The following is a 57,671-nucleotide window of genomic DNA, read 5'->3' as shown; positions in this document are numbered from 1 at the left end:
GTAATTTTTGGAAACAATGAAGTTCTAGCAATTTGCGTTTCTTTTGCTGCAACATCTATTTGCAATTCAGCATGCTTTACAACAGGTTGAGTGTTATAAGCTGTTTCTACAACATCTTCTAAATTATATAATTGAGACGTTACATTATCTGGAATTTTTACATTCGTTACTTCAAAATTTCGGTAATCGTTCAATTGTAGTAACATTGCTAAATTGAACAAAGCTCGTTCTATTTCTATTTGAGCATTTACCACTTCACGTGTATTTGTAGCAACTTCAGATTCTGATTGTGCAACAATGGATTGAGCAACAGATCCTGCTTTGAATTTCTTTTGATTTTGATCCAATAATTGTTTCGAGATATTCAAATTACCAACCGCAACTCGTTTCAATTCTTTGTTCAATAAAATCGCTAAATAATAATTTGTAATCTGCAACGAAATATCATTTATTGTCATTGCTGTTTGCACTTTAGAAGCTTCTAATTCTAGTGCAGCTTTATCTTTATTCAGCTGAACAATTCCTCCGTTATAAATATTAATGTTGGATTGTACGCCGAAAGAATTTGAAAACTGATAATATCCTTTTTCTATTATTGGATTATAGCTTCCTATTGTAAAATTATTGTCTACATAACCCGAAACTACAGGCAACCAAGCGTTATAAGTTTGTTCTAGATTTTTATTAAAAATCTCTTGATTGATTGTATTTTGCTGAACAGTCAAATTATTTTTAGAAGCAAACTCAATACATTTCTCAATTGTCCATTCTTCTTGTGCAAATGAATAAATTGAGACTAAAAATGTTAAGGCAAAAAATAATTGTTTCATAAACTATTGTCAGAAAATTAAAGATATAAAATAAGTCGAATTTCAAACCAAAATGTTACGAAATTCGACTTAAAGTTTTATTGGGCCAGAAAATTAACCTTTAATTTGTGAAGCAATTGCGAATTCTTCTGCAAATGCAGCGATTCTTTGCGCTACTTCTTTTTCTTCTGTTGCTCTTTCATAAGAACTAGACATCGAAATTAAAATTTGATGAAAGAAACGTTTCATATCATCTTGTGTCATTTCTTTTGTCCATAAATCAATACGCAAAGCTTCTTTTGCTTTATCATCCCAAACAGAAAGTAACATTGCTTTTGTTTCTTCGTGACTGATTCCTCCATCTGGAGCATTCCAAGTCATTTTTTCTGGTACGTGATTTTCGTCCAATTCAATCTCTACAGAAATATTTGTTGTTCTCATAACTTCTAATTATTAGTTTATTTCACAAAATGGTAAATTTTACCATCAATTGTTTTTGTTGTATAATTTGCTGAATTATTACTTTCTAAAGCTGGTTTATATTTCGAATCTTTAAAGATTTTTTGACCATCCATATCATCTAATAAAGCTTTCAATTCGACTTTCGGATTCTCTTTTAGATATTGACGAATAATTTGTAAACCTATCCAAGCTGCAATTCTTCCTGGAGAATCTTGCTCTATTTCATTATTAAATTTTGAGAAAGGACTCGTTGCTAAAAAGCGTTTGTCTAAAGAAGGATCTGAACTAAACACATAGTTTTGTTCAACGAAAAAGTTCCAAATTTGTCCTTCATTCTCTATGCACCACTGAATTTGTTCTGGCGTATATCCAACTTTATATTCATCTGGTGTATCTGTTAACAAAGCATCTTGCAAAATTAGTTTCTTTCCTTCATAAACCATTTTATCAATAAATAATTGATGTCTTGGACTAAATGTAACAATATCATTTGCAATCGCATCAACTGCTTGAGAAGGCAAACGATAAAGATCTAAATTTGTTCGTAGATAGCGTTCTACACCAATACTATCGTATAATTTATTCTTTGGTCCTAAATAAGCATCCATCGCGATAAACATTAAGCCAGATTGTTGACTAAACATCACAGGAAAATCGATATTTTGCAAACCTGATGAATAAGTATAAATTGTTGGAATTTTATATTCTGGAAAATAAAATTGATAACGTTGAAACATTGGTGTCAACGTTTGATTTAAGTTTTTAAAATCTCCAAAAACGTTTCGAGATTGTGCATAAATACTCAATTCTTCTTCATTACGACGTTGTTTTTCCCAAATATCATCAGCTGTTTTGGCATCAAAAAAGAATGGATATTCTTTTCTTAATGTTGCTAAAGGAATCGAATCGTTAAAAAAATCTTGGCTGATATCATGAATATTCAACTGAACATTTTGTTCTTTGACATCCACTTCCCACGATTTTTCTTTTTTACAAGCAGTAAATAAAATTAAACTCGCAAAAGCTAAGCTATATACAAATTTCATTGTTTAGTTATTTAGCTAACAAAAATAGTAAAATAATCTGTAGATTTTTAAACCTTAATTTTTTTCATAATGCTATATTTGAAATAAATTAAAAAACTATGCAAACTGAAAAAGTTGTAAAATATATTGTTTCTTGGTTAAAAGATTATTTAGAAACAGCTCATCAAAAAGGATTTGTGATTGGAATTTCGGGAGGAATAGATTCTGCTGTAACTTCTACTCTTTGTGCAATGACAGGTTATCCATTGCTTAATTTGGAAATGCCAATTCATCAAGAAAAAAATCAAGCAGATCGAGCAAAACGTCATATCGAATGGTTAAAAAATAATTTTTCTTCGCCAATAGATTCGATAGAAATTGATTTAACCTCAACTTTTGATGCTATGATTTCGGCCTTACCAGAAACAGAAACAACAGATAAAGTTAATTTAGCTTTGGCGAATACTCGTTCGCGTTTGCGAATGACAACGTTGTATTATTTTGCTGGTTTGCACAATTATTTGGTTGCAGGAACAGGAAATAAAGTGGAAGATTTTGGTGTTGGTTTTTATACAAAATATGGAGATGGCGGAGTAGATCTTAGTCCAATTGCTGATTTGATGAAATCGGAAGTATATAAAATTGCCGAATTTTTAGGCATTAATACCGATATTCAAAAAGCAAAACCAACTGATGGTTTATTTGGTGATGATCGTTCGGATGAAGATCAATTAGGCGCTAATTACGATGAATTGGAATGGGCTATGAAAGCGAAAGAAGCTGGACATACTTCGGATGAATTTGAAGGAAGAGAAAAAGAGGTTTTCGAAATTTATGCAAGATTGAATCGTATTAATCAACATAAAATGGTCCCGATTCCGGTTTGTGAAATCCCAAAAGAATTTATGAAATAAAACAAAAAACTCAGTAGTACTACTGAGTTTTTTTATGTTGTGAATAATAGATTATTGCAATATATGCAAGGGCGATTCCTGATAAATTTGCCATTAAATCGACAAAATCAAAACTACGATGAAGTGATGTTAAAACGCCTTGTAAAATTTCGATGAGGAAACTTATCAGAAACGGAATAATCATCAAACGTAGATTTGTTATTTTGTACGTGATAAATAACAAAATTGTCATCATCCCAAACATTCCACAATGTACAATTTTATCTAAATTATCTATCTTCAAAAAGATTTCTAATTCTTTGATTGTACTTAATTTCGAAAAATTCTCTTGTGGAAGCAGTGTCAGATAAAACACAAATGCTACATATGCAAAGAATATTATTTTTTTTGTCTTATGCACCGATCAATTCTGCGTAAGCTGCTGCATCTAATAAAGAATCTAATTGAGATGCATCTTCTACTTTAATTTTAATAATCCATCCTTTTCCATAAGGATCTGTATTGATTAATTCTGGTTCACCTTCTAATTCAGTATTAAATTCTGTTACTTCACCACTGATTGGCATAAATAAATCAGAAACTGTTTTTACTGCTTCAACTGTTCCAAATACTTCTTCTTGACCTAATGATTCTCCTTCAGTTTCAACATCAACATAAACGATATCTCCTAACTCTCCTTGTGCGAAAGCTGTAATACCAATTGTTGCTACGTCTCCTTCTACAGAGATCCATTCGTGATCTTTACTGTACTTTAAATTGTTTGGAATGCTCATAATGTTTGTTTTTAATGTTTATTAATTTCCGAATGTAAAGGTAGCACTAAATCCGGCACGAATTTGAGAAATTGGAAAAGCTGTTGAAATTTTATATTTACTCATCATCTGATCCCAATAAAATCTCAAGTTTAGATTCTTACTTACGTTATAATCTGCCGTCAACTTAAATGTCATAATTCGCTGTCCACCTGTTATTTGTGAATCTCCTTTAATACCTGTTAATTTAGGATCAGATTCTGGATTATTTGAATCTCTTGGCTCATATTCATAAATAACTTTTCGAATTGTTGTTTGATTATCTCTTAAAGAGAAATCTCCACGGATATTCAAATCTCCTTTTACGGTTTTCTGATTTCCTTGGTAACGAATTTTCATTTTAAAGTCTTTGAAAATATATCCAAATCCTAAAATATATTCAGTTCCATAATCTTCTGTATACGTGTAATTTGTTGTGCTTAATGACAATAAACGATCTCTATTATATTGAGCACGAAACTGCATACTATTACGGAATGTTAAATCTATTCCTAATAATGGTGAAAAAGATTCTATCATCGTCACAGCTCCATATAAATTCTGAGTATAAAAGTTGCCATTTTCGTCTTTCCCTGTTACCTGTCCGCCAGCCAAAATCCCTGAATCTAGCATAAAATTCGGATTAGACTGAACTCCTGTCGTGGTGTACGTAGAATTATAAGCACTTGAAACTTCTACATTATCAAAATATTTGTTGATAATTGGAATCGATTTCAAGCCTGTGTATGTAACGCGCCAATTCGGAACAGGAATCGAACGGTTGTATCCTAATTTAGATGAACCTGCATCTTTTCCTTGTACTGCAGATAAAAATGCTGGTAAAAGCACATCTGAACTTCTTGCATTAAAACCTTTATAATAATCTAAATTATCTTTTTCTCCAACTCCTCTTTTCTGTGCTAAACGACCAGAAATTGTTTTCGTATTAGCTAAGAATTGATCAAAAATTGCATCTCCATTTTTGAAAGCTGTTTTAATATTAACTGTGGAAATATTAAGATTTGTTAATTCATCTATGTATGGATTTTCGACTGCTAAATTGAATCCTGAATGATAAATACGACGATCTTTCATACGTTTCGCATTCAAGTCAATTCGTAAATCTGGAATCGGCTCTATTAAAGCAGTTGCATTGAAATCACTTCCTTTCGTAATTTGATAAGCATCTGTCATCAATTCATCAGAAACAATTAATCCTCTTTCAACTAACTGTCGTTTAATATCGAATTGTGTTCCGTAAATAAATCCTAAACTTGGTCCATTTTTACCATCAACACCAAAGAAACCTGGCTCGTATAATAATCCTGGAATTACAGCTCCATTTCGCTGATTATAAGTAAAATTTGCTCGTTTTAAAGATGATAAAACCATCCATCCATAATCTTTCGCTGTAAATTTATGTTTGAATTTATACGCAGATTTTTTATTTGTACGACGCTTTTTAGCAAATAAATTGGTGTAAGCAGTATTCAATGAATCGATTTCTGCACGACGACCTTTTAGGATAGAATCGAAACGTTTATATCCTTTAAATTCTGGATAGAATCTCGTAAAATCTAAGTCTCCCATCAAGTTGATCGAATTCGAATTTTGAGCTGTACCATTTCCTAAATTAACAGGTCTTCCATCTACCTCAAAATTTCTGTAAGCTGTAGAAGTCGCAACCCAATTATAGTTTGCTGTGTAACCAACCTCAACATTCATCCAATTTAGATAAGGGAAGAATTTTAAAGGTAATTTATAATTTACCTGAAACTGCTGATCGTACTGAACTGGACGTCCAATTGTAAACATATTTTGCCAAATCATATCTTGATCTGCTCGCTGGAAATTGGTTCCATCATTCAATGTCATTGTTGAAGATGTTAAATCTAAGCGCAACGATTTTGTCAAATCAAAACCTAAATTATATTGCCAATTGAACAAGAAATTGTTACTATAAGTTGGGCGTATAAAACTCGAAGAACTTCCTCCACCTAAATATTGGCTAATGTCACGATATTGTCTTTCGCTATATGTACGCGCAATTTCTGTACGGAAAGAGAAACGAGTTGGCAAAGGATTAATATTAAATTCACGAATAAATTGTAAATATTTCCCTGATTCTTCTTTTGGTTGAACTGTTCGCCAATTTTTGAATGGCTCGTACGATTTCCCTCTAAAACCATAATTATAATTAATCGATGCTCTTAACTGCTGATTAATATTATATTGTGTGTAAATATCGCGGTAATAATTGTCCGAATACATCATCGATACCGAGAAGTTAGACGGATCATAGAATCGAGCAGGTTTATTATTCTTTGTTGATCTAACTTTTCTAATATTATTAAAAGCAAAACTTTTAAATTGTGTATATGTACGAACAACTTTTTCTAATTCTGCTTTATTAGGAGCTTCATCAAAAATAATATCGTTGTCTAATGGATTATATTTCGGATCGACAAAACTTTCTTGAATTGTAAAATCGAACGGAATTTCCATTCCCCATTTTTCTGGTAAAAATTTGTCTAATTTCAATTGAACATTCAATGCATATTGGAATGATTCGTCTTGATTACGACTCGCTGGTCCTTGATCTATCGCTCCGAAACCAACAGAACTTTTACTTCCCGAAAGTTGAACGTTTGCAAAATCTCCTAAATTGAACTGTAAATTAGCGGAAGCTGCATATCCTCCTTTGTTATCAACTTCACTTAAACGAAGTTCATTCACCCAAAGTAAAACCTCTTTATTAGATGGTCCTGAAGTGTTACGAACTCCAATCATAATCGAAGATACATTACCTAATGTAGGACGACCTTTTACATAAACCGTTTTATTTGGATTCTCCTGATCGAATGCATAATTGAAACGTTGTAATGTACTAAAACCATCAGAATCCCTTTGTTTTTTTGCATCTGTAAATAAATCTGTACTCAGATCAATAAAGTTTTCATCTGGCCAAACTGTACTTTCTGTTGCAGAACTTTCTGGTGTATATTTCAATGGCATCTCGTATTCATAGTAATTATCTGTATAATCACTACCTACACGTATAAATAATTTTGTTCCATCATCAACGGCATTTGAGGCTCTATCTAATAAGTTTTGAGCAGATACAAACATTTGTAATTTTTTGTATCGACGCAAATCTAAATTTGTATTCTTGAAAATAGCTTTTGACGTACTTCCTGGTTTAAACTTTGCCTTCAAAGTCATCGAAGCTTCGTTTTGAGATTGATATCCTGTTGTTCCTTGTGTTTGTTCTCGATAAACCCCAGGAGGAATCATATAGCGAGGACGGTCAGTACCATTTCGCTCAATACTTACCTCACCTATTTCTAAATCGTCAATGTTTTTATCTACATTTACTCCTTCTTGTTCATTTCCACCCATTGTAGGGTAGATATTTTTAGTATAACGACGCCATTCTGAACGAACCAAATCAAATGTTCCGAAACGAATAGTTGTTTCTTCTTCAAAACCGCGCATCACCATACGCATAAAACGAGCAGAAGTTAATACACTCTCCGCTTGCGCAATGGAAACATCATTATTTAGCTCCTCTATTCCATCTCCATCAAGGTCTAAATCGAAGTTATCAACAGGAATACGAACTTGATACCACTTTACATCATGTTTGGTTTTATCAGGAAATTCGCCTTGAACTGTTTTTCTTGCGACAATAAATTTATTGTTAGGATCTTCTAGAGTTTGACGATTAATCTTTAATGTATATTGATTGTAATTCTCTGTCTGATCTAAATTGAAATCACCATTAATATCTTCCGTATCTGGTGTTAAAGATGCTGCATGTAACGGATTGTCAGTTGAATTGTTTCCTTGCGTATTTCTAAAATAACGGTAACGATCTTGCACTGTATTTCCGATTGAAGCTCCTCTAAAACGATCATCTAAAAAGAATAAATAGTTATCGTTAGCTGGATCCAGTTCTCCTGTTACCAAATTATTACTTGTAATCCCATAAAGTTGAGCCTCTTCAGCATCCGTCAATCCATTATATCCTAAATCTTGTTGTTTTCGGGCTGCTCCATCTGTATCAAAAGCATACAAAATTGGATTTAGTTGTGGCGTTTTACCCCATTTTGATTCAACGACTTGAATTCCATTATTAGAATGTGGCAATCCATTTTCGTACATCATTTCACCATCTTTCAAAACGTCTTCCGAAACATTTCCTAAATGTACCAACAATTCACCTTCACCTCCTTTTCCATCTGCATAAGGATCCATCATCCAAAATTCGATGTATTCAACATTAGAATCTTTGAAATTTGAAACAGAAATTGGGCGCATCATTGCTCCCCAATTCTTCGTATCGGTTGCATTTGGATTAACATTATAAGGACCTCTTTCTTGTGGATAGAACGTCATATCTAATGTACTGATATACGAATTGGTTCCTGCCATCACATCACGTTGATCAAAAAGTTCTTTCAACTTAATACGACGTGCCATATGCGTTGACATTTGTTGATCTGTCAAAGGTGAACTTCCTCCAAGCCCATAGAAACGTGGGTCTATCGAATACCACGATAACATACGACGTCCATTATTGAATGATAAATCGTTATTTTTCATTCCATTAGGAAAAAACGGGTGATATGCAGATGCTGAATATCCAGCTGGTTTCCCTGGTGTTGAACCAAATTTCCAAGAACCAGCGTCTAATAAACTGATACGAGATTGAGCATCTTCAAAATCGTCTATATAAGAATAACCACCTGTAACTTTGTTCATTCCTGGCATCAAATAAGCAGCTTCTGCCTGAACACTAATGTTCGACATTTGGTCTGTTTTGATTCCTGGAATTTTATTTGTTAAACGAGTTAACCATTCAGCTTCTGAATTATATTGTGTATTAAGTCCAAAAATTGTGTTGTTCACAGGTTCTGAGCCATATTGTGTTTTTTGTGTAACTGGGCGTTCTTGGTAATTAATTAATGTACCACCTAACATAAATTTATCATTAAACTTATGTTCAACATTAATTCCCATGAAACGTTTTTTCTGTAAATTAAAAGTTGATTGATTTTCTAATGAAACATTAATTGGTGCTCCAGAATTTTTCAATTGTTCATTGATAATTTTTACACGACCCAACTGATAATCTACTGTATAATCTATCCCTTCTGTCAAGGTTGCTCCACCAGAAGTTACTTTAACAGAACCTTGTGGCACATTGAAAGCTCCTAACGGAATACCATCTGTAACAGTTCCTTTGTAACGACCTTCTAATGTATAACGATTGGCTAATTTTTCACCAGGAAGAGTGTTTGGTAATTGACGATAAATTTGATTAAAAACATATTCTTCGTTTTGCCCTTTTAATTTATCACTCAAATATTTACCAAATGGTTCAACAGATGTAAAAATAATATTTCCTCTTTCTGTATCTATTGTTAATCCTGGTTCAAAATCGAATAAACCATCTCCTTTACTTCCATCTGGATTTTGTTGCAATTGTCCATTCGAGTTTAATCTATCCATGTTCAGAACTTGAATTAATGATTGTTCTGAAACAGCTGAATTTGGTAGATAATTTAATTTACCTGAAGATTGTTCTCCATTATCCTTAAAATTAATATTCATTAAGAAATCTTCACTCGAAACACCATAAGCATTTAACGAGTAAATATTTTTCATCATCAAATCCCACATTGGCGAAGCCACATTTACAGCAGAATTTGGTTTAATTAATTTTGCAATAATTGGCTTATCTGTCTCATTTGACATCTGTCCCACTTTGTACAATTTTGTAGGATCAGAGCTTAATGAATATTGGAACGATACTGCTAATAAATCTTCACCATCAACCAAAGGAGTATTCAAGGAAATATACCCTAAGTTTGGATAAAAAGTAAACTCAGAAGCATCTAGTTTTCTAACATTTTCGTTCACGATAAAGTTTTCTCCATCCTGAAATTGTTCTCCATTAAAAGAATGTCCAGTCAAATAACTTCTAGCATCACTAATCTTCTCGAATTTTTTATCAAGAATATTATCAAACAACGGATTGCTACTATTTTGCGGTTCTGTGCCACCTTCTGCAATATCTCGTAAAGCAATAATAGCACGGCGGTTTTGTTGATTACCTCCCGATTTATCTATTTTCCAAACTTCAATATTACTGATTTTAATCTTGCTATTGATTGCAGGATAGTTTGCTAATGCTTTATCGTAATTGTTTCTAAAAAATTGACCTAAGAAAAAGTGTCTGTTGTATTCATATTTTTCGGCAGCAACTTTAAAATCAGTCATCACACCACCACCTTGCACGACAATGTTTTTTGATTCTGAACGTTGTTCTGAAAAGACAGCCGATACATTTGTACGACCAAATTTAAGATCAGTACGAACTCCAAAAAGAGATTGTGCTCCGGTAATTAATGAAGTACTTAATGGCATGGAAATATTACCAACTTCGACATTTTGTAGGATATCATCTTCTCCTCCAAATGGATCAAGTTTAGTTCCTAATGCTTTTCTCCATTGAAGTTTCATTTGATTTTCGAAACCGAAACCAGCTTGCGTATCGTAGTTTACCTTCATTTGAAGATTTTCTCCCACTTTCCCCAGAATACTCAATTGCATACGTTGGTTAATATCCATTGTAAGCGTTTGACGGTTCTGAGGCAACAACATTGGGTTATCTATCTTTTGCAAGAAAACACCTAAGTCTAAATTTGCATAACCTTGCGGAATTAATGAGATTTCTGAACCTCCAAATATCGATTCGAAAGCTTTAGACTTTATCTTAAAACTAGGTAAAATATTTCCTTCTTTCTTGCCTTCTTTATCTCCAAAACGTTGTTCGCGGTAAAACTGATCGTTGGTTTGAGATTTTACACGAAAATAATTTTTCATGTCTTGATTCTGAACCAATGTCAAGTATTCTTGACGAGTCAAATAAATCGGTTCGGAAACTAAACTCGTTCCAATTTGAGGATATAGAATATACTGACGCTTTATCGCATCATATTGTACATCGTATTTTATTTGATTATCTAAAAACAATCCACCTTTTTGGTCTCGGATAGGAAACTTAAGCGTATCGCTTTCTTGAGCCATAACATCGCTCGCCGTACCCATTGCAAAAAGAAAACACAAAGCTGCTATAGTAGAGCCTTTACGAATAGTTTTTGGTTCGTTATGAATCTTCATTAAATTTTCTTCAAGGTTTCTTTTACTAAGAATTCCACATCTGCCTCTGGCTGATCTTGTAAGATTTTGTCCATGATTTTTTCTGCAGATTTTTTAGGAATTCCTAAAACTTCTAAAGCAGATAACGCTTCATTCTTAGATTTATTTTTAACCGAAGTAGAATTAACGTCTAATATTAAGTTTTGATCCAACTTATCTTTCAAATCAATAATGATTCTTTGAGCCGTTTTTGCTCCAATTCCTTTTACGCTTTGCAACAGTTTGGCATCTTCTGTTGCTATTGCAGTTGCGATTTCTTTGGAAGAAAGTGTCGAAATAATCATCATTCCAGAAGCTGGTCCGACACCGTTAACACTAATTAATTTCTGAAAAATTTCGCGTTCTAATTTCGTTGCAAATCCATAAAGTATATGAGCATCTTCGCGAACAATTAAATGAGTAAAGATTGTAACCAACTCTTCGTGTTCCAAAGTAGAATACGTGTTTAGTGAAATATTTACCCAATATCCCATCCCATTGCAGTCTATTACAGCATTTGTTGGGTAAATCTCGATTAATTTTCCTCTTAATTGTGTTATCATTTTGACGTTTATTTAGTTAAGCTACATATAGTGATAACGCCAAAATTACAATTTATTTTGTAAGGATAAAAGTTGATCGATTACTTAACCAATAACCACTTTTTATATAGATCAACATTTTCTCTGTACTACATTGTCCTTTATTATTCAATCTTATCACGAATGGATTATTTAGGCTAGACATGATTGTTGATTTATCTAGAACGTATTCCCCTATTATGAACTAATGAACAGAACGAAGAAAGCTACGTAGTAATTGATTAAAGGTTATTAACAAGTTGTTGATAACCTAATTTCTTCATACGATTTGATTAATGCGTTTCTTTTGTTAATAAACTATCTAAAAAGATTAATCTTAATCAATAAAGAACAGATTACACCTTTCTAATTATTCAAGCATTGATGAGGTTTATAAGAGTTATTACTATTGATTGATTTTATAAGAAATATCTCCTCGCTAAGCCTCTGCTTATCTGCGATAAGAAACCTGCGCAGTAAACAGACAAAACCTGCGCGGCTTTTGCATAACTCCTGCGCAGGTTTCACCCAAAAGCCGCGCAGCTTTTACTTGAAAGGTGCGCAGGTCTTTCTATCTTCTACTGCTAATAGGATAAGAATAGACGTTTTGTGTATAGAAATATCTAGTTAGAAACGTTTTCTTACTTCAGTATTAACAATGATTTTATTAATGAATAATCCCTTAATATGTAAGGTCAAATCTTGCTTATCTATATGTTTTCTGATTACATACAATGTTCGTCCATACCGTTTAGCTGTAGTGCTTCTTTGGCTGGAGAGATGTATGGTATATCTAATTCTAATCCGCGAAGGATGAATAATACACCTAGTATAAGTGTGATGATTGGTAATATTTTCAGGATTGTTTGGCGTTGTTTTACAGATAAGAAGTTACCAAATAAAACGGTTGCAAACATCAAAGGCAATGTACCTAGTCCAAAGAAGAACATGAATAGCGCACTTTTGTACACAGAACCAAGCCCAATGGCAGCTGTAAGTGAGGCATAGACCATTCCGCAAGGCAGTAATCCGTTTAATAGTCCAACGATGTATAGAGAGGATGAGTCTTTCTTGATAAGGAATTTACCAAGAGAAAGTTTCACTTTTACCATTAGCGCATTTACGGGACGTAGTTGTGTTGCTCCGTTTTCGTAGAATTTAGGAATCATGACCATAATGATCATTAGGACACCTATTAGTATGCTTAGGTAATTTTGTAAGCCCACAAATGAAAACGATTCACCTATTAATCCTAGAAGAGCGCCTAGAATTGTATATGTTGTTACGCGTCCTAGTTGATATGTGAGGTTACGAAATGTGAATTTTAACTTGTTTTGAGATTCTAATCCCAACGATAAAGCAATAGGTCCGCACATCCCTACGCAATGTAGGGACGATGTAAGACCTATGGATAATGCTATAATAATTATTGTGAAATCCATCGAATTGACTTTTTAACCAAGTATGTTTGATTATTTTCTTTCCAGCTTAAAGTTAATTCGTATTCACCGTTGATTAACTTAACAGCAGGTACTAAGAAATTCTTCTTGTCTGATAATTTAATTGGTGTTTTGATATCTTTTGTTTCGTCTGCACTACGCATTAAAAATATATCACCTTTAAAGTCTGCAGAAGTATTGGCTGGGAATTGAAATAAGAAGCCATTTGCTTGTACAATGATTTCTGGTTTTTCGGTCAAAGCATTTGCACGCTTCTCAGCGTTTATTTCGTCTTGAAAATGGATTTCCTTTTCATAGTAATTTTCTGTTACCATGCCTCCTGTATCTCCTGCGAAGTATAGCAATGATAGGATGAATATAATAAAACATCCTAGGGCGATTGCTACATAATGTCCCCAATTTAATTTCATATTTTAATATTTGAATGGAGCTGAGAAGCTCGTTTCGTATTTATCGATTACTTTTCCTTTTTGATTGACTAAACCAATCACTATTTTTTCTTTGTACGATTTCACTTCGTTCATAGGAATTTTCAAGTAGAAGTTTCCTTGAATGATTTGACCTTTTTCCATGTTTAAGTTATTTGCTCCTTCAAACATTTCTATTTTAGAATCTTTGTGAGATAATAATTTAAGACTTACAATTTGATCTGCGTTTGTTTTGTTGTACAACGTATATTCGAACTGGTTGACATAGTATTGACCTTCTACTTTGTAGTCAGTTCCAGGAACTTTAAGGTACTTAGATTCTACATCTGAACGAGAGAATAAGAACGCTGTCATTGCTCCAATTAATAATAATAAGGCAAATGTATAAGCAGCTAATCGTTTTGTGAACTTGAATTTTTCACCACGGATAATATCGTCTTCCGAAGCATAACGAATTAAACCTGTTGGTAAACCAACTTTTACCATTACTTCGTCACATGCATCAATACAAGCTGTACAGTTGACACATTCTAATTGGATACCATTACGAATATCAATACCCGTTGGACAAACTGCTACACATTGTCCACAGTCTATACAATCTCCTTTTCCTTCTGCTTTACGATCTTCATTCTTCTTGAATTTAGCACGACCTGCTGTTCCTTCACCGCGTTTAAAATCATACGCAACGTTGATTGTATGCGCATCAATTAATACACCTTGAAAACGTCCGTAAGGACAAACTAATGTACAAGCTTGTTCACGGAACCAAGCGAACACAAAATAAAACATTGCTGAGAAGATTACTAATCCAACCAATGTTCCGATGTTATCTGCTGGTCCTTCTTTTATCACACTATATAATGAATCAGCACCAATAATGTAGGCTAAGAATACATTTGCGATAATGAATGATAAAATAGCAAAGATTGTCCACTTCAATAATTTTTTACGAATCTTTTCTTCGTCCCAATCTTGTTTATCTAATCGGATTTGTTTGGCTCTATCTCCTTCTATGGCATATTCTATTTTTCTAAAAACCATTTCTAAAAATATGGTTTGCGGACATACCCATCCACAGAATAATCGACCATAAGCCATTGTAAATAATACGATAAAAATAATTGTCGTAATCATTCCTAAGGCTAAAAGGAAAAAGTCTGATGTAAAAAAAGGAAATCCGAATAATATAAATTGACTTTGTAATACATCAAATTTGAACAAGGGATTACCATTTGGTAACTTAAAGAAAGGTGTTAAGATTAATATTGCTAACAATACATAACTAACATATGTCCTATAAGTTGTAAACTTTCCTTTTGGTTTTTTTGGATAAACCCATTTACGTTCTCCTGTTCGTTCCATAGTTCCAATGGAACTACGAACGTCTTCATTCATCTGACTATTTTTTTCTAAATAATCGTCTAAATTAAATTCATCTTTATTTTTTGGGTCAGAATTTTCAACACTCATTTTAGTGAATTTTAAATGTATACAAATTTACGACTAAAAAAGAAAAGAGAGCTTATAAATAAGCTCTCTTTCAATATGATATTTGTTGTAATTCTTTTAACTAATTACTTTTGCTTCCAAGCTTCCATCAAATCTCCTTGTGGAGCAGCAGCACCTTCAGCAACAGTTTTAGTAGGTTCTTTTTGGTTGATAAAGTAAACATAAGAAGCTACTTTTTCAATTGCTAATCCTGATAACTCTTTACGTTGACCAAATGCACGCATTTGAGGATTGTGAGGAGATCCATTGTAAACAATGTGATAGATATTTTTAAACAAACTATCTTCTACATGATTCACCCAGTAATCATCAGTTAAGTTTGGTCCAATACCTCCTTTACCTCCTTCCATGTGACATTGTGTACAGTTTTGTTCAAAGATTTTTTTACCTTGTTCTACAATAGCAGGATCATTCGATTTGTTTACAGCTCCTGTGATATCAATATCATTCGCAACTGCCCAAATACTATCTTGTGCGTCTTTGTAAACCATTTCTTCTTCGTACTCTTTGTCCATATGAGCAAAGTCTGTAAAGCTGTATGCCATTACATATACTATCATAAACACTACACCAAAGTAGAATAATGATAACCACCATTGAGGTAAAGCGTTATCCAACTCTTTGATTCCGTCAAAACCATGGTCCAAAATAATAGATTCTTCTTCTTCGTCTGATTGTTTTTTACCAGCACTACTGAATAATCTTTTAAAATAACCGATTTTACCATCTTCTAAATATTTAGCTTGTTCTTCTTGCGATAATCTTTTGAATTTCTCTGCTTCAACAACTTTGTTTAAAGCATTGATTATTAAAAGCATCACAATTGCAACTGCTAATACTGCCCAGAAAATTCCTTGCGCAAATACATGCTTCAAGTGCTCCAATAAATTGTGTATCATTCCTTGAAAACCTGGTTCTGGCACCACATCTACTGGCGTTACCATTGTAAAAGCCAAGATTACTGCTAACAGCGTTAATGGAATAAATATATAAGCCGGGGTACGTTGTCTCATTTTGTATTATTTTTTTCGTTCTCTTCTGGTTCTAAATCTAATGCTGCAGATTCACTGTCTTTGTAATATTCTTTTGGTCTTTTCATCACCTTAACAAAAATCGTTACAAATACGACTATAAATCCTATAAGGATCAATGTCTGCAACAAAGATGCATACTCGTACTGAGAAAGGAATTCTTTATAATATTTTAACATTAGTTACTTGCTGTCTCTACTTGTTCAGCTTTAATATCTGTTCCTAAACGTTGTAAATATGCGATTAATGCTGTAATCTCACGATCTCTTAACGGAACAAACTCTTTACCTTGTTGTTTAGCTTCTGCTTCTTTTTTAGCATACAAGTCTTTCAAGTCAGATGCATCTTTAAAAATAGTTTGCTCAATAACTAAAGCTTGTTTGTTCATAGAAACTTGCATACTGTCAAAATCTTCTTGTTGATAAGGAACACCTAATGCAACCATAGATTTCATTTTATCACGCGTTAGCTCACGATCTAATTTATTTTCAATTAACCATGGGTAACGTGGCATGATAGAACCATCTGATGTAGAACGTGGATTCCACATGTGTTTGTAATGCCAAGCATCTGGATTTTTACCTCCTTCACGATGTAAGTCTGGACCAGTTCTTTTAGAACCCCATAAGAATGGATGATCGTAAACAAATTCACCTGCTTTAGAGTATTCTCCATAACGTTTTACTTCGTCACGGAATGGACGAACCATTTGCGTATGACAAGCATTACATCCTTCACGAATATATAAATCACGTCCTTCTAATTCTAACGGAGTATAAGGTTTGATACTTGCAATTGTTGGAACATTCGATTTCACTACAATAGTAGGAACAATCTCTACTAAACCACCAACAGCTAAAGTTAAAATAGCACCGATAGTTAATACGATTGGAGTTCTTTCAATCCAAGAGTGAACACCTTCTCCTTGTGTACGTGCTGCTGATTTTGGTGCTAATGCAGGAGCTTCTGCTTCTTCATTTGCAACAAAGTGTCCAGCTCTTACAGTTTTCCATACATTGATAACCATTAGGATAGATCCTATCAAGTATAATGTACCACCAAAAGCACGTAATGGATATAACCATTTTTTAAGAATTGTAACTGTCTGTAAGAAGTTACCATATTCTAATGTTCCATCTGGTGCAAATTGTTTCCACATTAAACCTTGTGTCCAACCTGCAACATACATAGGAATTACCCAGAATAAGATACCAAAAGTAGCTATCCAGAAGTGAGCATTAGCCATCTTAACAGATGCTAATTTTGTATTGAATAATTTTGGTGTCAAATAGTAAATCATACCAAAAGCAACGAAACCATTCCATCCTAATGTACCAACGTGTACGTGAGCAGGAACCCAGTCTGTAAAGTGACCAATTTTATTTAATGTTTTTGTTGCTAACATTGGACCTTCGAAAGTAGCCATACCATAACAAGTTAAAGCAACTACGAAGAATTTCAATATAGGATTTTCTCTAACTTTATCCCATGCACCACGTAATGTTAATAAACCATTTAACATACCTCCCCATGATGGAGCGATTAACATGATAGAGAATCCTGTTCCTAAAGCTTGTGCCCAACCTGGTAATGCTGTATAAAGCAAGTGGTGAGGACCAGCCCAAATATAAATAAAGATTAATGACCAAAAGTGAATAATAGATAATTTGTATGAGAATACAGGTCTATTAGCAGCTTTAGGTACAAAATAATACATTAATCCTAAGATTGGTGTCGTTAAGAAGAATGCTACGGCGTTATGACCATACCACCATTGTACTAACGCATCTTGAACTCCAGAATATAACGAATAAGATTTTGGAGCTGATAAGCTAAATGTTACTGGAATTTCTAAGTTGTTAAATACATGTAACATTGTAATTGCAGCCCATGTTCCGATATAGAACCAAATCGCTACATATAAGTGACGTACACGACGCTTAGCAATCGTTAAGAACATTTGTGATCCAAACAATACCCAAACTATCGCGATTAAAATATCAATTGGCCATTCATGCTCAGCATACTCTTTAGAAGTGTTGTATCCTAAGATAAATGTTACAAATGATAATACAATAAATAATTGCCATCCCCAAAAAACGATCCAGCTCATTACATCGCTGTACATTCTGGTTTTTAACAATCTTTGTACTGAATAATAAGCTCCAGTAAAAAAAGTATTCCCAACAAAAGCGAATACCGCAAATGTTGTATGAATCATTCTTAATCTACCAAAACCAAGTTTTCCCTGTGAATTGATTAAGCCTTGGATATTTCCTCCAATTGTCCCATCATCCGATCCGAAGATGTATTCTGGTAACGTAGGAAAAAACAACAAAGTTGCAACCAATACTCCAAAGAAAAATGCCATAACTGCCCAAAACAATGTGGCATAAAGGAAATACTTTACGATCTTATTGTCGTAACTAAAAGTCTGCATTTGCATTATGAGTCGATTTTATCTTGTGTTTTTTTATCATCTTTTAACATTCTCACCGCTGGAGATTCATCTTCGTCGAATTGCCCTTTCTTATATCCCAAAAAGAATAAAAGAAGAAAAATTGCCCCCAAAGAGACACTAACTAATATCATTAATAATAATATCCCCATAGCTCCACAAAATTACAAAGCCCTAAGTTCATATCACAATGATTTTAGTCAGAGCAGTATTTATAAGTCTAATTTAAAATCAATCTAAATTCCATTTTGTTATTTTATCAGCAATTCGAGTGCTTGCCGTCGCAAAAATTAACACTGAAATAGAACTAATTGGCATCAATATAGCCGCTACAACTGGCTGTAAATAACCAGAAACTGCAAAACTAAGTCCAACAATATTATATAAGAAACTGATGATGAATGCAATTTTTACAAAACTCATCGTTGTCTTCGATAATTTTAAAAAATTTGGAATAGCCTTAAAACTTTTTGCATCCAAAATTCCGTCACATGAAGGCGAAAAACTATTAATATCCTCAGAAATAGAGATTCCTACTGTACTTTGTTTCAAAGCTCCAGCATCATTCAATCCATCTCCAAACATCATCACTTTTTTTCCTTCTTGTTCCAATTTTTTAATATATTCTAATTTATCTGTTGGCGATTGATTAAAAATTAATTTCGCATTTGCCGGAAAAATTGTTTCTAAATACTCTTTTTCAGAATCATTATCTCCAGATAAAACATGTAATTGATAACCATTTAATTCTTTCAATAGATTATCTAAACCTTTTCTATATCTATTTGTATATACAAATTTACCAAAAACTTCTCCATCAATTGATAAAAAAACTTGAGATTGATTCAAAATAACTTTTTCATCAAAAGTTGCATTTGTAAAACTTCTTGAACCTACTTTTATTTGATGTCCATCTACCTCAGCTTGCTGCCCTTTCCCTACTATTTCTTGGTAATCAGAAATTGGTAAACGATCATCAACATTTAGCTTTTTATATAAAGTACGACTTAAAGGATGATTCGAATTACGAATCAATGCTTTTATCAATTGTTCTTGATAATCAGAAAGTTCTTTCCCTTCATATTTTACTTGCGCTTCATCGCTTTCTGTAATTGTACCAGTTTTATCGAAAACTAAATCTGTAATCTTCTCCATTCTTTCAATTGTAGAAGTATTTTTTACATAGAATTTCTTGTTTCCGAAAATTCGCATCATGTGACCTAAAATAAATGGAGAGGACAAACCTAATGCGCAAGGACAAGCTATGATTAAAATAGATGTTACGACTTCTAATATTTTTGATGGATCATGAAAATACCAATATACAGCAGAAATAGCTGTAATAATAAGAATAATTAATGTAAAATAATGGCTGATTTTATTCGTCAGTGCATTCAATTCCGATTCTTCTTTTTGGAAAGCATCATTGTTCCAAAGTTGTGTTAAATAACTTTGATTAACATCTGATATTATTTCTAATTCTATTGCATGCCCAGATTGTTTTCCTCCTGCAAAAATCTTATCTCCAGCCTTTTTCTGAATCAAACGAGATTCTCCTGTTACAAATGAATTATCAATCATTGCTTCCCCTTTCATCAAAATAGCATCAGCAGGAATAATTTCTTCATTTCTAATTAGAATGCGATCTCCTTTTTTCAAATCGGCTAATAAAATTGGCTGTTCGTATCCATTTTCCAATTTTGCAACCGCAATGGGATAAAATGATTTATAATCTCGATCAAATGCTAACGCTTGCATGGTTTGTTGCTGAAACCATTTTCCCGTTAACATTAAAAATAATAGCATTGCTAATGTATCAAAATATCCAGGAGAAAGATCAAAAATGATATCATACGTTGATTTTAGCATAATCACGATAATTCCTAAAGCAATTGGTACATCTATATTAATGTATTTATTTTTTAATCCTTGCCAAGCCGAAACAAAATAATCCGTAGATGAATAGAAGAAAACTGGTAAGGCTAATGCAAACATTGTCCAACGGAAATAACCTTTGTTTTGATCTAACCATTGTTCTTTTACATCACCAAAAACTTCGACATATTCAGGGAATGATAAAAGCATAATATTCCCAAAACAAAATCCAGCAATCACCAATTTACTCACCAAAGATCGGTCAACTTTGTTTTTTTTCTTCTTATCTAATGTTTTTAAATTAATCGAAGGCTTGTATCCTAAATTTGTAATAAATCTAGCTAAATCTCCTAATTTCAAATCTGCATCTCGATAAGTAATCTGAACTGTTTTTTGAGTAAAATTAACATTTGAAGAAATGATATTTGGATTAATCGTATTCAAACTTTCTAATAACCAAACACACGAAGTACAGTGCATCACAGGCACATAAAAGGAGACAACTGTAACGCCGTCATCTGAAAAATCTACAACTTTATCAAAGATTTCTTTTGTGTTTAAGAAATCAAACTGATGATTACTTTTTCCATCAGGACGCAAACCTGCATTACGATTAATATCGTAATAATCTTTAAGATTATTTACGTTTAAAATCTCGTAAACCGTTTTACAACCCTGACAACAAAAATCCTTTTCATCGAACTGAATAACCTCTTCTTCAATTCGTTGACCACAGTGAAAACAATTCTCTTCCATACTATTTTGCAAAATTACTTTCCTTTTAGCAGAATTAACGTTAACTTTGTATGAATTAAGTCATAACAACAAGATATGTCAGAGTTTAATGAGAATGTAGTATCGATTAAAGCGATGTTTGATAGCCCAGAATCTTTCGGGGTTTTTAGTAAGGAAGAATTATTAGAGTTTGAGCAAGAGAAAAAAATCTTCAATCTAAAAAAAGGAGACGAAATTATCCAAGAAGGAAATACACCAAAGGGTATCTATTGCGTCATGAAAGGAACGGCCAAGTTGTTCAAAATTGGCTTTAACGGAAAAGAGCAAATTCTACGTTTTATTAATGAAGGTGACATTATCGGTTATCGCTCAATTTTAAGTCAAGAAGTTTTTGGAGCATCTGCTACAGCAATGACTCCAGTTGAAATATACTATATTCCAGAAAAATTCTTTTTAAAATTATTAGAAGTTAATCCAAAATTAGCTTTCAATATTTTACAAAGAATTGCAAAAGATTTAGGTGAATATGCACGAACAATCACTTATTTAGCCCAAAAAACAGTTCGCGAACGTTTGGCTGAAGTTTTAATTTTATTGGAAGGTAAATTAGGAACAGATAAAGACGGATTTATAAATATTTCGTTAACACGCGAAGAAATGGCTAACTTGATTGGAACAGCAACAGAATCTGCAATTCGTTTGATTTCAGAATTCAAAACAGATGAATTAATCGAAGTTGAAGGTAGAAAAATCAAAGTTTTAGATCATCAAAAGTTGACTAAATTAGGTCATATTATTTTGTAAGAAATTATTCTTTATATAAAATTAAAAGTCGCTAATAAGCGACTTTTTTTATTCCAATTATTGTTTTCTTCAATTTTGAAACAAAAAAAGAGTTCAAAACTGAACTCTTTTTTTATATATTGATTCTTTCTATTCTTCCGAATTATTTTCTTCGTCCTCTTCTTCATAATACTGAAAAAGGAAATTATTATAAGGAAAACGTTTCATGTGAATTTCTTTCACTTTTTCATAAACCGTTTTGCGTAATTCTTCTAAATTATCTTTTTCCGTTGCCGAAATAAACAATGTTGGCTCATCTGTTTTTGCCATCCATGTACGTTCCCAATCTTCTAACGAATAATTCTCGAATTTCTTTTCAGACAAATCATCTTCATCTTGTTTGATGTAAGAGAAATTATCAATTTTATTGAAAACCATAATTGTTGGTTTCTCTTTTGAATCTATCTCAGCCAAAATTTGATTAACTGCATTTACATGATCTTCAAAACTTGTATGCGAAATATCCACAACATGAACCAATAAATCAGCTTCTCTAACCTCATCTAATGTTGACTTGAAAGATTCGACTAATTGCGTTGGTAATTTGCGAATAAATCCAACTGTATCCGTTAACAAGAAAGGTAAATTACCAATTACAACTTTACGAACTGTTGTATCTAATGTTGCAAATAATTTATCTTCTGCAAAAACTTCGGATTTCGATAATACATTCATCAATGTTGATTTCCCAACATTTGTATAACCAACTAAAGCTACACGAACCAATGCTCCACGATTTTTACGCTGAGTAGCCATTTGTCTATCGATTCCTTTTAATTTCTCTTTTAATAAAGTAATTCGATCACGAATAATACGTCTATCTGTTTCAATTTCCGTTTCACCAGGTCCACGCATACCAATTCCTCCTCGCTGACGTTCTAAGTGCGTCCACATTCGTGTTAATCGAGGTAATAAATATTGATATTGTGCCAATTCCACTTGCGTACGTGCATATGACGATTGTGCTCTTTGAGCAAAAATATCTAATATCAATTGTGTACGATCGATGATCTTTTTATTGATCACTTTCTCAATATTTTTTAACTGAGAAGGCGTTAATTCGTCGTCAAAAATAACTGTATCAATATCATATTCTTCAACAAAGGCAGCAATTTCGTCTAATTTTCCACTTCCTACAAAGAATTTAGAATCTGGTTTATCCATTTTCTGAGTAAAACGTTCACCAACTGTAGCTCCTGCTGTATAAGCTAAGAACTCCAATTCATCCATATATTCAGTCAACTTCTCTTCAGATTGTTCACGTGTGATCAATCCTACTAAAACGACTTTTTCGTATTGTGCTTCTTTCTTTTCTAACATATATTACTGCAAAAATAAAGTAAAGTTTTTGATGTCAGACTAATTGAGCAAAATTCTTACCGAATAATTTTTCAAATGATTAAAATTTGACCAAAATCCATCTTAATTCCTTAACTAAAGCTATTTATATAAAATATTAGATTTAAAATAATAATTCTGAATCTATTCTAAGTATTTAAAACAAAAACAACCTTCTATAAACGTAACTATATTAAAAATCAATACAATTCATTTTTAAAACTAAATTTTATACATCTTCCCTAATTTCAAAAAAAAGAGGTTATCAATTGAAAATTTATTTCTACATTTGTTTCAACAAGAAATAAAAATGTATACAAATCAATTACATCATCATCACCATCATACTTGCACTCAAGCGAGCAGATAGTGATATGTAATTATTTTATCAAAATATCTAAATCCCGTTTGAGTAAATCAAACGGGATTTTTGTTTCTTCTCAAAATCAATTCTCTTTTTGTTATTTACTCAAACTTTTTTAAAAAATAAAACATTAAAAATGAGTAAATTAAAAATAGCCATTCAAAAAAGTGGTCGATTAAGTGAAAAATCACTCGAATTATTAAAAGATTGTGGAATTAAAATTTCAACAAGCAATCGAAAATTAAGAACTGAAGCTGCAAATTTTCCAATTGAAATTTTATTCTTACGTGACGATGATATTCCACAATATGTGGAACAAGGCGTAGCTGATATTGGGATTTTAGGAGAAAATGAAGTTTGGGAAAAAGACAAAAAAATTACTCAAATTCGTCAATTAGGATTTGCTGCTTGTAAAATGTGTTTAGCGATTCCGAAAGATGAACTTTATACCGATTTAAGTTATTTTCAAAACAAAAAAATCGCAACTTCTTATCCAAAAATACTTCGTAATTATTTCGAAAAAAAAGGAATTAATGTCAAAATTGAAGAAATTGGCGGAAGTGTTGAAATCGCTCCAAGCATTGGTCTTTCGAACGCAATTTTTGATATTGTATCTACAGGTTCTACGCTTCTTACAAACGGATTGAAACAAGTAGAAACTGTGATTGAATCTCAAGCTGTTTTAATTGCTAATCAGAATTTGATAAAAGAAAAACAAACCATTTTAAATCGATTATTGTTTCGTATAGAAGCCGTAAAACAATCTTCAGAAAATAAATATATTTTATTAAATGCGCCTAACGAAAAGTTAGATGAAATCATCGCTTTATTACCTGGAATGAAATCTCCAACAATTTTACCACTTGCCGAAAAAGGTTGGTCCTCAATCCACACTGTAATTAAAGAAGATACTTTTTGGGATATTATAGAGCAACTAAAAGCAATGGGCGCAGAAGGAATTTTAGTATTAGAAATCGAAAAAATGATTTTATAAAGATGAAAACATTTATCAAACCTCAACTTTCAGATTGGTCAACTTTAACATCTCGACCAACAAAAAAAAGCCAAGATTTACAGAAAATTGTTTTAGCTATTTTCGATAAAATTCAATCTAAAAAAGATGAAGCATTAATTGATTTTACAGAACAATTCGATCAAGTTCGATTGACTTCTTTAGAAGTTTCTGTTGAAGAAATTGAAGAAGCAAAAACTTTAATTTCAGAAGATTTAAAAAAAGCAATTCAATTAGCAGCTTCTAACATAGAAAAATTCCATATTTCGCAGCGTGAAGAAATCAAAGTTATTGAAACAACAAAAGGTGTAAATTGTTGGAGAGAATCGCGCGGAATAGAAAATGTAGGAATTTACATTCCAGGAGGAACAGCTCCGTTATTCTCAACAACTTTGATGCTAGGAATTCCAGCTAAATTGGCTAATTGCAACAACATTATTTTATGTACGCCGCCAAATAAAAAAGGTAAAATTGATCCTACAATTTTATATACAGCTGACTTAATTGGTATTGAAAAAATTTACAAAATTGGTGGAATACAAGCAATCGGAGCATTAACTTTTGGAACAGAAACAATTCAGAAAGTAGATAAAATTTTTGGTCCAGGAAACCAATATGTAACAGCTGCTAAACAAGTCGCTCAAAATTTTGGAATCGCAATTGATATGCCTGCTGGACCAAGCGAAGTTTTAGTTATTGCAGACGAAACATCAATTCCGAAATATGTAGCAGCCGATTTATTATCGCAAGCTGAACATGGAATTGATTCACAAGTAATCTTATTAACAACAAACGAACAAATATTAAATAAAACTATTGTTGAAATTAATACACAATTAGAAGTTTTACCAAGAAAAGAATTCGCTGCTAAAGCATTGGAAAACTCAAAAGGAATTGTTTTGAATTCTTTAGAAGAATGTATTTCTTTCTCTAATATTTATGCGCCAGAACACTTAATTTTCGCTTGCGAAACTGCTGAAAATTATATTAAACAAATTAGAAATGCTGGTTCTGTTTTTTTAGGAAATTATTCGTGTGAATCGGCTGGAGATTATGCTTCTGGAACTAATCATACTTTACCTACGAATGGTTATGCAAAGAACTATTCTGGCGTTTCTTTAGATAGTTTTATTAAAAAAATTACATTCCAAAAATTATCCGCAGAAGGTATTCAGAATATTGGTCCTGCAATAGAATTAATGGCTGAAGCTGAAAAATTATTTGCACACAAAAATGCTGTTACTTTACGCTTAAACGATTTAAAAAAATGAAAAATTTTAATTTAAACAAACTAATTCGTCCTACTATAAAAGCGATGAAAGCTTATACATCAGCGCGAGACGAATTTCAAAAAATAAATGATGATTTCGTTTTCTTAGATGCAAATGAAAATCCATTCAACAATGGATTAAATCGTTATCCAGATCCTTTGCAACGTAATGTAAAATCAATTTTAAGCAAGCTCAAAAATTTTCCTACAGAACAGATTTTATTAGGAAATGGAAGCGATGAAGTGTTGGATTTAATTTTTCGTGCTTTTTGCGAACCAAATCAAGATAATGTTATTGCGATTTCTCCTTCTTATGGAATGTATCATGTTTTAGCAAATTTAAACGCTGTTGAATATCGAAAATCTTTATTAAACGAAGCTAATTTTCAACCAAAAATAGATGACATTTTTTCGAAAGTAGATCACAATACAAAAATAATTTTTTTATGTTCTCCTAATAATCCCACAGGAGAAATCATAAAGAGAAAAACTATTCTAGAAATTATCAATCGTTTCGATGGTTTAGTAATTATCGATGAAGCTTACATTGATTTTGCTTCTGAACCTTCTTGGATTGAAGAAATAAAAAATTTTCCGAATGTAATTGTTATTCAAACTCTTTCGAAAGCTTTTGGTTTAGCGGGAATTCGTTTAGGGATTTTATATGCTTCGAAGGAAATAGTTACAGTTTTAAATAAAATAAAACCTCCTTATAATATCAATCAATTAACACAATTAAAAGCAATTGAAATTTTAAGTCAATATGAGAAAATTATTGAAGCAACGAATCAAATTATTCAACAAAAAGAAATTTTAAAAAATGCTTTAAATGAAATTTCATTCATTGAAAAAATCTATCCAAGCGATGCAAATTTTATTTTAATAAAAGTAGATGATGCTAAAAAACGTTATGATCAGCTCGTTGAAAAAGGAATTATAATCCGCAACAGAAACAACGATGATTTATGTGAAAATTGTTTACGAATCACGATTGGAACAGAACTTGAAAATCAAAAATTAATACAAACATTTAAAACAATATAACTTTGAAACGCGTACTTTTTATAGATAGAGATGGAACACTTATTTTGGAACCAGCTGATTACCAAGTTGACAGTTTTTCTAAATTGGAATTCTATCCAGAAGTGTTTTTTTATTTAGGTAAAATTGCAAAAGAATTAGATTACGAATTAGTAATGGTTACAAATCAAGATGGTTTGGGAACGCCTGCTAATCCAGAAGAATTATTTTGGCCAATTCAGAATTTCGTAGTCAAAGCTTTCGAAAATGAAAAGGTTAAATTCGAAGATATATACATCGATAAAACCTTTGCTTACGAAAATGCTCCCACACGCAAACCTGGAACAGCCTTATTAACAAAATACATCAATAATCCGGAATATGATTTAGCAAATTCATTCGTTATTGGAGATCGTTTAACAGATATTAAGTTAGCTCAAAATTTAGGAAGCAAAGGAATTTTTATTGCTAACGATGAAACTTTAGGAGCCGAAGAAATAAAAGATAATAATGGTTTGAAAGATTCTATTGCTTTAAAAACCACTTCTTGGAAAGAAATTTATGAATTTTTAAAATTAAAAAATCGTACAGCTTCTATTATTCGTAACACAAACGAAACAAAAATAAAAATTGACTTAAATCTTGATGGAACAGGAAAATCGGATATTTCGACAGGAATTCCTTTCTTCGATCATATGTTAGATCAAATTGCTCGTCATGGACAAATGGATTTAGTGATTAAAGTTGATGGAGATTTAAAAGTTGACGAACACCACACGATTGAAGATACTGCAATTGCGCTTGGCGAAGTTTTTTCTCAAGCTTTGGGAAATAAATTAGGCATAGAACGTTATGGATTTACATTGCCTATGGACGATTGTTTAGCACAAGTTGCAATTGATTTTGGAGGAAGAAATTGGATTGTTTGGGAAGCGGATTTCAAACGAGAAATGATTGGACAAATGCCAACAGAAATGTTTTATCACTTCTTTAAATCCTTTACAGATGGAGCAAAAGCAAACTTAAATATTAAAGCAGAAGGGATAAATGAACATCACAAAATAGAAGCAATTTTCAAGGCTTTTTCTAAAGCAATTAAAGTCGCAGTAAAACGTGATCCAGAAAAAATGATTTTACCTTCAACAAAAGGAATGTTATAATGATAGCTATTGTAAAATATAATGCAGGAAATGTAAAATCAGTTTACAATGCGATAACACGTTTGGGTTATGAAGCTGTAATTACAGATGATTTTGAAACCTTGCAAAATGCCGAAAAAGTAATTTTCCCTGGAGTTGGAGAAGCAAGTTCTGCAATGAAATATCTAAAAGAAAAAGGATTGGATAAAATCATTAAAAACTTAAAACAACCAACCTTAGGAATTTGTTTAGGTCAACAATTAATGTGTCAATATTCAGAAGAAGGAAACACCAATTGTTTAGGAATTTTTCCAATTCAAGTAAAATTATTTCCTGCAAAAGAAATTGTTCCTCACATGGGCTGGAATACGATTTATGATTTTCAAAATATCATCTATAATATCCCTGCAAAACTATTTGATAATATTAATGAAAATTCTGATGTCTATTATGTTCACAGTTATTATTGTGAATTATCCAATTTCACGATTGCAAAGACAAATTATATTTTGGAATATTCAGCAGCATTAAATAAAGACAATTTTTATGCAACACAATTTCATCCAGAAAAATCGGCAGGAATTGGAGAGCAAATCTTAAAAAACTTTTTAACATTATGAGAATCATCCCAGCAATAGATATTATCGAAGGAAAATGTGTACGATTATCACAAGGCGATTACGATACTAAAAAAATATACAATGAAAATCCATTGGAAGTCGCAAAAGAATTTGAAGATTATGGAATTGACTATTTACACTTAGTAGATTTAGATGGAGCAAAATCGAAACAAATCATCAATTACAAAACCTTAGAATTAATCGCATCAAAAACTAATCTGAAAGTTGATTTTGGAGGAGGAATTAAATCGAATGACGATATTAGAATTGCTTTTGAATGTGGTGCGAATCAAATTACAGGAGGAAGTATTGCAGTTCAAAACCCAACCTTATTTCAAGAATGGATTTCACATTACGGAAGTGAAAAAATAATTTTAGGAGCCGATGCAAAAAACAGAAAAATTGCTACTCATGGTTGGTTAGAAACTTCTGAATTAGATGTGATTAATTTTATTCAAGAATATAAAACGAAAGGAATTAATTATGTAATCTGTACAGATATTGCAAAAGATGGGATGTTGCAAGGAACATCAAACGAATTGTACAAAGAAATTTTAGCAACAGTTGACGTTAAATTAATTGCTTCTGGCGGAGTTTCTTCCATTGATGATCTAATTCAAGTAAAAGAATTAGGCTGCGAAGGAGCAATTCTTGGAAAAGCAATTTACGAAGGAAAAATTCAGTTGAAAGATTTAAAGCAATTATATTAAAATGCTAAAGAAAAGAATCATTCCGTGTCTTGATATCAAGGATGGAAGAACGGTAAAAGGTATTAATTTCATTGGTTTACGCGATGCCGGAGATCCAGTTGAATTAGCAAAAAAATATGTAGAAGAAGGTGCTGACGAATTGGTCTTTTTAGATATTACTGCTACAATTGAAAAACGCAAAACTTTGACTAAAATGGTGGAAAAAATTGCTTCTGCGATTAATATTCCATTTACAGTAGGTGGCGGAATCAATTCAGTGGAAGATGCTTCAGCAGTAATTCAAGCTGGAGCTGATAAAATCGCTGTAAATTCTTCTGCTGTTAAAAACCCACAATTAATCGCTGATTTAGCTGCTCGTTTTGGCTCGCAATGTGTCGTAGTTGCTATAGATACACGTGATATAAATGGAACACAAAAAGTTTTTGTGAGTGGAGGAAAAATAGAAACCGATTGGAAAACCTTAAATTGGGTAAAAAAAGTTGAAGAATTAGGAGCTGGAGAAATCCTATTAACATCTATGGATGGTGATGGAACAAAAGCCGGATTTAGAATAGACATTACAAAAACTGTAGCAGATGCAGTAAATATTCCTGTAATAGCTTCGGGCGGAGCAGGAACAAAAGAACATTTCAACCAAGTTTTTACACAAACAAAAGCAAGTGGCGGATTGGCTGCAAGTATTTTTCACTTTGGAGAAATTCAAATTCCATCACTCAAAAATTATTTAAAAGAACAAAACATTCCTATACGATGAACATCGATTTTAACAAAAATAATGATGGATTAGTTCCAGTTATTATTCAAAATTACCTCAACAATCAAGTCCTAATGTTAGGATATATGAACGAAGAAGCATTTTATAAAACACAAGAAATTGGTAAAGTAACTTTCTTCTCTCGCTCTAAAAATAGATTATGGACAAAAGGCGAAGAATCTGGAAACTTTTTAGAAGTAAAATCTATTTCTATTGATTGTGATCAAGATTCAATTTTGATTAAAGTTAAACCATTTGGACCAACTTGTCATACAGGTTCTATCACTTGTTTTCAAGAAATTTCAAATCGTGGTTTTATATATGAATTAGAACAAACAATTAACGACAGAATTGATTTGGATAATGATCCTGATTCTTATACCAATAAATTATACAAAAGAGGAATCAATAAAGTTGCTCAAAAAGTTGGTGAAGAAGCTGTAGAATTAGTGATAGAAGCCAAAGATAATAATGATGATTTGTTTCTAAACGAAGCCGCAGATTTAATGTATCATTATTTAATTTTATTAAAAACAAAAGGATTCCAATTAGAAGATGTTGAAAACATACTCAAATCAAGAGAAAACAATCCAAGGCGCGAAGAATAATAGAAGATTTATAAACTCAAAAAAAGAGTTCAATTAATCATCCATATAAAAAAATGATGTTTAACAGAATTAGCTAAAATTAATCAATTTAATTAGAATTAATATAAATTAAAATAATACTTTTGAAACTAAATTAAAATTAATCTAAATAATAATTGTATAATATTCTAATATGAAAAAAATATTCATTTCTGTTGCTATCCTTGTTGCTTCATTTATTCAAGCACAAACCAATACGTTAATGGATGGTGCTTTCTGGAAAAATAATCCTACAATAGAAACTGTAAAAGTTGAAATTTCTAAAGGAAATAGTCCATCTTTTCAAAACGGTGGTTTCTTTGATCCTGTTGTGATTGCTACTTTAAATAATGCCGATACTGATGTTATTAAATTTTTAATCGAACAAGAAGGAAATTCAGTTGATAAAAAAACTCATCATTCAAGAATTTATCTTCAATGGGCTGCTTCAGTAGGAAATTTAGAATTAGTAAATTATTTACTTGCCAAAGGTTCAGATGTTAATTATAAAGATAGCCATGGCGATGATGTAATTACATATGCAGCAAGTGCAGGAAATCAAAATATAGCAGTTTATGATGCATTAATTAAAGCTGGAGCAAATCCTAAAGTAAAAGGAGAAGATGGTTCTAACTTAATTATGTTATCAATTGCAAATGATAATGATTTAAAAGTTGCAGAATATTTTATTTCAAAAGGTTTATCTTTAAATGAAAAAGATGCTAATGGTAGAACTGTAGCAGATTATGCTGCAAAATTAGGAAACTTATCTATCATCGATAAACTAATTGCAAAAGGAGTAAAACCTACAGATCAAGCTTTGTTTTTTGCAACACAAGGTTCTAGATCAAAAGAAAATGGTGTAGAAGTTTTTCAAGAATTAATTTCTAAATACAAATTAAATCCAAAAGCTTTAAATCCAAACGGACAAACGTTATTACATACTTTAGCTCGTAGAGGAAACTTAGAAACAATAAACTTTATCTTATCAAAAGGAGTTGATCCAAAAGTTGTAGATAAAGAAGGAAATACAGCATTAATAATAGCTTCTGGCGGAAAAAATGTAGAATTAATTCAAACATTATTAGCCAAAGTTAATAACATAAATACTGTAAATAAAAATGGTGAATCTGCCTTAACAAGAGCTGTCGCTTCAGGATCACCAGAAATTGTAGCTTTATTATTAGAAAAAGGTGCAAAAGCTAATATTGTAGACAAAGAAGGAAATAATTTAGCATATTATTGGTTCAATTCATTCAGACCAAACGATAATGCTTTCGCAGAAAAACAAGCTTTATTAACAAATGCAAAAGTTGATTTTAAAGCAAGACAAAGCAAAGGCGCAACATTATTACATATAGCAGTTGATAAAGGAAATCTTAATTTAGTAAAAAAAGCAATTGAATTAGGTGTAAATATTAATGCTATAGATGAAGATGGAAACACAGCTTTACACAAAGCAGCTTTAATTGCAAAAGATGATGCAATCCTAAAAACTTTAGTTGCTGCTGGAGCTAAAAAAGATATTAAAACAGAGTTTGATGAAACAGCTTATGATTTAGCTGAAGACAACCAGTTTCTAAAGAAAAATAATGTATCTATTGACTTTTTAAAATAATACACGAGAAGATGAAATTTAATTTAATCAAAAAATTAGTTGGATTAGTTGTTATCTTAATGGCAACAGCCACTTTTGCTCAAACAACAAAATACAAAACAATGATTCAAATGAATAATTACACAGGAAAAGAAGCCTATTTAGTAATTTCATTAATCAATCCAAAAGGACAATACGAAAAGACTTTAGGAATTTTAGGTCCAGACAGCGAATGGTACAATACGCTAAAAGAATGGCACAAATTCAATAGCAAAAAGAAAGAAAAATTAAACGGAATTACAGGAGCTTCAGTTGCTGGAGGAGCAAGAGCTACACGAATCATCGAGTTTGATACAGCGAAATTAAACAAAGGATACAAACTACGTTTCGAATCAGCAGTTGAAACTCAAAAATATGTAGCTAAAGATGCCGAAATTCCATTAAATTCTGCGGATTTAGATAACAAAGCAGGTATCAAAGGTTCTGTTTATATTAAAACTGTACGTTTTATAAAAGTTTAGTAAAAATGACATTATCTATTTGGAGATATGCGCATTTGAGTCTTGCAATTTTATCTTCAACATTTCTAATTATCCTATCTATAACTGGAGTAATTTTAGCTGTTGATGCAATTAACGAAAAATCGCCCGCATACAAAGTAGAAAATTTCGATAACATAACGCTCGCGCAAGTTTTACCAACTTTGCGCGAGAATTATTTTGAAATAATAGAAGTTGGAGTTGATCACAATGATTTTGTGACAATTGACGCAATGGATGAAGATGGAAATTCTATCAAATCTTATATCGATCCTACAACAGGAAAAAAGATTGGTGAAATTGTCCCAAAAAGCGACTTTATCAATTGGACTACAGCTTTACATCGTTCCTTATTCTTAAAAGAAACTGGACGAATAATTATTGGCCTTGTATCTTTCTTCTTATTATTAATCTCTATTAGTGGATTAATTTTAATTGTGAAACGCCAACAAGGAATTCTCAACTTTTTTACAAAAGTTAACAAAGATTCCTTTTCCCAATATTTTCACGTCGTTACTGGACGTTGGTTATTAATTCCTGTTATAATCATCGCATTAACGGGAACATTAATTTTCTTAGCACGATTAGAACCTTTAGTTGGTCAACCAAAAGAAATAGAATATCAAGCCAAAGAAAATTTACAACCAAAAGATTTAAAAGACATTGAATTCTTCAAAAACACAAAATTAAGTAGTGTTGAGAAAATCGAATTTCCTTTTATCCCAGATGATGAAGCCGAACCATTTATTGTTCATTTAAGAAAAAAATCAGTTTCAGTAAATCAAGTAAATGGAGCTATTATTTCCGAATCACTAAATCCTTATTCTGCAATTGTAGAAAAATTCAATATCGATTTACATACAGGACGCACCAATGCAATTTGGGCAGCTATTTTAGGAATTGCTTCACTTAATATTTTATTCTTTATTTGGTCTGGTTTTGTAATCACATTCAAGCGTACAAAAACAAAATTTACCAAGAATAAATACAAAGCCAACGAAGCTGAAATTATCCTTTTAGTAGGATCAGAAAATGGATCAACAGTTGGATTTGCTTCAAAAATTCAAGAACAATTTTTAGCAAATCGAAAAAAATCGTACATCACGCAGATGAATAAATACGAGGTTTTTCCAAAAGCAAAGCAAATTATCATATTCACTTCAACGTACGGAATTGGAGATGCTCCTGCTAATGCAAAGAAATTTGAACAATTATTGAAACAATTTCCACAACAACAAACTATCGAATTTTCGGTTGTAGGATTTGGATCAAAAGCTTATACAGATTATTGTGGTTATGCTGTAAAAGTTGACAAATGGCTGAATGAACAAGAATGGTCAACTCGATTATTAGATTTGAAAACTGTAAATGATAAATCGCCAGAAGAATTTACAAATTGGGTAATTGCTTATAAAGAAACAACTGATATTCCTTTAGCAACAACGCCAGCCATGTATGTTGGAAAAGCACCAAAATTGAAAAATTTCAAAGTTATTTCAACAACTAAAATCACAGAAGATGATGCAACGTTTAAAGTTGTTTTAGATGTAAAAGAGAAATTTAAATCTGGAGATTTATTAGCTATTTATCCCGAAAGCGATCACAAAGAACGTTTATATTCAGTTGGAAAAGTTGATAATAAATTACAACTAATTGTAAAATTGCACGAGTTTGGATTAGGTTCTCAATATTTATATAATTTAGTTGAAAATTCAACAATTAAAGCGCGAATTGTAAAGAATAAAGCATTTAGATTTCCAAAAGCTTCGAAAGTTGTAATGATTGCAAATGGAACTGGAATTGCGCCTTTCTTAGGAATGATTAATGAGAATTCGAAAAAAATTGAAACGCATTTATATTGCGGTTTTAGAAATCAAAACGAAACAACAAACTCTCATCATGAATTTACAAAAAAACATATTTCTACCAATCAACTAAATCAATTTCATATTGCTTTCTCTCGTGAGGAAAATAAACAATATGTAATGGATTTAATAAATCGTGATGCAAAATTCTTTGTCGAAACTTTACGAAATGGTGGAATTCTTATGATTTGTGGTGCACTTGCAATGCAACATGATGTTGAAAAAGTTTTAGAACAAATTTGTCAAGAACATTTGAATAAATCTTTTGAAGAATTTAAAACAAACGGACAATTTTTGACAGATTGTTACTAATCATTTTTTATTAAAATGAAAAAATCTATTTTAAGAAATATATTCACTTTTATATTATTGTATACTCTAACTCCGACGAATGCTCAAATGGTTGGAGTTAGAGATACAATTCTAATGGGAAGTAAATTCAAAATCACATTAGTTGATACAGATTCTATTTCTGTTGAAAAAAGCATCAATAAAGCAATTGATGAAATGATTAGAATCGAGAATTTAATTTCTGATTGGAAACCAACTTCACAAGTTTCACTTGTCAATCAAAATGCAGGAATAAAACCAATAAAAGTCGACCAAGAAGTTTTTGATCTAACCAAACGCGCAATTTATTTTTCTGAATTAACAAATGGTGCTTTTGACATTAGTTTTGGAGCAATGGAAAAAATATGGCGATTTGATGGTTCGATGGAAAAAATTCCAACTCAAGAAGAAATTTCAAAAGCTATTGAAAAAATCGGTTATCAAAATATTATTTTAGATGAAAAAAATTCAACAATTTTCTTAAAAAAAGTTGGAATGAAAATAGGTTTTGGTTCCACAGGAAAAGGATATGCAGCTCAAAAAGCAAGAACTTTTATGCAAAATCATGGAATAAAAGCTGGTATAATTGATGCTTCTGGCGATATGACAACTTGGGGAAATCAACCAAATGGAGAAGCTTGGAAAATTGGGATTACAAATCCTTTCAATCGTCATAAGATGGTCGATATTTTAACGCTGAAAAATGCTGCTGTTACAACTTCTGGTGATTACGAAAAATTTATTCTAATAGATAATGTTCGTTATTCGCACATTATAAATCCTAAAACCGGCTATCCATCTACAGGTATGACAGGAGTTACAGTTATTGGACCTGATGCTGAAATGTGCAATGGTTTTAGTACATCTATAATGGTTTTAGGAAAAGAAAAAGGTTTAGAAATTATCAATCAACAAAAGGATTATGCCGCGCTTTTGATAACAGATAAAGGAAAAATAATTCGTTCAAAAAACTACAAAAAAATTAAACGAAAACTTTCTGAATAGAATCTATAAAACAACTTCAATTGAAGTTTAGAAATAGTTAGCGCAAATGTATAATCATTAGTCGTAAATGTATAGCATGCAAGGCTAGTTCACTGACTAATTTTGTCCCAATAAAAAAAGAAATTAAAAATGGGCAAATTATTCATTGCAAACGAATTATTTCACGGACCAGGAAGTCTAGAGGAATTAAAAAACATTAAAGGTAAAAAAGCTATTGTCGTAACTGGTGGTAGATCTATGCGCGCAAGTGGAACATTAGATAAAGCAGTTGCTTATTTACAAGAAGCAGGATTAGAAACTACTGTATTTGACGGAGTAGAAGAAGATCCATCTTCAGAAACAAGTTTTAAAGGAGCTGAAATCATGCGTTCTTTTGAACCTGATTGGATTATTGGTTTAGGTGGTTGTTCTGCCATAGATGCTGCAAAAATGATGTGGGTATTCTATGAACATCCCGAAACAGATTTTGAAGCTATCACAACTCCATTCACTGTTCCAACATTACGTAATAAAGCTAAATTTATAGCTATCCCTTCTACAAGTGGTACTGGTACAGAAACAACAGGATTAGCTGTAATAACAGATAAAGAAAAAGGTGTTAAATATCCAATCGTATCATACGAATTAACTCCAGATATTGCTATCGTAGACGGTGAAATATGTGCTTCTATGCCAGCCAATGTAACTTCTAATACAGGTCTTGATGCTTTAACTCACTGTGTAGAAGCATACGTATCAAACATTGATAATAATTATGCAGATGTTCTATCTAAAGGCGGTTTAGAAATTGTATTTAACAATTTACCAGAAGCTGTTAAAAATCCAAACAATATTGTTGCTCGTCAAAATATGCACGATGCTTCTTTTATGGCAGGATTAGCATTCAATAATGCATGGTTAGGTATTGTTCACTCTTTATCACATCAAGTTGGTGCTTTATATGGTATTCCACACGGAGCTTCAAATGCTATATTTTTACCAAATGTAATTCGTTATAATGCAAAAGTATCAAAACGTTTTCCTGATTTAGCTAAAATCATTGGTAAAGAAACTGCTGAAGATTTAGCGCAAGCTGTAGAAACATTGCGTGCTGAAGTAAATAACATTAGTTCTATCAAAGAGTTTGGTATTACAAAAGAAGACTGGGACAAAAACATCGATTACATTACAGCTAATGCATTAGCAGATCCTTGTACAGGTTTCAATCCTCGCAAACCTACATTAGAAGAATTGAAAGCTATTTATAACGCTTGTTATGAAGGTGTTGTTTTTGAAGAAAAATAAAATCTTCTGTCAGATATAAATTTTCTAAATATTAAAATCAAAAAAACGATTGTAAAAGAAATTTTTACAATCGTTTTTGTTTTATAATTCTAGGAATAAATCAGATTATTCAACCAACTGAAATTGTTTATTAAGCGATTTATTTCCATTTTTTATATCATTCAAAATCCAATTCAACTCAACATCAAATCGTTTTATTTTATTCACTAAAGTTGGTTTGATTTCTTTATCTGGATAAACACCATGTCCAAGTTCATCACGCTTTTCAATTGGAGAAAGATAAACTGTACCAACAGACATTTTCAATTTGGAATGAGGCAAAGTAAACTTTGGCATCAAGCCAGCAACTGTTCCATTATAATCTCCTCCAGTTTCTTCACCAACAAAAAAAGCACGTTTTTTTGCCTGCAGATTTGCAGAAATTAAAGATGAGGCAGAATAAGATCCTCCATTGATTATTACATATAAATTCTTTTTATAAACTAAATCTTTATCTATTTTCACAAAAGAAAATGGCATATGTAACTCATATTCGTTATCTATATTTTTTGTTGTCGAAAAATACGAATAACCAGATCCTAACCAAAGAAATGGATAAGAAACAACAGGAAAAAGATTGTACAAAGATTTTCCAAAAGAAGTTTTATTCGCAACAATTTTTTTACCTAAAAACGATTTGGAATCATCAACCAAATAAGCATACAAATAATGCGCATCTTTTATATAACCTCCACCATTATTACGAAGATCGAGAACCAAATTTTCTACTTTATGATTTTTAATATCTGTAAACACTTCTTTATACAGTTCTCGTATTTTCCCTTTTCTAAAATCGGTTACTTTTAACACCGCAATCGTACTATCGTTCGTAGGAAAAGTCAAATCTTTGGAATAAGTTTTGGAACTTTTAGAATAACCGTATTTCTTTTGTTTTATCCTTACTTTTCGCTCAACTTCTTTCTGCTCTTTTGTAATTTTTGGCGTTTCTGCAACCTTTTCACTTTTAGTTTTTGGATAGGTACGAAATGTTTTTTTTCGGATGATTGAATTTCCCATTTTAAAAGTAAGTTCAACAGAATCTTTAATGCCTTCTTCCAAAGTCATAAAATTCAGAAACGTACGATTGAAAACATTATCCGAAAAAGTAGTATTATACCCATCTCCATAAACACTTTTTTTATATTTATCGTACAAATATTTAGTTGAAACACTATCTATATAAAACAAAGCTGATCCTGAATTAATTCGATTTTTTTTACTAAGATCATTAACTAAAAAGACCGAATCATTTCTCCAAAAGAAACTATAATCATTAAACGCTGATTTTGAATTTTTATATTTCTTTATTTGCTTCTTATCTAATCGTTTATAAAGTGGATAAATATCCGTATGTCCATGTTTTAAACTTTCGAAAATCGGAAAAAAATTTACATAAAATTCATTTGGTTTTAATGGTTTTGTTATTGCATTTTTTAAGCTATCAAATTTATAATCAATCGAATCTTGACTTAAGTATAAATCTAACTTTGGATGATATCTTTTTAGTTTTTTATAAACAAAATCTACATCTTTTTTTAGTTTATTTACAGGTATTTCTTTTTCTATATGCGCATTGTATTTTTGAAAAGAACTACAAGAACATAAAAAAACAAGTGCTAAAAATGTAAATAATTTATTCATAATCAATATTTATTGATATGGGATTAGAGTTGGATAGTAAGTTAGGATTTTCTGTAATTATTTCACTTCTTGATAAAATTCTTCAACAAATTTCTCCATATATTCATGTCGATTTAATGCCATATTTTTTGCGGTTGTTGTGTTCATCAAATCTTTCAACTTAAATAATTTATCATAAAAGTGTTGCAAACTCGATGCATCTTTAGAATTATCGTATGGGTTATATAAAATAGTACCAACACTACCACCATATGCAAAACAACGCGCAATACCAACAGCACCAATTGCATCTAAACGATCTGCATCTTGTACAATTTCGGCTTCTATTGTTGTTGGTTTATTTCCTTTGCTGAATGAAACTTGTGAAACAATCTCTAATACTTTTTGAATTGTTTCTTCTTCAACATTTATAGATTCTAAAAACGCTCTGATTAATTCTTCTGATTTATCAACTCCGTTATGCAATTTATAATCACCAATATCGTGTGTCCAAGCAGCTAATTCTACCAAAAAAGGATCTGCTTCTTCTGTTTCTAAAATTTTTTTTGCATTTGTTACAACACGTTCTATATGAAAATAATCGTGCCCTGTTCCTTCATCTAAAAAAATTTTCTTGATGTAAGCTTGTGTTTGCGCTAGGATATCTTGTTTGTTCATTATTGATTAGTTTTTATTTCTTGCTAAAATAAAAAACTTCAATAACAATGTTATTGAAGTTTCTATCATAATAAAAAAAATACTATTTATTGTTTCACAATTTTCTTAGAAATTGTTTGTTTATCTGTTTTAATATTAATCACATATACTCCCACTGGTAAATTAGAAACATTGATTTGTTTTTTATCAGTTGATGCTACTTGTTTACCTGACATATCGAAAACAGTCGCAGAAATTATTTTTTCAGTTGTTTTAATATTTACTACGTCTTTCGCTAATGTTGGATAAACTGAAATAGCTTTATCTACAGTTAACTCATCTGTACCAAGAAAGCCTTTTGTTACTCCTGTTACAAGTAATGTATATGGTTGTAAAGCTTCTTTTTTAGAGCTATCAATTAAATTTCCTTTATTCGTAATTACAACTTTATATTCTCTATCAGTTGCAGGTGATTTTATTATTATTTGTTCAATATTATCTACTAAGTTATCCCCTTTTACAGCAGCTCCTGTTGGATTGCTAAGATCTAATTTCCATGGGAAAAACACTTCATTCGTTTTCATATCTATAACTCTCAAATCTAAATCATTAACTAATTTAGATGTTTTGTCATTAGATAGCTCTTTGATTGTATTTTTAAAATTCTCAATTGCTGGATCAATCCAAGAAATCGTAACTTTTAAATCTTCACCAGCTTTTGCTTTAAAAGTTCTTTCGTAATTCTCTCCTGTTTTTTTATCATTACGTTCAAATAATGCTTCTTCATTTTGAATTGAGACAAGAGTTTCTGCTGCTTTTTTCGCATCCATTAATCCCCAACCAAATTTATTATCTGGCCCTTCAAAATCTCCTGCTTCTTGTGTCGTATGAAGTAATAATACTTTAATTTCATCTGCATAAAAATAAAAGTTTTTATCACCAGACATCAGTCTTTTTAACTGAGTAAGGGCTCCTACTACTCCTGTAACTTTTGGAGCAGAATAAGAAGTTCCACTTCCTATTGTATACGGATTAGGCTTTGTGCTAATTGTTGCTTCATTATAAGATGGAGCAATAACATCAGTACCTACAGCAACAATATCTGGTTTTATAGCACCATCTTTTCTTGGACCAGCGCTACTGTAAGAAGAATGTACAATTTGTTTATTATCAGTAAATTTATAATCAGATGCCTCTGAAACATCAACTGAACCAACAACAATAATATTTTTGGCTAACGAACCTAAACTAATACAATTTGCCCCAGAAGAGCAATTATCATTAGGTAAAATATCATCATCTGTATACAATGTATCATCAGATTTATATTTATTAAAGTTGTAAGATTTATAAGCAGAAGGACCATCTCCATACGAATTTCCAGCTGACTTTACAATTGTAAATTTAGGATTAGCATTAACAATTATATCATAATTATAATCATTTGCATAATATGCTCCAAACATCGATTCATCAGCAGATTCAAATTTAGATGAGTCTGTATTATATTGTAATCCATAACCTATTGGATGTGTTTTATCCTCAATTAAACTCCAACCAACATTTGAACCATAAGAGTGATTACTAATATTTTTAGAAAACTCTAAAATTTTCGTATAAATATTTTTCCCTTTCACAGTTGCGAATCCTGCACTACTTACTGTAGCTTTTGGTAAAACTCCCTTAGCTGCATTCTCATAAATTTTCTCTTGACCATCTTGACTAGTAACTCCAATAGTTGCAATACCTTCTGCTGCTATGAAACCTGAAACAGCAGTTGAGTGACTACTAATTCCTTGCGCCCCGTTCTCTAAATCAATTATTCTATTAGATCCTGCTTTAGACTTATCAACAAACTCTTGATGAGCATCATAAACTTTACCTCCATCAAAAATCGTAAGTTCCATGTCTTCTCCATTAATCGAAAAACCTCCAATTTGCGCATTTTGTAATGATTCTACATTGGAAGCTATATTAGCCCTATTGTCTGTTAATTTATTAAAAAAAATAAACTCTTCAGATGCAACTGCAATTGTATTAACATCTTTTTGATGATTTTGAATTGAATTATTCTTTGATTGTTTAGATTGTAATCTATTAAAAAACTCAACATTTTTTTTATTTTCAATAGAAAACTTTTCTTTAAGCTCATCATTGCTTTGAGCATTCGCAAAATTAGTTAGTAAGATTAAAACCGAGAATGAAAGTAAATTTTTTTTCATGCCAAATTACATTTTAGTGTTAATTATTAAATTTAGTTATTATTTGTTTTATTTTGATAAATATTATCCTCTATTATTTGAGAAACATCTTCCTTTTTATTTTTAGTAGAATCTTTAGTCGACATTAAACTATCATATTTTCTTTCTAATTCTTTCTGCTCTTTGTTAAATTTATCTTTCAATTCTTGATTCTGTTTAGACATAGAATCTTCTATTTTAGACACTTTAACTGAATTAGATCTTTTATTTACACATTGATAAAATATTCCAGAAAAAATAATTAAAGCTGTTAATAATAATAGACTTTTCATATTAGTAATTTATAATGATTCTCTAATCTAGTAATTTTTTTAAATAAAATCACTATATTTGCACCTCAAATTTGTAAAACGGGACGAGTTCCCCAAATAATTAGTTATACTATGGCTACAAGAATTAGATTACAAAGACATGGTCGTAAAGGAAAACCATTCTTTCACATCGTAGTTGCTGACTCAAGAGCAAAACGTGATGGTCGTTTCATCGAAAAATTAGGTACTTACAACCCAATTACTAACCCTGCAACTGTAGAATTAAATGTTGATTCTGCTGTAAAATGGTTACAAACAGGTGCTGAGCCAACTAATACTGCTAAAGCTTTATTATCTTACAAAGGTGCTTTCATGAAAAAACACTTATTAGGTGGTGTTGCTAAAGGAGCATTTTCTCAAGAAGAAGCTGAAAAACGTTTTGAAGCTTGGTTAGAAGCTAAAGGTGAAAAAGTTCAAGCTAAAAAAGACGGTTTAACTTCAGGTGCTGCTGCTGCTAAAGCTGCTGCATTAGAAGCTGAAAAAGCTGTTAATGAAGCTCGTGTAAAAGCTGCTCAGGAAGCTGAAGCTGCTGCACAAGTTGAAGAAACTCCTGCTGAAGAAGCAGAAGGTACAACTGAAGAAGTTGCTACAGAAGAATAATTTTTAAGTTCAGAGACGTTCCAAATGACAAAAAATGATTGCTACTATTTAGGTAAAGTTACAAAGAGACATGGTTTCAAAGGTAATTTAATCATTCACTTGGATACAGACGAACCAGAATTATACGATACTTTGGAAGCAGTGTTCATCGAGCAAGATGGTGCACTGGTTCCATTTTTTTTCGAAACTTCTCAGCCTTATCAAGGCACAAAATTATTAGTAAAGTTTGAAGATGTTGAAGACGAAGATGTCGACAAATTAATCAATCGCGAACTTTATTTACCTCTAAAATCATTACCAGAACTTTCTGGAACAGATTTTTATTACCACGAAATTGTTGGTTTCACAATTTATGACCAAACAAATACAGAAGTCGGAACTATAAAATCTGTTAACGATTCTGCTGCACAAGCTTATTTCGAAGTTGATGCGAATGGAAAAGAAATCTTAATTCCAATGATTGACGAATGGATTCTTGAAGTTAATCGCGAAGAAAAAGCTATGCTTATCCAAATTCCTGACGGATTATTAGAAATTTATTTAGGATAAATACACAAACAAATCCTTTTCCTTTTTTACGTTTCATATTTGCTTTAGAAAATCAGAAATTTTCAACAACTTTTTTATTGTCAATTTCGTACCTTTGCAAACTCAATCGTAATTAAAAAATGGAAGAAGAAAAAAAATCATTGAATTTTATTGAGCAAATCATTGAAGATGATTTAGCCAACGGGATGCCAAAAGAAAATTTACGTTTTCGTTTCCCACCAGAACCAAATGGTTATTTGCATATCGGGCATGCAAAAGCAATCTGCTTAAACTTCGGTTTAGGACAGCGTTACAATGCGCCTGTAAACTTACGTTTTGATGACACTAATCCTGACAAAGAAGAACAAGAATTCGTAGATTCTATTCGCGAAGATGTAAAATGGTTAGGATTTGAGTGGGCAGAAGAACGCTATGCTTCTGATTATTTCCAGCAGCTTTACGATTGGGCTGTTCAATTAATTAAAGAAGGAAAAGCGTATATCGACGATCAATCTTCAGAAGTAATTAATGAACAACGTAAAACTCCTTTTGAACCAGGAATCGAATCTCCTTTCAGAAATCGTTCTGTTGAAGAGAATTTAGAACTTTTCGAAAAAATGAAAGCTGGAGAATTTGAAGAAGGAACACATGTTTTACGTGCAAAAATTGATATGGTTTCTCCTAATATGAACATGCGAGATCCTGTTATGTATCGTATTTTGAAACGTCCTCATCATCGCACTGGAGATACATGGAAAATGTACCCAATGTACGATTGGACACACGGAGAATCTGATTATATCGAAGGAATTTCTCACTCATTATGTTCGCTAGAATTCAAAAATCACCGCGATTTATATGAATGGTACGCAAACAATGTTGAGTTACCAAATCAACCTCAAAAACCAAAACAACGCGAATTTGCACGTGGTAATGTTTCGTACATGATTACAAGTAAACGTAAGTTGATGAAATTGGTTCAAGAAGGTGTTGTAACTGGTTGGGATGATCCGCGTATGCCTACAATCTCAGGATTACGTCGTCGTGGTTATACACCAGAAGCTATCAAGAATTTTTGGAATACTGCCGGAATTGCAAAACGTGATAATGTATTAGACATTTCATTATTAGAATTTTCTGTTCGTGACCATTTGAATAAAATCGCTCCACGTGTTTTTGCCGTAATTGATCCAGTAAAAGTTATCATCGAAAATTACCCAGAAGGACAAGTAGAAGAATTAGAAATTGAGAATAATCCAGAAGATGAAACAGCTGGAAATCGTATCGTTCCTTTTACTCGTGAAATTTATATCGAACGTGAAGATTTTATGGAAGAAGCACCTAAAAAATTCTTCCGCTTATCATTAGGAAATGAAGTTCGTTTGAAAGGTGCATATTTCATCAAAGCAGAAAGAGTAGAAAAAGATGCTGAAGGGAATATTACAACAATATATGCAACTTACGATCCGGAAACTAAATCTGGAAGTGGTACAGAAGCTTCTAAACGTAAAGTAAAAGGTACATTGCATTGGGTTTCTGCAACAGAAAATATCCCTGTCGAAGTACGTGAATACGATCGTTTATTTACTGTTGAATCGCCAGATGCAGAGAAAGATGTTGATTTTTTACAATTTGTCAATCCAAATTCTTTAACTGTAAAACAAGGATTTGCTGAACCTGCTTTGAAAGAAGCTAAAACAGAAGATAAATTCCAATTTCAACGTATTGGATATTTTGCTTTGGATCGTGATTCTTCTACCGAAAAATTAATTTTTAACAGAACAGTTACGCTTAAAGATACTTGGGCAAAAGTCAATAAATAATAATCTATTTCATTAAATATCAAGCTCGAACAAATTTGTTCGAGCTTTTTTTATTATCTTTAATTCAGCATATAAAACGCAATATCAATTTCTTATAGATATCGAATGGATTATTTAGAAAATAAAAATTCAATAAAAAATTGGAATGAAGACGATCGTCCACGTGAAAAATTAGCTTTAAAAGGACGATCTTCCTTGTCTGATGCCGAATTGTTAGCAATTATTATGGGAAGTGGAAATCGTGAAGAATCTGCTGTCGAATTAGCAAAGCGAGTTTTAATTTCAGCAAATAATAATTGGAACGAATTGGCTAAATATACAATTGAAGATTTATGCAAATTCAAAGGAATTGGAGAAGCCAAAGCAATTTCAATAATCACAGCACTAGAAATAGGAAGAAGACGAAATTCACAAGAAGTTTTAGAACGAGATAAAATCACTTCGAGTAGAGATGCCGCAACAATACTTCAACAACAAATTGGCGATTTACCAAACGAAGAATTTTGGGTAATGTTCCTGAATCAAGGAAATCGAATTATCAAAACAGAACAAATTTCTCGCGGAGGAATTACGCAAACTGCCGTAGATGTTCGTGTAATTTTCAAAAGAGCTTTAGAATTAATGGCAACTGCAATGATTCTTTCTCACAATCATCCTTCTGGAAATTTAGTTCCGAGCCAATCCGATAAATCTATCACACAAAAAATAAAAGAAGCTGCTTTGTTACTTGATATTCAACTTTTGGATCATCTTATCGTTTCTCAAAAAGATTTTTATTCTTTTGCTGATGAAGGTCTAATTTAATATCTTTAAGTTTTATTGCAGATTAATTTTGAATTCAGAAATCATCATATTTACAGAAAAAATAACAAATCGAATCAATTATATTTTCGATTTCATTTTCATTAATTTTTCTGGAATTAACTACAAAATAACAACAGATTTCAATGAATTTATTCAAACAAATTCACCAAAAATCAATTTTTCTAATCAACTTTTAGAAAATGAAATCAATTTTAAGGTTGATGAACTATTATTGGAAACTAACATTCAAAAAAATATAAATTATTCTACATTAACCGAAATTGGAAAATGTTTCTATTGGCTTTCGCGCTACGAAGAATATATTGCAAAACCTCATCAATTCGATAAACACAACCGTTTTTTAGGTTCAGATTTAGATTATTCCATTCCTATTGTAGATAAAATATGTTTAGAAATTCAAGAAAAAATAAAAACTAAATTTCCTGATATTTCATTAAAAAAAAGAATTTACAAACAAATAAATACTCACGATGTTGATTATGCTTGGAAATATCTTTATCATTCTCCAAAAATAAAATATGGTTCGCTTCTAAAAAAACTTCTAAAAGCTGATTTTAAAGAATTTCTAAATCAAATTAAAATTTTAAATCATCAAGAAAAAGATCCGTATGATACATTTGATTATTTGAAAGATTTAGCTGAAAAACATCAAATTGAAACAATTTTCTTTTGGTTATTGGGCGATTATTCTACATTCGATAAAAATCATCATTGGAAAAATAACGAACAAAAAAAGTTGATTCGAGAAATTTCTACTTGGGCAGAAATTGGAATTCATCCTTCTTATCAATCAAATTATGAAGGAAATAAATTACCAACTGAACTAAATCGATTAGAAAAAATTATAAATAAACCTGTAAAAAAATCTCGTCAACATTTTATAAAATTGAACTTTCCGAACACTTATCAACAATTGTTAATAAATGGGATTTTGGAAGATTATACAATGGGATTTTCGCATCAATTGGGTTTTAGAGCAGGTACTTCTACTCCATTCAATTGGTTTGATTTAACTATTAATCAACAAACATTGTTAACAATTTTTCCTTTTGTTGCAATGGATGTTACATTAAAAAATTACTTAAACCTTTCTCCTCAACAATCAATCGAAGAAATAAAACGATTGAAACAAACAATTAAAGAAGTAAACGGAACGTTTATAACATTGTTCCACCAATCAAACTTAAATGGCGATTGGAAAGATTGGCGAAAAGTATATGAAAGTATTTTTGAATGATTAAACGAATTTCTAGAAAAAAATTAGATACAGATAAATACAGCGCATGTTTAAATAAATCTGTAAACTATCGCATTTATGCAGAAGTTTTTTATTTGGATGCTTTAGTTGGAAATAATTGGGATTGCTATGTTTTGAACGATTATGAAGCTGTAATGCCTTTACCTTTTGTAAAAAAAATTGGTATAAAATTTATCACTCAGCCTATTTATTGTCAACAATTAGGCGTTTTTCATGGAGAGAATTTTACAAAAGAAACTTTTAAACTTTTTGAAAAAAAATTACATCAAAATTTAGTAAGAGCTTATACTTTTAACGAAGAAAATACTGAAATATATCAACCGAAAGGAAAATTAAAAATCAATCAAATAGTCGATTTAAAGCACTTTTCTCAAGATTGTTATAGCAAAATGGTGAAACGAAATGTGAATCAATTTGCAAAACAAGGATTGACAATTAAAGAAAATTTTAAAATAAAATCTTTATTGAAATATAAATCTGAACACAAAAATCATTATGTAAATACTCAATATTACGAAAAGTTGCTTACAATGTTAGCAAACCATAATTGTTTAGATGTTCGATATGTAGATGATGAAGATGTTTTAGGATTTATCTGTTTTGTAAAATCAAAAAATCGTGTTTTTTATTTAGATTCTGCAACTTCGAAAAATGGTAGAAACAGAAAAGTTCCAACCGGAATTCTTCATACTATTCTTCAAGAACTAAAAGGCAAAGATTTAATTTTTGATTTTGAAGGCTCTTCAATTCCTTCTATTTCTCAATTTTATAATGGATTTGGAGCTTGTGTAAAAAATTATACATCTTATTCTAATCTAAATTACTTATAAGCTATATATTATTTTCTAATTGATGTAAATATCGGCTAAAAATAAAGGCTGAATAAAATCCCATTGTTATAAATGTAATTGCTAAAGCGATTGCTGATCCTAAAATTCCTAAAAAATTAGTTAATACATAACCTAAAATCAACATCATTATTATAGAAAAAATGGCAACTTTTAGATTCTTATTGGCTAAACCTACAGCTGATAATAAATTTCCGTACAAATTTCTGAAACACATATTAAATACAATTGCTAGTAAGATTACAAAGAATATCCAACCATTTTCGTTATAATCTTTTCCGAAAACAAAAGGTAAAATCCAATCTTTTGTAAAAAAACCTATTAATAAAATTAGAATACTAATTGGCACAAATAGTTTATAATAATTTCTGATATAAAATTTTAAATACTGAATATTTCTAGAATTGGAAACTATTTTTGAATAATCTGTTTGCATAAAAATTAATGGAATAAACATAAGATTCATTGGCAAAATAATCGCAACTTTATAATTCGCTACAGCTTTTTCATTTAATAACAATCCGATCAAAACTATATCAATCATAAAAAGAAACTCAGATAAAAAATAAGTTAATGACGAATTCATCGAATATTTCCAAAAGTCTTTTTTATTAAAATCTTTTAGTTTGAAAGTTGATGTTGAGAATATTTCTTTTTTATAAAACAAAAGTGCAATCCAAGGAGTTATGCATAAACCAATTAAATAACCATATTTCCCCAAATAATAAGTAAGCGAGAATGCTAAGAATAATCCGACAAGATTGATGAAGATAGAAATTTTAGCAAATTTATCATTCGAATTATGAATACGATAATAGTTTAATAAAAATACATACAAGTAATATCCCAACATACGAATGCTAAAAAACAGAACAATAATCCAAATATTGAAATATTTAAACTCATAAAAACATCCCATTATAAAGAAAGAAATAATAAGTAAAAAATGTCTTTTTAAACCTTCTTTGAAAATATAATTTGAGAGCTGAATTTTATTATTTTTCTCTTTCTCCAATGCTCCATAACGAAGCAAACCTTGTACAGCTCCGAAACCATTTAATGTGATAAAAACACCAAAAAGAGAAGCTATTAAAGTAATTTCACCATAATCTTTTTCCGAAATCATACGAACGACAAAAATTGTATTGCATAAACCAACCACTTTCTCTATTAAAATGGAAAGAAAAACTAACAATCCTTTGTTTTGAAAGAATTCTTTAAGGAACAATACTAAATTTCGCATTACAAATAATGTCTAGCAATAGATAAAACGGTTAATACAGTTGTTTTTTCGATAAAATTTCCAGTTTTATAAAGAGAAATAAGATCATTTTTCAACGTTTCTGATGTGATGAATGAAATTGTATTTTCAAAATAATCATTCATCTTTTCTTGATGTCGTTTATCTTGTTTATAGTAATAATCATAAGCCGTCATTTTTCCAAAATTCTGTTTTTTGAAAATTCTATTTATCAAGATATTAAATGAACGTTTTACAATTTTATCTCCTAAAACTGTATTCTTTTTGGATGTTGGTTTCAGTAAAGTTCTTTCCCAAATATATTTTGTCGTTTCCGGATGATATTGATTTATCCATTCGATATACAATTCCTGATTATATTTCCATTCTTCCGGCAAACTATGAACAAATTTCAAAAAATCTGAATTCATAAAAGGAGAAGTTTGATACGAAAATTCTTCTGCCATATAAGAACCTAAAACAGTTCTATTATATCCAACATTTCGTGTTAAAAAATGCTCTTCATTATCATATTGAGAAATAATATGATTGAATTCTTTTTCCATTCGATGAAATAATCGATCATGAACAACAATTTTTTCTTTTGTCGGAATTGTTTTCTTTCTTTTTCGGTTAAACATTCCAAAAACTCCATCTCCTAATTGTCCACTATGAATCAAACCAAATCGGTTTCGGTTAATCGATTTGTATGCAAAATTTGTATGCAAAGCACCAGAATAAACTACAAATCCATTAGAAACATTGAATATTTCGTCTATTTCAGTAATATATTCACCTCCATTAAGTGCTATAAAATGAAAAGGAATATTATAATCTTTTGCAATCTGTTTTGCTATTATTTCATCCCAATAGTTTTTTTGAGAAAAACAAAATGCTTCGTCAATTTTATAACCATTTTTTAAGGCAACCATTAAAGTCATTCTCGAATCTAAACCGCCGCTTAATAAAGCAAAAGTTTCTTTATTCAACTCTTTATCCTTATCAAATTCTAAACAAACTGCTTGCGTAAATAATCGATCAATTTCTTTTAATGCTTCTATTTTAGAACCTTTAAACCTTGGAAAAGGTGAATAATAAGATGTAATATCTAAATCTAAATTCTTTAAATCAATTGTTAAAATCTGAGCATCATTTAACTTCTTAACTTCCTTAATTGGCGTATAATCTTCTAATGTATTTTCGCAAACTAATAATTGATACATCGCGATTTCATCCAAAGAATAATTCTTGTTCTCTTGTTTTAAACAATTTGTCAACTCAATTAAACTTGTATCAATTATAATATTATTCGCATCTTTATAATAGAGTAACTTTCTTGTCGCTGTAAAATTTGTAAATGCTAAAAGTTGCTTTTTATGCTTATCATACACAAAACCTACAAATTCTCCTTCAAGATATTTAACAAAATCTTTCTCAAAATCTTTATATAATTGATGAAGATAATTTTCGGACAAATTATAACGTTCAATCAATTTAGTATGATTCAATAAAACGCCTTCCAAACAAATCACAATTTCATTGCAATCCACAAAATAATTATCAAAAGACGATTGTTCGAAACGAACTTTATATGTTATATTATCTCTATTAATTTTTAATTGAAATCCTTTCATACTATAATTTCAAATAAATGTTATTAAACATTTTTGCAATTTCTATTGTTGAGAAATGTTGCTTTGCATATTCATTTAATTCAAAAGCTGATTTAAATTTTTTTCCATTAATTACTTCTTCCATTGCAAGATAAAGTTGAGTTTCATCATTCACTAAAATTCCAAAACCTTCTGGCAAAAACTCTGAAATTCCTCCAACATCTTTTGCTATAACAGGAATTCCGGAAGCAAAAGCTTCTATTTGAACACAAGGTTGATTTTCATAATAACTAAATAAAACAAAACAGTTCATTTCATTCATTTTTTCACAAACTTCAGAATGCTCCAATCTTCCAAATGTTTTTATTATATTTTCTAATTGATGTTCCTCGGTAAATTTAGAAATTAATGAAGCATCACCATTTCCGCCAAAATGAAACTCGAAGGAATATCCCGCTTGACTTAATTTTAGGATCACATTCAGCATTCCTGAAATATTCTTTACTCGATCATCTAAATTGGATAAATGCAAAAATTTCACCTTTGATTCTCTTTCAACTTTTAAAACTTCAAACAATTCTAAATCGATTACATTCGGAATAATTATAAATTCTTTATGTAAAACAAGCTTTTTTATTTCATTCTTTAAATAAATTGAAACAGGCGTTATTATATCTACATTTCGTAAAATATATCGAATTAGTTGTTGTTTATAAAATGCTAATTTTTTGAAATTTTCTGATTGTAAACCCGACCAATGTTCAGTTAAAACAATTGGTTTTTTATATTTTTTTTTTAGAAAAAATGCTACTAATCCTGCGGGATAAACAACATTTAGGTGAATAATATCAAAATTATTAACCAAAGAAACTCCTTTAAGAAAAGCTTGAAATTGTTTGATTAAGTTAAAAGGACGAAAAATAGAAGGTTTAAAATAAACGATAATTTCTCTTAGATTTTGATTAATAGAATCATCTATTTCAAAATTAGATTTTAAATTTTTATCTTTTATTGCATGTACAACTGTCACATCATTTAACATTGAAATTGCACGTAAATGACGCTGAATAAAATCTCCATTATCTAAAAAAATTCTACTTGGAAACCAAGAAGCTAAAGCTAAAATATGTTTTCTCGAATTTTTCACATCAGTTTTTATAACGTTTCAACTCTTTCATCACGAAATAAAGTTGAACTAAATAACCAATTCCTGCAAAGAAAGAATATAGTGATAACGTTAAAAGTATATTTTTATTTAATCCTCCTATTACACAAGTAATACAAGTCATAAAAACCAAATAAATATTGAAGTATAAAGCATAATGATTCTTTTTAATAACAACAACAATTTGTTGAATAGGATTCATCGCAGAACGGCATAAAATCCAAAAAGAAAGTATCCATGTCATGATATGTAAACCGCGCCATTCTGGTCCAAGCATCCATTCAAGAATAAAAATTCCAATAAAATTCATCAATAACAAAAATACAGCAATTGCAGCAACATTATAAAGCACAACTTTTTTAGATAAATCATATAATTGATGCGCTCGATGATCGATCATACCAGCAGATTTCTGAAAAAAGACTTTCGACATCGAATTGGAAAGCAATGTTAATGGAACAACCAACACCTTAGCAGAATTCCCAACAAAAGCAACGTCTTCTTTCATGAAATAAATTGTAATCATTATGGGAAGCAAGTTGTTTGCAATCGAATTTAAGGATTCAGATGGTAAAGTATATTTTATAATTTCTTTATTGTTAAGAATTGTTTTTTTTGCCAATCCAAAATCAATTGAAGTAAACCTTCCTTTTGTAATCGAAAAATAGTAAGCACAAGACAAAACTGTTCCGAAAATTGTTCCATAAATCAAACCTGTTTCTTTGTAGCCCATCCAATAAAAAATAAATTGAAAAAAAACTGAAAACAGAGCATTAATTACAAATCCTGTTGAAATACTTTTGAATAGTTTGTACTTAGAAAATAACGAATTCTGAACATTATTCCAAGCTGTAAACAAACCCGCAATACAACTTAAGAAAACAACAAAAATGGAAGTTTTAAATGAAAATATTTCTTGAAAAACTGCATATCCTAAAAAGAATAAAATTGCAGAAACGCTACTGATTAATAATAATGTTGTAAATAAATTTCGAATAGCTTTAGATGATTTCGAAATCACAAAAATATTTTCTAAGCGAAATGTTGCTAAAATAGAAAGAATCGCCACAAAACTTAGAAACGCATTATAAGTTCCTGATGCTTCAGGTCCGTATATTCTAGCCAAAATAATTCCTCCAGCAAACATGATCGCCTGCGCAATTGTATTACCTGCTAACAAGGACAAAACGCCTCGAGCATTCTTTGTTTTAAATTTTTCTAATTTCGTTTTCAATTGAGATTTTCTTCATTAGCAAATCTACATAAATTCCTTAGCTTTGCAGTTATGAACACAATAAAACACGTTTTTTTCGACCTGGATAACACACTTTGGGATTTCAGAAAAAATGCAAAATTCGCTTTAGAAGAACTTTATATAAAATACGATGTTGAAAATCGTTATGGTTTCACCTTCGAAGAATTTCACCCATTTTATCACGATAGTAATGAAGGGCTTTGGGCTTTAATTCGTGATAAAAAAATTACAAAAGAAGAATTACGAGCACGTCGTTTCAAAGATGCTTTTGATAATTTAGGAATCGATAATAATGCTTTAGCTGATACATTTGAAGATGAATACATGGAAACCATTACAAATTATAACGAAGTAGTGGATGGCGCAATGGAATTATTGGATTATTTGAAACCAAAATACAAATTGCATATTATAACAAATGGTTTTATCGAGGTTTCTAAACGAAAAATAGAAACATCTGAATTAAACGGATATTTTGATACTGTAACTTATGCGGACGAAATCAAAATATTGAAACCAGATCCTCGTATTTTCTCTTTAGCAATGGAAAAATCTGGTGCTAAAAAAGAAGAATCAATTTATATTGGTGACGATTGGATTGCCGATGCTGTTGGCGCAAAATCGTTTGGAATGTCAGCGATCTTTTTTGATCGTTTAGATGATAATTTTTCAATGGATGACGTTCCTACAATTACACATTTAGATGAAGTAAGAAAATTTTTATAAAATAATCGTTTAATAACCGACTATATCTTTTGTTAGTTTTAATTTTCTATAACACAAAATTAAAATTAACATTGAATGAAAAAATTAATCTTACCAAGCATTTTTACTTTCACTCTATTATTTAGTTGTAATAATGATGACAACTCTTCTATCGACCCAATTATTGTCGACCCTAACATTAATGCAAAAAAAATTATAGGAACATGGGGTTATGAGAGTAGTAAAATAAAATATTCTAATGATGGTAAAATCGAGGATGACTTCGATCCTAACCCTCAATGTACAGTTCTTAATAAATACACATTCACAGAAGATAATAAATACAAAACCTTGCAACATTATTATCATAGAGGTGAATGTATGTCGCTCACAGAAGAATATACATATAAAGTTGAAGGAGACAAATTATTTGTCAATTTTGAAATAGAAGATACTATGTATGTTATAGAACTTCATATAGAGGAATTAACAGCAACAGATCTAATTATGTCAAATGAAGGCTACAGGGATTATGATGGAGATGGTAAAAATGAAACTATAATTACCCATTTTAAAAGATAATAATTTTAAGGTTCAGAAAGTCTGAACCTTTTTTTTTGTCTAAAAAAAATTATAACATACAACATTGCTACAATCATACATTTAGATGAAGGATGAAATTCTTTATAAAATATCTACTTTTTTATTGTATATATATTATTGTTTTTTTTCTTTTGCCATCGAAAAAAATCTAAATTTATGAAAAAGTGTATTTTACCAAGCATTTTTGCTTTTGGTCTATTAGTTAGCTGTAACAATGACGACAATTCCTCTATAGACAATGAAAGTATAGTAGGAACTTGGAGTTTTGTTAAATACCAAACTCAATTCTCTAAAGATAATCACATAGAGGACGAAGAAATAGATGCATGTGAAGAAAAAAACACATTGACATTTTCAAAAGATAATAAATATTCTTTAATAACTTATTCCGCTGATAACAGTGGTAAATGTGTTGTTGAAGATAATATTGATAATGTTACATATAAGGTTACAAATAAAACTCTTATTATCGATTGGGGAAATGATGAAATTCATGAAGCAGAAATCGTAAAACTAACGAAAAACGAATTGATTTTAAAATCTGATTACGATGAGGATCTTGATGAAGATGGTAAAAATGAAATTGAATTTTTACATTTAAAAAGATAATAATTTTAAGGTTCAGAATTTCTGAACCTTTTTTTGTCTAAAAAAAATCTATTTTTGATGAAAATTAGGCAAACATTATGAATCTAAACAATTTAAAATTTCCTCTTGATATAAAGTTTCATATCGCAACTTTTTCCAATGATTTTTCTGTAACAGATGCCAACAATCAACCTATTTTTTATGTACGTGAAAAAATTCTTTCATGGCGAGATGTGATTAAAATCTACCGTGATTCTTCTAAAAAAGAAGAACTTTTTCAACTTCGTTCCAATAAAATTATCGATTTTCAACAAACTTTTACCATTACAGATAAAAATGGAAATATTGTGGGAAAAGCAAAACGAAAAACTTTCAAATCTTTTTGGAAAGCAACTTTTCATATTTATGATGCAAACGATAATCACTTATTCACAATCAATGAACGTAGCGGTTTTACTCGTATGATGGATGGAATGGTTGGAGAAATTCCCGTTGTGGGCTTTTTCTCTGGATATGTTTTCAATCCGAAATATGTTTTAACAGATTTACAAGGAAAAGAACTGATGGAAGTTTCAAAAGAACCTTCTTTTTTTGGTCGAAAGTTTAAATTAAATCAATATCAATCGACTGAAAATGATACACTTTTTGTCTTGAGTTTTATGATGATGTTGATAAGTGATAGAGATAGAGGATAATTTTATTCAAAAAATTGTTGCAGATTTAAAAATAGTCCTTATATTTGCAGTCCAAAATAAGAACAAAAGTTTTTAATTGGAAATGGCCGAGTGGCGCAACTGAATAGCGCACTTGATTACGGCTCAAGAGGTTACAGGTTTGAATCCTGTCTCGGTCACAAAAGAAAAAGCTCATCAAATATTGATGAGCTTTTTTTATTTAATTTACTTCCGATTCTTCTAAAGGAATTTCATCCACTTTCTGAAATTTTTTCATCATAAAGAAAATACAGTTCCCAAACCAAGTGAACCAAAAAATATAAAATCCGAAATGAAAAGTCTTTTTTAATAAACGATGTGATGTTTCTGTAAAATCATAATACGTATAAATTAATCCTACAATTCCGATAACAAGAAAAACTAAAGGTAACAGCAAACGTTTGAAACGCTTCGTTGTTTTCTCATTCCAAATCGTTAAAATAACAAAGATAACAGCTTGTATAGCGAATAATAATAACGCTGTTTTCCACCACGATTTTAGAATTGAATATTCATTGTAAATAATGGTAATTCCTACTTTTCCGATGAATGACATTTTCGAAATCATTATTCCTGAAAGTAAAGATGAAAATGCCAAGACAAGAAGATGTATAATTTTGTTTTTCATATCAATTAAATAAATAAAATATACCAAAAATTAAACCATAAAAAAAACCTCGAGGAATTCTCGAGGTTATATTTTGAATCAACTAATTTTTTATAAATTAATTGAGAAATCCATTAATTTTTTGAATGCTTTCAAACGTTCTGCTAAACCATCACGCGTTAAATCACCTAATGATTCAGTACCAAATTTTTCACACGTTACAGACGCTAATACAGATCCGTAAACAATTGCACGTTTCATGTTATCGAAAGAAAAATCGTTTGTTTTTGCTAAGCATCCAGAGAAACCTCCTGCAAATGTATCTCCAGCTCCAGTTGGATCGAAAACATCTTCTAATGGTAAAGCTGGTGCAAAGAAAACTTGTTCTTCTTGGAATAATAAAGCTCCGTGTTCACCTTTTTTGATGATAACAGTTTTTGGTCCGAATGTCATGATTTTTTTAGCCGCTTTCACTAAACTATATTCACCCGACATTTGACGCGCTTCTTCGTCATTAATAGAAATTACATCAACATCATTGATTACATCCATTAACTCGTCCCAAGCACAATCCATCCAAAAGTTCATTGTATCTAATACAACTAAATCTGGGCGTTTATTTAATTGAGTTAAAACTCCTTTTTGTACCAATGGATGTAAGTTTCCTAACATCAAAACTTCTGGAGATTTACGATCTTGTGGAACAACTGGATTGAAAGTTTCTAAAACATTCAATTCTGTTGCTAACGTATCACGTGTGTTCAAATCGTTGTGGTATTTACCTTCCCAAAAGAATGTTTTTCCTTCTT

General features: G+C 30.9%; 51 protein-coding genes and 1 tRNA gene (2 of these 52 running past the window's edge). 26 read left to right on the top strand and 26 right to left on the bottom strand.

Going from position 1 to position 57,671, the window contains the following annotated elements:
- The 3 genes from ACMHJW_RS07720 to ACMHJW_RS07710 all read right to left on the bottom strand — a co-directional run.
- Positions 1–830, bottom strand: partial view of a TolC family protein gene (locus ACMHJW_RS07720; protein ID WP_413532831.1) — the 5' portion only. Its footprint begins 493 nt before the window's first position; 830 of the gene's 1,323 nt are visible here — the first part of the coding sequence; its start codon is at positions 828–830; the stop codon falls past the left edge of the window.
- 93 nt (positions 831–923) lie between these two features.
- Entirely contained in the window at positions 924–1,250 is a 327-nt protein-coding gene (gene gldC / locus ACMHJW_RS07715; RefSeq protein ID WP_413532830.1) for a gliding motility protein GldC, read from the bottom strand.
- A 17-nt stretch (positions 1,251–1,267) separates the two neighbouring features.
- The gene (locus tag ACMHJW_RS07710) at positions 1,268–2,317 is read right to left on the bottom strand and encodes a gliding motility protein, GldB (protein ID WP_413532829.1); all 1,050 of its coding nucleotides are present in this window, start codon (positions 2,315–2,317) and stop codon (positions 1,268–1,270) included.
- Between the two features lie 98 nt (positions 2,318–2,415).
- Here ACMHJW_RS07710 and nadE point away from each other — a divergent pair, with 98 nt between their 5' ends.
- Positions 2,416–3,210 (top strand): NAD(+) synthase, encoded by a 795-nt coding sequence (gene nadE, locus ACMHJW_RS07705; protein ID WP_413532828.1) that lies wholly within the window; start codon positions 2,416–2,418, stop codon positions 3,208–3,210.
- Positions 3,211–3,229: 19 nt separating this feature from the next.
- Here nadE and ACMHJW_RS07700 read toward each other — a convergent pair whose 3' ends face one another.
- The 12 genes from ACMHJW_RS07700 to ACMHJW_RS07645 all read right to left on the bottom strand — a co-directional run bounded on the left by ACMHJW_RS07700 (position 3,230) and on the right by ACMHJW_RS07645 (position 21,308).
- Entirely contained in the window at positions 3,230–3,610 is a 381-nt protein-coding gene (locus ACMHJW_RS07700) for a VanZ family protein (RefSeq protein ID WP_413532827.1), read from the bottom strand.
- Positions 3,603–3,983 carry a glycine cleavage system protein GcvH gene (gene gcvH, locus ACMHJW_RS07695; protein WP_413532826.1) on the bottom strand — a complete coding sequence of 127 codons (381 nt, stop codon included), beginning with the start codon at positions 3,981–3,983 and terminating at the stop codon, positions 3,603–3,605. Before gcvH ends, ACMHJW_RS07700 begins: the two co-directional genes overlap by 8 nt.
- Before the next feature lie 21 nt (positions 3,984–4,004).
- The gene (gene sprA / locus ACMHJW_RS07690) at positions 4,005–11,189 is read right to left on the bottom strand and encodes a cell surface protein SprA (protein ID WP_413532825.1); all 7,185 of its coding nucleotides are present in this window, start codon (positions 11,187–11,189) and stop codon (positions 4,005–4,007) included.
- Positions 11,189–11,770, bottom strand: a complete 582-nt coding sequence (ruvA, locus tag ACMHJW_RS07685) for a Holliday junction branch migration protein RuvA (protein ID WP_413532824.1) — start codon at positions 11,768–11,770, stop codon at positions 11,189–11,191. The genes sprA and ruvA overlap by 1 nt, the downstream gene beginning before the upstream one ends.
- A gap of 743 nt (positions 11,771–12,513) precedes the next feature.
- On the bottom strand, positions 12,514–13,230 hold the full coding sequence (locus ACMHJW_RS07680) for a sulfite exporter TauE/SafE family protein (protein WP_413532823.1): 717 nt from the start codon (positions 13,228–13,230) through the stop codon (positions 12,514–12,516).
- Complete coding sequence (locus ACMHJW_RS07675) at positions 13,215–13,658, bottom strand: FixH family protein (RefSeq protein ID WP_413532822.1); 444 nt, start codon at positions 13,656–13,658, stop codon at positions 13,215–13,217. Before ACMHJW_RS07675 ends, ACMHJW_RS07680 begins: the two co-directional genes overlap by 16 nt.
- 3 nt (positions 13,659–13,661) lie before the next feature.
- Positions 13,662–15,149: a cytochrome c oxidase accessory protein CcoG gene (ccoG, locus tag ACMHJW_RS07670; protein ID WP_413532821.1), complete on the bottom strand. Its 1,488-nt coding sequence runs from the start codon at positions 15,147–15,149 to the stop codon at positions 13,662–13,664.
- 104 nt (positions 15,150–15,253) lie between these two features.
- Positions 15,254–16,201 carry a cbb3-type cytochrome c oxidase N-terminal domain-containing protein gene (locus tag ACMHJW_RS07665; RefSeq protein ID WP_413532820.1) on the bottom strand — a complete coding sequence of 316 codons (948 nt, stop codon included), beginning with the start codon at positions 16,199–16,201 and terminating at the stop codon, positions 15,254–15,256.
- Entirely contained in the window at positions 16,198–16,398 is a 201-nt protein-coding gene (locus tag ACMHJW_RS07660) for a cbb3-type cytochrome c oxidase subunit 3 (RefSeq protein ID WP_413532819.1), read from the bottom strand. The genes ACMHJW_RS07665 and ACMHJW_RS07660 overlap by 4 nt, the downstream gene beginning before the upstream one ends.
- On the bottom strand, positions 16,398–18,665 hold the full coding sequence (gene ccoO / locus ACMHJW_RS07655) for a cytochrome-c oxidase, cbb3-type subunit II (RefSeq protein ID WP_413532818.1): 2,268 nt from the start codon (positions 18,663–18,665) through the stop codon (positions 16,398–16,400). The genes ACMHJW_RS07660 and ccoO overlap by 1 nt, the downstream gene beginning before the upstream one ends.
- The gene (gene ccoS, locus ACMHJW_RS07650) at positions 18,665–18,829 is read right to left on the bottom strand and encodes a cbb3-type cytochrome oxidase assembly protein CcoS (RefSeq protein ID WP_019974626.1); all 165 of its coding nucleotides are present in this window, start codon (positions 18,827–18,829) and stop codon (positions 18,665–18,667) included. Before ccoS ends, ccoO begins: the two co-directional genes overlap by 1 nt.
- Positions 18,830–18,908: 79 nt before the next feature.
- Entirely contained in the window at positions 18,909–21,308 is a 2,400-nt protein-coding gene (locus ACMHJW_RS07645) for a heavy metal translocating P-type ATPase (RefSeq protein ID WP_413532817.1), read from the bottom strand.
- Positions 21,309–21,383: 75 nt separating this feature from the next.
- On the opposite strand from ACMHJW_RS07645, the gene ACMHJW_RS07640 reads away from it, so the two are divergent.
- Positions 21,384–22,091, top strand: coding sequence for a Crp/Fnr family transcriptional regulator (locus tag ACMHJW_RS07640; protein ID WP_413532816.1), 708 nt, complete (start codon positions 21,384–21,386; stop codon positions 22,089–22,091).
- Positions 22,092–22,220: 129 nt separating this feature from the next.
- Here the strand turns inward: ACMHJW_RS07640 and hflX are convergent, their stop codons facing one another.
- Positions 22,221–23,450, bottom strand: a complete 1,230-nt coding sequence (gene hflX / locus ACMHJW_RS07635) for a GTPase HflX (RefSeq protein WP_413532815.1) — start codon at positions 23,448–23,450, stop codon at positions 22,221–22,223.
- Between the two features lie 518 nt (positions 23,451–23,968).
- On the opposite strand from hflX, the gene hisG reads away from it, so the two are divergent.
- The 13 genes from hisG to ACMHJW_RS07570 all read left to right on the top strand — a co-directional run bounded on the left by hisG (position 23,969) and on the right by ACMHJW_RS07570 (position 37,603).
- Positions 23,969–24,826, top strand: coding sequence for an ATP phosphoribosyltransferase (hisG, locus tag ACMHJW_RS07630; RefSeq protein ID WP_413532814.1), 858 nt, complete (start codon positions 23,969–23,971; stop codon positions 24,824–24,826).
- A 2-nt stretch (positions 24,827–24,828) separates the two neighbouring features.
- On the top strand, positions 24,829–26,115 hold the full coding sequence (hisD, locus tag ACMHJW_RS07625; RefSeq protein ID WP_413532813.1) for a histidinol dehydrogenase: 1,287 nt from the start codon (positions 24,829–24,831) through the stop codon (positions 26,113–26,115).
- Positions 26,112–27,158: a histidinol-phosphate transaminase gene (gene hisC, locus ACMHJW_RS07620; RefSeq protein ID WP_413532812.1), complete on the top strand. Its 1,047-nt coding sequence runs from the start codon at positions 26,112–26,114 to the stop codon at positions 27,156–27,158. Before hisD ends, hisC begins: the two co-directional genes overlap by 4 nt.
- Positions 27,159–27,160: 2 nt before the next feature.
- Positions 27,161–28,294, top strand: a complete 1,134-nt coding sequence (hisB, locus tag ACMHJW_RS07615; RefSeq protein ID WP_413532811.1) for a bifunctional histidinol-phosphatase/imidazoleglycerol-phosphate dehydratase HisB — start codon at positions 27,161–27,163, stop codon at positions 28,292–28,294.
- On the top strand, positions 28,294–28,893 hold the full coding sequence (gene hisH, locus ACMHJW_RS07610; protein WP_413532810.1) for an imidazole glycerol phosphate synthase subunit HisH: 600 nt from the start codon (positions 28,294–28,296) through the stop codon (positions 28,891–28,893). The genes hisB and hisH overlap by 1 nt, the downstream gene beginning before the upstream one ends.
- The gene (gene hisA / locus ACMHJW_RS07605; RefSeq protein WP_413532809.1) at positions 28,890–29,603 is read left to right on the top strand and encodes a 1-(5-phosphoribosyl)-5-[(5-phosphoribosylamino)methylideneamino]imidazole-4-carboxamide isomerase; all 714 of its coding nucleotides are present in this window, start codon (positions 28,890–28,892) and stop codon (positions 29,601–29,603) included. The genes hisH and hisA overlap by 4 nt, the downstream gene beginning before the upstream one ends.
- A gap of 1 nt (position 29,604) precedes the next feature.
- Positions 29,605–30,357, top strand: coding sequence for an imidazole glycerol phosphate synthase subunit HisF (gene hisF, locus ACMHJW_RS07600; RefSeq protein WP_413532808.1), 753 nt, complete (start codon positions 29,605–29,607; stop codon positions 30,355–30,357).
- Positions 30,354–30,965, top strand: a complete 612-nt coding sequence (hisIE, locus tag ACMHJW_RS07595) for a bifunctional phosphoribosyl-AMP cyclohydrolase/phosphoribosyl-ATP diphosphatase HisIE (RefSeq protein ID WP_413532807.1) — start codon at positions 30,354–30,356, stop codon at positions 30,963–30,965. Before hisF ends, hisIE begins: the two co-directional genes overlap by 4 nt.
- A gap of 172 nt (positions 30,966–31,137) precedes the next feature.
- Positions 31,138–32,601, top strand: coding sequence for an ankyrin repeat domain-containing protein (locus ACMHJW_RS07590; protein ID WP_413532806.1), 1,464 nt, complete (start codon positions 31,138–31,140; stop codon positions 32,599–32,601).
- A gap of 11 nt (positions 32,602–32,612) precedes the next feature.
- Positions 32,613–33,101 carry a DUF2271 domain-containing protein gene (locus ACMHJW_RS07585; RefSeq protein WP_413532805.1) on the top strand — a complete coding sequence of 163 codons (489 nt, stop codon included), beginning with the start codon at positions 32,613–32,615 and terminating at the stop codon, positions 33,099–33,101.
- 5 nt (positions 33,102–33,106) lie between these two features.
- On the top strand, positions 33,107–35,296 hold the full coding sequence (locus ACMHJW_RS07580) for a PepSY domain-containing protein (protein WP_413532804.1): 2,190 nt from the start codon (positions 33,107–33,109) through the stop codon (positions 35,294–35,296).
- Positions 35,297–35,311: 15 nt separating this feature from the next.
- Entirely contained in the window at positions 35,312–36,319 is a 1,008-nt protein-coding gene (locus ACMHJW_RS07575) for an FAD:protein FMN transferase (RefSeq protein WP_413532803.1), read from the top strand.
- Positions 36,320–36,448: 129 nt separating this feature from the next.
- Positions 36,449–37,603, top strand: a complete 1,155-nt coding sequence (locus ACMHJW_RS07570; RefSeq protein ID WP_413532802.1) for an iron-containing alcohol dehydrogenase — start codon at positions 36,449–36,451, stop codon at positions 37,601–37,603.
- Positions 37,604–37,708: 105 nt separating this feature from the next.
- Here ACMHJW_RS07570 and ACMHJW_RS07565 read toward each other — a convergent pair whose 3' ends face one another.
- The 4 genes from ACMHJW_RS07565 to ACMHJW_RS07550 all read right to left on the bottom strand — a co-directional run bounded on the left by ACMHJW_RS07565 (position 37,709) and on the right by ACMHJW_RS07550 (position 42,452).
- A complete protein-coding gene (locus tag ACMHJW_RS07565; protein ID WP_413532801.1) occupies positions 37,709–39,283 on the bottom strand; it encodes a S41 family peptidase in 1,575 nt (524 codons plus the stop codon).
- Between the two features lie 57 nt (positions 39,284–39,340).
- Entirely contained in the window at positions 39,341–39,940 is a 600-nt protein-coding gene (locus tag ACMHJW_RS07560) for an HD domain-containing protein (protein ID WP_413532800.1), read from the bottom strand.
- 86 nt (positions 39,941–40,026) lie between these two features.
- Positions 40,027–42,141, bottom strand: a complete 2,115-nt coding sequence (locus ACMHJW_RS07555; protein WP_413532799.1) for a S8 family peptidase — start codon at positions 42,139–42,141, stop codon at positions 40,027–40,029.
- 32 nt (positions 42,142–42,173) lie between these two features.
- Positions 42,174–42,452, bottom strand: a complete 279-nt coding sequence (locus tag ACMHJW_RS07550; RefSeq protein ID WP_413532798.1) for a hypothetical protein — start codon at positions 42,450–42,452, stop codon at positions 42,174–42,176.
- Positions 42,453–42,563: 111 nt separating this feature from the next.
- On the opposite strand from ACMHJW_RS07550, the gene ACMHJW_RS07545 reads away from it, so the two are divergent.
- The 6 genes from ACMHJW_RS07545 to ACMHJW_RS07520 all read left to right on the top strand — a co-directional run bounded on the left by ACMHJW_RS07545 (position 42,564) and on the right by ACMHJW_RS07520 (position 48,355).
- On the top strand, positions 42,564–43,091 hold the full coding sequence (locus ACMHJW_RS07545; protein WP_413532797.1) for a 30S ribosomal protein S16: 528 nt from the start codon (positions 42,564–42,566) through the stop codon (positions 43,089–43,091).
- Positions 43,092–43,115: 24 nt separating this feature from the next.
- On the top strand, positions 43,116–43,640 hold the full coding sequence (gene rimM / locus ACMHJW_RS07540) for a ribosome maturation factor RimM (RefSeq protein WP_413532796.1): 525 nt from the start codon (positions 43,116–43,118) through the stop codon (positions 43,638–43,640).
- Positions 43,641–43,759: 119 nt separating this feature from the next.
- A complete protein-coding gene (locus tag ACMHJW_RS07535; RefSeq protein WP_413532795.1) occupies positions 43,760–45,442 on the top strand; it encodes a glutamine--tRNA ligase/YqeY domain fusion protein in 1,683 nt (560 codons plus the stop codon).
- Positions 45,443–45,547: 105 nt separating this feature from the next.
- On the top strand, positions 45,548–46,246 hold the full coding sequence (gene radC, locus ACMHJW_RS07530; protein WP_413532794.1) for a RadC family protein: 699 nt from the start codon (positions 45,548–45,550) through the stop codon (positions 46,244–46,246).
- A 28-nt stretch (positions 46,247–46,274) separates the two neighbouring features.
- Complete coding sequence (locus ACMHJW_RS07525; RefSeq protein WP_413532793.1) at positions 46,275–47,504, top strand: polysaccharide deacetylase family protein; 1,230 nt, start codon at positions 46,275–46,277, stop codon at positions 47,502–47,504.
- Complete coding sequence (locus ACMHJW_RS07520; protein ID WP_413532792.1) at positions 47,501–48,355, top strand: hypothetical protein; 855 nt, start codon at positions 47,501–47,503, stop codon at positions 48,353–48,355. Before ACMHJW_RS07525 ends, ACMHJW_RS07520 begins: the two co-directional genes overlap by 4 nt.
- Position 48,356: 1 nt before the next feature.
- Here ACMHJW_RS07520 and ACMHJW_RS07515 read toward each other — a convergent pair whose 3' ends face one another.
- From ACMHJW_RS07515 to ACMHJW_RS07500, 4 genes are read right to left on the bottom strand one after another with little or no spacing between them, the layout of a single operon-like run.
- Positions 48,357–49,616 carry an oligosaccharide flippase family protein gene (locus ACMHJW_RS07515; protein ID WP_413532791.1) on the bottom strand — a complete coding sequence of 420 codons (1,260 nt, stop codon included), beginning with the start codon at positions 49,614–49,616 and terminating at the stop codon, positions 48,357–48,359.
- Positions 49,616–51,247 carry an asparagine synthase-related protein gene (locus tag ACMHJW_RS07510; RefSeq protein WP_413532790.1) on the bottom strand — a complete coding sequence of 544 codons (1,632 nt, stop codon included), beginning with the start codon at positions 51,245–51,247 and terminating at the stop codon, positions 49,616–49,618. The genes ACMHJW_RS07515 and ACMHJW_RS07510 overlap by 1 nt, the downstream gene beginning before the upstream one ends.
- Position 51,248: 1 nt before the next feature.
- Entirely contained in the window at positions 51,249–52,373 is a 1,125-nt protein-coding gene (locus ACMHJW_RS07505) for a glycosyltransferase (RefSeq protein WP_413532789.1), read from the bottom strand.
- Between the two features lies 1 nt (position 52,374).
- Entirely contained in the window at positions 52,375–53,625 is a 1,251-nt protein-coding gene (locus ACMHJW_RS07500; protein WP_413532788.1) for a lipopolysaccharide biosynthesis protein, read from the bottom strand.
- 51 nt (positions 53,626–53,676) lie between these two features.
- Between ACMHJW_RS07500 and ACMHJW_RS07495 the strand changes: the two genes are divergently transcribed.
- The 5 genes from ACMHJW_RS07495 (at position 53,677) to ACMHJW_RS07475 (ending at position 56,395) form a co-directional block, all read left to right on the top strand.
- The gene (locus tag ACMHJW_RS07495) at positions 53,677–54,372 is read left to right on the top strand and encodes a YjjG family noncanonical pyrimidine nucleotidase (RefSeq protein WP_413532787.1); all 696 of its coding nucleotides are present in this window, start codon (positions 53,677–53,679) and stop codon (positions 54,370–54,372) included.
- 75 nt (positions 54,373–54,447) lie between these two features.
- Positions 54,448–54,933 (top strand): lipocalin family protein, encoded by a 486-nt coding sequence (locus tag ACMHJW_RS07490; RefSeq protein WP_413532786.1) that lies wholly within the window; start codon positions 54,448–54,450, stop codon positions 54,931–54,933.
- 177 nt (positions 54,934–55,110) lie between these two features.
- The gene (locus ACMHJW_RS07485; protein WP_413532785.1) at positions 55,111–55,563 is read left to right on the top strand and encodes a lipocalin family protein; all 453 of its coding nucleotides are present in this window, start codon (positions 55,111–55,113) and stop codon (positions 55,561–55,563) included.
- A 77-nt stretch (positions 55,564–55,640) separates the two neighbouring features.
- Entirely contained in the window at positions 55,641–56,237 is a 597-nt protein-coding gene (locus ACMHJW_RS07480; RefSeq protein WP_413532784.1) for an LURP-one-related family protein, read from the top strand.
- Positions 56,238–56,321: 84 nt separating this feature from the next.
- A tRNA-Arg gene (locus ACMHJW_RS07475) sits at positions 56,322–56,395 on the top strand.
- A 41-nt stretch (positions 56,396–56,436) separates the two neighbouring features.
- Here the strand turns inward: ACMHJW_RS07475 and ACMHJW_RS07470 are convergent.
- Positions 56,437–56,883 (bottom strand): hypothetical protein, encoded by a 447-nt coding sequence (locus ACMHJW_RS07470; RefSeq protein ID WP_413532783.1) that lies wholly within the window; start codon positions 56,881–56,883, stop codon positions 56,437–56,439.
- 90 nt (positions 56,884–56,973) lie between these two features.
- Positions 56,974–57,671, bottom strand: partial view of a PfkB family carbohydrate kinase gene (locus tag ACMHJW_RS07465; RefSeq protein ID WP_413532782.1) — the 3' portion only. It continues 223 nt past the right edge of the window; only the last 698 of its 921 coding nucleotides appear in the window; its start codon lies off the right edge, out of view; the stop codon is at positions 56,974–56,976.

This window comes from Empedobacter brevis, from assembly GCF_965118635.1.
GTDB lineage: Bacteria > Bacteroidota > Bacteroidia > Flavobacteriales > Weeksellaceae > Empedobacter > Empedobacter brevis_A.
Note: the sequence above shows the minus strand (reverse complement) of the source record. Positions and strands in the feature narration are given on the sequence as shown.

What these genes read in the sequence shown, in the direction of transcription:
- gldC (WP_413532830.1), bottom strand. Translation starts at nt 1,250, where the DNA reads ATGAGAACAACAAATATTTCTGTAGAGATTGAATTGGACGAAAATCAC.
- ACMHJW_RS07710 (WP_413532829.1), bottom strand. Translation starts at nt 2,317, where the DNA reads ATGAAATTTGTATATAGCTTAGCTTTTGCGAGTTTAATTTTATTTACT.
- nadE (WP_413532828.1), top strand. Translation starts at nt 2,416, where the DNA reads ATGCAAACTGAAAAAGTTGTAAAATATATTGTTTCTTGGTTAAAAGAT.
- gcvH (WP_413532826.1), bottom strand. Translation starts at nt 3,983, where the DNA reads ATGAGCATTCCAAACAATTTAAAGTACAGTAAAGATCACGAATGGATC.
- sprA (WP_413532825.1), bottom strand. Translation starts at nt 11,189, where the DNA reads ATGAAGATTCATAACGAACCAAAAACTATTCGTAAAGGCTCTACTATA.
- ruvA (WP_413532824.1), bottom strand. Translation starts at nt 11,770, where the DNA reads ATGATAACACAATTAAGAGGAAAATTAATCGAGATTTACCCAACAAAT.
- ACMHJW_RS07680 (WP_413532823.1), bottom strand. Translation starts at nt 13,230, where the DNA reads ATGGATTTCACAATAATTATTATAGCATTATCCATAGGTCTTACATCG.
- ACMHJW_RS07675 (WP_413532822.1), bottom strand. Translation starts at nt 13,658, where the DNA reads ATGAAATTAAATTGGGGACATTATGTAGCAATCGCCCTAGGATGTTTT.
- ccoG (WP_413532821.1), bottom strand. Translation starts at nt 15,149, where the DNA reads ATGAGTGTTGAAAATTCTGACCCAAAAAATAAAGATGAATTTAATTTA.
- ACMHJW_RS07665 (WP_413532820.1), bottom strand. Translation starts at nt 16,201, where the DNA reads ATGAGACAACGTACCCCGGCTTATATATTTATTCCATTAACGCTGTTA.
- ACMHJW_RS07660 (WP_413532819.1), bottom strand. Translation starts at nt 16,398, where the DNA reads ATGTTAAAATATTATAAAGAATTCCTTTCTCAGTACGAGTATGCATCT.
- ccoO (WP_413532818.1), bottom strand. Translation starts at nt 18,665, where the DNA reads ATGCAAATGCAGACTTTTAGTTACGACAATAAGATCGTAAAGTATTTC.
- ccoS (WP_019974626.1), bottom strand. Translation starts at nt 18,829, where the DNA reads ATGGGGATATTATTATTAATGATATTAGTTAGTGTCTCTTTGGGGGCA.
- ACMHJW_RS07645 (WP_413532817.1), bottom strand. Translation starts at nt 21,308, where the DNA reads ATGGAAGAGAATTGTTTTCACTGTGGTCAACGAATTGAAGAAGAGGTT.
- ACMHJW_RS07640 (WP_413532816.1), top strand. Translation starts at nt 21,384, where the DNA reads ATGTCAGAGTTTAATGAGAATGTAGTATCGATTAAAGCGATGTTTGAT.
- hflX (WP_413532815.1), bottom strand. Translation starts at nt 23,450, where the DNA reads ATGTTAGAAAAGAAAGAAGCACAATACGAAAAAGTCGTTTTAGTAGGA.
- hisG (WP_413532814.1), top strand. Translation starts at nt 23,969, where the DNA reads ATGAGTAAATTAAAAATAGCCATTCAAAAAAGTGGTCGATTAAGTGAA.
- hisD (WP_413532813.1), top strand. Translation starts at nt 24,829, where the DNA reads ATGAAAACATTTATCAAACCTCAACTTTCAGATTGGTCAACTTTAACA.
- hisC (WP_413532812.1), top strand. Translation starts at nt 26,112, where the DNA reads ATGAAAAATTTTAATTTAAACAAACTAATTCGTCCTACTATAAAAGCG.
- hisH (WP_413532810.1), top strand. Translation starts at nt 28,294, where the DNA reads ATGATAGCTATTGTAAAATATAATGCAGGAAATGTAAAATCAGTTTAC.
- hisA (WP_413532809.1), top strand. Translation starts at nt 28,890, where the DNA reads ATGAGAATCATCCCAGCAATAGATATTATCGAAGGAAAATGTGTACGA.
- hisF (WP_413532808.1), top strand. Translation starts at nt 29,605, where the DNA reads ATGCTAAAGAAAAGAATCATTCCGTGTCTTGATATCAAGGATGGAAGA.
- hisIE (WP_413532807.1), top strand. Translation starts at nt 30,354, where the DNA reads ATGAACATCGATTTTAACAAAAATAATGATGGATTAGTTCCAGTTATT.
- ACMHJW_RS07590 (WP_413532806.1), top strand. Translation starts at nt 31,138, where the DNA reads ATGAAAAAAATATTCATTTCTGTTGCTATCCTTGTTGCTTCATTTATT.
- ACMHJW_RS07585 (WP_413532805.1), top strand. Translation starts at nt 32,613, where the DNA reads ATGAAATTTAATTTAATCAAAAAATTAGTTGGATTAGTTGTTATCTTA.
- ACMHJW_RS07580 (WP_413532804.1), top strand. Translation starts at nt 33,107, where the DNA reads ATGACATTATCTATTTGGAGATATGCGCATTTGAGTCTTGCAATTTTA.
- ACMHJW_RS07575 (WP_413532803.1), top strand. Translation starts at nt 35,312, where the DNA reads ATGAAAAAATCTATTTTAAGAAATATATTCACTTTTATATTATTGTAT.
- ACMHJW_RS07570 (WP_413532802.1), top strand. Translation starts at nt 36,449, where the DNA reads ATGGGCAAATTATTCATTGCAAACGAATTATTTCACGGACCAGGAAGT.
- ACMHJW_RS07565 (WP_413532801.1), bottom strand. Translation starts at nt 39,283, where the DNA reads ATGAATAAATTATTTACATTTTTAGCACTTGTTTTTTTATGTTCTTGT.
- ACMHJW_RS07560 (WP_413532800.1), bottom strand. Translation starts at nt 39,940, where the DNA reads ATGAACAAACAAGATATCCTAGCGCAAACACAAGCTTACATCAAGAAA.
- ACMHJW_RS07555 (WP_413532799.1), bottom strand. Translation starts at nt 42,141, where the DNA reads ATGAAAAAAAATTTACTTTCATTCTCGGTTTTAATCTTACTAACTAAT.
- ACMHJW_RS07550 (WP_413532798.1), bottom strand. Translation starts at nt 42,452, where the DNA reads ATGAAAAGTCTATTATTATTAACAGCTTTAATTATTTTTTCTGGAATA.
- ACMHJW_RS07545 (WP_413532797.1), top strand. Translation starts at nt 42,564, where the DNA reads ATGGCTACAAGAATTAGATTACAAAGACATGGTCGTAAAGGAAAACCA.
- rimM (WP_413532796.1), top strand. Translation starts at nt 43,116, where the DNA reads ATGACAAAAAATGATTGCTACTATTTAGGTAAAGTTACAAAGAGACAT.
- ACMHJW_RS07535 (WP_413532795.1), top strand. Translation starts at nt 43,760, where the DNA reads ATGGAAGAAGAAAAAAAATCATTGAATTTTATTGAGCAAATCATTGAA.
- radC (WP_413532794.1), top strand. Translation starts at nt 45,548, where the DNA reads ATGGATTATTTAGAAAATAAAAATTCAATAAAAAATTGGAATGAAGAC.
- ACMHJW_RS07520 (WP_413532792.1), top strand. Translation starts at nt 47,501, where the DNA reads ATGATTAAACGAATTTCTAGAAAAAAATTAGATACAGATAAATACAGC.
- ACMHJW_RS07515 (WP_413532791.1), bottom strand. Translation starts at nt 49,616, where the DNA reads ATGCGAAATTTAGTATTGTTCCTTAAAGAATTCTTTCAAAACAAAGGA.
- ACMHJW_RS07510 (WP_413532790.1), bottom strand. Translation starts at nt 51,247, where the DNA reads ATGAAAGGATTTCAATTAAAAATTAATAGAGATAATATAACATATAAA.
- ACMHJW_RS07495 (WP_413532787.1), top strand. Translation starts at nt 53,677, where the DNA reads ATGAACACAATAAAACACGTTTTTTTCGACCTGGATAACACACTTTGG.
- ACMHJW_RS07490 (WP_413532786.1), top strand. Translation starts at nt 54,448, where the DNA reads ATGAAAAAATTAATCTTACCAAGCATTTTTACTTTCACTCTATTATTT.
- ACMHJW_RS07485 (WP_413532785.1), top strand. Translation starts at nt 55,111, where the DNA reads ATGAAAAAGTGTATTTTACCAAGCATTTTTGCTTTTGGTCTATTAGTT.
- ACMHJW_RS07480 (WP_413532784.1), top strand. Translation starts at nt 55,641, where the DNA reads ATGAATCTAAACAATTTAAAATTTCCTCTTGATATAAAGTTTCATATC.
- ACMHJW_RS07470 (WP_413532783.1), bottom strand. Translation starts at nt 56,883, where the DNA reads ATGAAAAACAAAATTATACATCTTCTTGTCTTGGCATTTTCATCTTTA.